This is a genomic window from Nesterenkonia sedimenti (assembly GCF_012641515.1).
Classification (GTDB): domain Bacteria; phylum Actinomycetota; class Actinomycetes; order Actinomycetales; family Micrococcaceae; genus Nesterenkonia; species Nesterenkonia sedimenti.
In genome coordinates, this window is sequence record NZ_JABAHY010000018.1 from 1 (window position 1) to 48,680 (window position 48,680).

General features: G+C 64.4%; 43 protein-coding genes and 1 pseudogene. 31 read left to right on the forward strand and 13 right to left on the reverse strand.

All coding sequences use genetic code 11. The annotated features are described in order from the left end of the window. Nucleotides 1–484: 484 nt before the first annotated feature. The 5 genes from HGQ17_RS13185 to HGQ17_RS13205 all read left to right on the forward strand — a co-directional run bounded on the left by HGQ17_RS13185 (nucleotide 485) and on the right by HGQ17_RS13205 (nucleotide 7,309). Nucleotides 485–2,263 (forward strand): DUF1524 domain-containing protein, encoded by a 1,779-nt coding sequence (locus tag HGQ17_RS13185; RefSeq protein ID WP_168888416.1) that lies wholly within the window; start codon nucleotides 485–487, stop codon nucleotides 2,261–2,263. Nucleotides 2,264–2,289: 26 nt separating this feature from the next. Continuing rightward, nucleotides 2,290–4,272: a tetratricopeptide repeat protein gene (locus tag HGQ17_RS13190; protein ID WP_168888417.1), complete on the forward strand. Its 1,983-nt coding sequence runs from the start codon at nucleotides 2,290–2,292 to the stop codon at nucleotides 4,270–4,272. A 77-nt stretch (nucleotides 4,273–4,349) separates the two neighbouring features. Then, nucleotides 4,350–4,547 (forward strand): hypothetical protein, encoded by a 198-nt coding sequence (locus tag HGQ17_RS13195; RefSeq protein WP_168888418.1) that lies wholly within the window; start codon nucleotides 4,350–4,352, stop codon nucleotides 4,545–4,547. Nucleotides 4,548–4,857: 310 nt separating this feature from the next. Further along, the gene (locus HGQ17_RS13200; protein ID WP_168888419.1) at nucleotides 4,858–6,522 is read left to right on the forward strand and encodes a glycosyltransferase family 29 protein; all 1,665 of its coding nucleotides are present in this window, start codon (nucleotides 4,858–4,860) and stop codon (nucleotides 6,520–6,522) included. A gap of 40 nt (nucleotides 6,523–6,562) precedes the next feature. Next, complete coding sequence (locus HGQ17_RS13205) at nucleotides 6,563–7,309, forward strand: histidine phosphatase family protein (RefSeq protein WP_168888420.1); 747 nt, start codon at nucleotides 6,563–6,565, stop codon at nucleotides 7,307–7,309. A gap of 185 nt (nucleotides 7,310–7,494) precedes the next feature. On the opposite strand, the pseudogene tagD reads toward HGQ17_RS13205, so the two are convergent. Both tagD and HGQ17_RS13215 read right to left on the reverse strand, forming a co-directional pair. Further along, nucleotides 7,495–7,884 (reverse strand): annotated as a pseudogene (gene tagD / locus HGQ17_RS13210) (glycerol-3-phosphate cytidylyltransferase); the annotation flags it as partial. Nucleotides 7,885–7,915: 31 nt separating this feature from the next. Then, nucleotides 7,916–8,407, reverse strand: coding sequence for an adenylyltransferase/cytidyltransferase family protein (locus tag HGQ17_RS13215; RefSeq protein WP_168888422.1), 492 nt, complete (start codon nucleotides 8,405–8,407; stop codon nucleotides 7,916–7,918). A gap of 222 nt (nucleotides 8,408–8,629) precedes the next feature. Between HGQ17_RS13215 and HGQ17_RS15430 the strand changes: the two genes are divergently transcribed. Next, the gene (locus HGQ17_RS15430; RefSeq protein WP_168888423.1) at nucleotides 8,630–9,700 is read left to right on the forward strand and encodes an LCP family glycopolymer transferase; all 1,071 of its coding nucleotides are present in this window, start codon (nucleotides 8,630–8,632) and stop codon (nucleotides 9,698–9,700) included. A 175-nt stretch (nucleotides 9,701–9,875) separates the two neighbouring features. Continuing rightward, nucleotides 9,876–11,567, forward strand: coding sequence for a variant leucine-rich repeat-containing protein (locus HGQ17_RS13225; protein WP_168888424.1), 1,692 nt, complete (start codon nucleotides 9,876–9,878; stop codon nucleotides 11,565–11,567). Between the two features lie 4 nt (nucleotides 11,568–11,571). Here HGQ17_RS13225 and HGQ17_RS13230 read toward each other — a convergent pair whose 3' ends face one another. Together HGQ17_RS13230 and HGQ17_RS13235 are read right to left on the reverse strand one after the other, a co-directional pair. Next, nucleotides 11,572–12,081, reverse strand: coding sequence for a MogA/MoaB family molybdenum cofactor biosynthesis protein (locus tag HGQ17_RS13230; protein ID WP_168888425.1), 510 nt, complete (start codon nucleotides 12,079–12,081; stop codon nucleotides 11,572–11,574). A gap of 10 nt (nucleotides 12,082–12,091) precedes the next feature. Next, nucleotides 12,092–13,396: a M16 family metallopeptidase gene (locus tag HGQ17_RS13235; RefSeq protein WP_168888426.1), complete on the reverse strand. Its 1,305-nt coding sequence runs from the start codon at nucleotides 13,394–13,396 to the stop codon at nucleotides 12,092–12,094. Nucleotides 13,397–13,615: 219 nt separating this feature from the next. Here HGQ17_RS13235 and HGQ17_RS13240 point away from each other — a divergent pair, with 219 nt between their 5' ends. From HGQ17_RS13240 to HGQ17_RS13250, 3 genes are read left to right on the forward strand one after another with little or no spacing between them, the layout of a single operon-like run. Beyond that, nucleotides 13,616–14,758, forward strand: coding sequence for a CDP-glycerol glycerophosphotransferase family protein (locus tag HGQ17_RS13240; RefSeq protein WP_168888427.1), 1,143 nt, complete (start codon nucleotides 13,616–13,618; stop codon nucleotides 14,756–14,758). A 10-nt stretch (nucleotides 14,759–14,768) separates the two neighbouring features. Beyond that, nucleotides 14,769–15,137, forward strand: coding sequence for a RidA family protein (locus HGQ17_RS13245; RefSeq protein WP_168888428.1), 369 nt, complete (start codon nucleotides 14,769–14,771; stop codon nucleotides 15,135–15,137). Continuing rightward, nucleotides 15,134–15,514, forward strand: a complete 381-nt coding sequence (locus tag HGQ17_RS13250) for a Rid family hydrolase (protein WP_168888429.1) — start codon at nucleotides 15,134–15,136, stop codon at nucleotides 15,512–15,514. The genes HGQ17_RS13245 and HGQ17_RS13250 overlap by 4 nt, the downstream gene beginning before the upstream one ends. Nucleotides 15,515–15,547: 33 nt before the next feature. Here HGQ17_RS13250 and HGQ17_RS13255 read toward each other — a convergent pair whose 3' ends face one another. From HGQ17_RS13255 to HGQ17_RS13265, 3 genes are read right to left on the reverse strand one after another with little or no spacing between them, the layout of a single operon-like run. Continuing rightward, a complete protein-coding gene (locus tag HGQ17_RS13255) occupies nucleotides 15,548–15,997 on the reverse strand; it encodes a hypothetical protein (RefSeq protein WP_168888430.1) in 450 nt (149 codons plus the stop codon). Next, the gene (gene dapB, locus HGQ17_RS13260) at nucleotides 15,994–16,752 is read right to left on the reverse strand and encodes a 4-hydroxy-tetrahydrodipicolinate reductase (protein WP_168888431.1); all 759 of its coding nucleotides are present in this window, start codon (nucleotides 16,750–16,752) and stop codon (nucleotides 15,994–15,996) included. The genes HGQ17_RS13255 and dapB overlap by 4 nt, the downstream gene beginning before the upstream one ends. Nucleotides 16,753–16,782: 30 nt before the next feature. Next, the gene (locus HGQ17_RS13265) at nucleotides 16,783–18,000 is read right to left on the reverse strand and encodes a heparan-alpha-glucosaminide N-acetyltransferase domain-containing protein (protein ID WP_168888432.1); all 1,218 of its coding nucleotides are present in this window, start codon (nucleotides 17,998–18,000) and stop codon (nucleotides 16,783–16,785) included. Nucleotides 18,001–18,040: 40 nt separating this feature from the next. Here HGQ17_RS13265 and dapA point away from each other — a divergent pair, with 40 nt between their 5' ends. The 13 genes from dapA to dapF all read left to right on the forward strand — a co-directional run bounded on the left by dapA (nucleotide 18,041) and on the right by dapF (nucleotide 32,120). Then, nucleotides 18,041–19,018, forward strand: coding sequence for a 4-hydroxy-tetrahydrodipicolinate synthase (gene dapA / locus HGQ17_RS13270; RefSeq protein ID WP_168888433.1), 978 nt, complete (start codon nucleotides 18,041–18,043; stop codon nucleotides 19,016–19,018). Between the two features lie 66 nt (nucleotides 19,019–19,084). Beyond that, nucleotides 19,085–20,719: a ribonuclease J gene (locus HGQ17_RS13275; RefSeq protein WP_168888456.1), complete on the forward strand. Its 1,635-nt coding sequence runs from the start codon at nucleotides 19,085–19,087 to the stop codon at nucleotides 20,717–20,719. A 164-nt stretch (nucleotides 20,720–20,883) separates the two neighbouring features. Continuing rightward, on the forward strand, nucleotides 20,884–23,901 hold the full coding sequence (locus HGQ17_RS13280; protein ID WP_168888434.1) for an FtsK/SpoIIIE family DNA translocase: 3,018 nt from the start codon (nucleotides 20,884–20,886) through the stop codon (nucleotides 23,899–23,901). Nucleotides 23,902–24,047: 146 nt separating this feature from the next. After that, on the forward strand, nucleotides 24,048–24,692 hold the full coding sequence (gene pgsA, locus HGQ17_RS13285) for a CDP-diacylglycerol--glycerol-3-phosphate 3-phosphatidyltransferase (RefSeq protein ID WP_168888435.1): 645 nt from the start codon (nucleotides 24,048–24,050) through the stop codon (nucleotides 24,690–24,692). Next, nucleotides 24,682–25,293 carry a CinA family protein gene (locus HGQ17_RS13290; RefSeq protein WP_168888436.1) on the forward strand — a complete coding sequence of 204 codons (612 nt, stop codon included), beginning with the start codon at nucleotides 24,682–24,684 and terminating at the stop codon, nucleotides 25,291–25,293. Before pgsA ends, HGQ17_RS13290 begins: the two co-directional genes overlap by 11 nt. Nucleotides 25,294–25,384: 91 nt before the next feature. After that, the gene (locus tag HGQ17_RS13295; RefSeq protein ID WP_168888437.1) at nucleotides 25,385–25,828 is read left to right on the forward strand and encodes a helix-turn-helix domain-containing protein; all 444 of its coding nucleotides are present in this window, start codon (nucleotides 25,385–25,387) and stop codon (nucleotides 25,826–25,828) included. 217 nt (nucleotides 25,829–26,045) lie between these two features. After that, nucleotides 26,046–26,582 (forward strand): MarR family winged helix-turn-helix transcriptional regulator, encoded by a 537-nt coding sequence (locus tag HGQ17_RS13300; protein WP_168888438.1) that lies wholly within the window; start codon nucleotides 26,046–26,048, stop codon nucleotides 26,580–26,582. A gap of 4 nt (nucleotides 26,583–26,586) precedes the next feature. Further along, nucleotides 26,587–26,805, forward strand: a complete 219-nt coding sequence (locus tag HGQ17_RS13305) for a DUF3046 domain-containing protein (protein WP_168888439.1) — start codon at nucleotides 26,587–26,589, stop codon at nucleotides 26,803–26,805. Nucleotides 26,806–26,982: 177 nt separating this feature from the next. Next, nucleotides 26,983–28,023, forward strand: a complete 1,041-nt coding sequence (gene recA / locus HGQ17_RS13310; protein ID WP_168888440.1) for a recombinase RecA — start codon at nucleotides 26,983–26,985, stop codon at nucleotides 28,021–28,023. 37 nt (nucleotides 28,024–28,060) lie between these two features. Further along, entirely contained in the window at nucleotides 28,061–28,720 is a 660-nt protein-coding gene (locus tag HGQ17_RS13315; RefSeq protein ID WP_168888441.1) for a regulatory protein RecX, read from the forward strand. Between the two features lie 27 nt (nucleotides 28,721–28,747). After that, nucleotides 28,748–30,262 carry a tRNA (N6-isopentenyl adenosine(37)-C2)-methylthiotransferase MiaB gene (miaB, locus tag HGQ17_RS13320; protein WP_168888442.1) on the forward strand — a complete coding sequence of 505 codons (1,515 nt, stop codon included), beginning with the start codon at nucleotides 28,748–28,750 and terminating at the stop codon, nucleotides 30,260–30,262. Further along, on the forward strand, nucleotides 30,259–31,185 hold the full coding sequence (gene miaA / locus HGQ17_RS13325) for a tRNA (adenosine(37)-N6)-dimethylallyltransferase MiaA (RefSeq protein WP_168888443.1): 927 nt from the start codon (nucleotides 30,259–30,261) through the stop codon (nucleotides 31,183–31,185). Before miaB ends, miaA begins: the two co-directional genes overlap by 4 nt. 8 nt (nucleotides 31,186–31,193) lie before the next feature. Further along, complete coding sequence (gene dapF / locus HGQ17_RS13330; RefSeq protein WP_168888444.1) at nucleotides 31,194–32,120, forward strand: diaminopimelate epimerase; 927 nt, start codon at nucleotides 31,194–31,196, stop codon at nucleotides 32,118–32,120. On the opposite strand, the gene HGQ17_RS13335 is transcribed toward dapF, so the two are convergent. After that, nucleotides 32,110–33,432, reverse strand: a complete 1,323-nt coding sequence (locus tag HGQ17_RS13335; protein ID WP_168888445.1) for a folylpolyglutamate synthase/dihydrofolate synthase family protein — start codon at nucleotides 33,430–33,432, stop codon at nucleotides 32,110–32,112. The two genes, dapF and HGQ17_RS13335, sit on opposite strands and share 11 nt — an antisense overlap. After that, entirely contained in the window at nucleotides 33,429–34,073 is a 645-nt protein-coding gene (locus HGQ17_RS13340) for a class I SAM-dependent methyltransferase (RefSeq protein ID WP_168888446.1), read from the reverse strand. The genes HGQ17_RS13335 and HGQ17_RS13340 overlap by 4 nt, the downstream gene beginning before the upstream one ends. A gap of 204 nt (nucleotides 34,074–34,277) precedes the next feature. Between HGQ17_RS13340 and hflX the strand changes: the two genes are divergently transcribed. Together hflX and HGQ17_RS13350 are read left to right on the forward strand one after the other, a co-directional pair. Continuing rightward, nucleotides 34,278–35,828 (forward strand): GTPase HflX, encoded by a 1,551-nt coding sequence (gene hflX / locus HGQ17_RS13345; RefSeq protein WP_168888447.1) that lies wholly within the window; start codon nucleotides 34,278–34,280, stop codon nucleotides 35,826–35,828. Then, nucleotides 35,825–37,861 (forward strand): ATP-dependent DNA helicase, encoded by a 2,037-nt coding sequence (locus HGQ17_RS13350; RefSeq protein ID WP_324615294.1) that lies wholly within the window; start codon nucleotides 35,825–35,827, stop codon nucleotides 37,859–37,861. The genes hflX and HGQ17_RS13350 overlap by 4 nt, the downstream gene beginning before the upstream one ends. Before the next feature lie 15 nt (nucleotides 37,862–37,876). Here HGQ17_RS13350 and lexA read toward each other — a convergent pair whose 3' ends face one another. Next, nucleotides 37,877–38,554 carry a transcriptional repressor LexA gene (gene lexA / locus HGQ17_RS13355; protein WP_168888458.1) on the reverse strand — a complete coding sequence of 226 codons (678 nt, stop codon included), beginning with the start codon at nucleotides 38,552–38,554 and terminating at the stop codon, nucleotides 37,877–37,879. 273 nt (nucleotides 38,555–38,827) lie between these two features. Between lexA and HGQ17_RS13360 the strand changes: the two genes are divergently transcribed. The 6 genes from HGQ17_RS13360 to HGQ17_RS13385 are packed head-to-tail and all read left to right on the forward strand — an operon-like array spanning nucleotide 38,828 to nucleotide 43,180. Beyond that, nucleotides 38,828–39,181: a LysM peptidoglycan-binding domain-containing protein gene (locus HGQ17_RS13360; RefSeq protein ID WP_168888448.1), complete on the forward strand. Its 354-nt coding sequence runs from the start codon at nucleotides 38,828–38,830 to the stop codon at nucleotides 39,179–39,181. A 9-nt stretch (nucleotides 39,182–39,190) separates the two neighbouring features. After that, nucleotides 39,191–40,300 (forward strand): histidinol-phosphate transaminase, encoded by a 1,110-nt coding sequence (locus HGQ17_RS13365; RefSeq protein ID WP_168888449.1) that lies wholly within the window; start codon nucleotides 39,191–39,193, stop codon nucleotides 40,298–40,300. Nucleotides 40,301–40,312: 12 nt separating this feature from the next. Next, nucleotides 40,313–40,930, forward strand: coding sequence for an imidazoleglycerol-phosphate dehydratase HisB (gene hisB / locus HGQ17_RS13370; RefSeq protein ID WP_168888450.1), 618 nt, complete (start codon nucleotides 40,313–40,315; stop codon nucleotides 40,928–40,930). Beyond that, entirely contained in the window at nucleotides 40,927–41,568 is a 642-nt protein-coding gene (hisH, locus tag HGQ17_RS13375) for an imidazole glycerol phosphate synthase subunit HisH (RefSeq protein WP_168888451.1), read from the forward strand. Before hisB ends, hisH begins: the two co-directional genes overlap by 4 nt. Continuing rightward, on the forward strand, nucleotides 41,565–42,311 hold the full coding sequence (gene priA, locus HGQ17_RS13380; RefSeq protein ID WP_168888452.1) for a bifunctional 1-(5-phosphoribosyl)-5-((5-phosphoribosylamino)methylideneamino)imidazole-4-carboxamide isomerase/phosphoribosylanthranilate isomerase PriA: 747 nt from the start codon (nucleotides 41,565–41,567) through the stop codon (nucleotides 42,309–42,311). The genes hisH and priA overlap by 4 nt, the downstream gene beginning before the upstream one ends. Then, nucleotides 42,308–43,180, forward strand: coding sequence for an SseB family protein (locus HGQ17_RS13385; protein ID WP_168888453.1), 873 nt, complete (start codon nucleotides 42,308–42,310; stop codon nucleotides 43,178–43,180). The genes priA and HGQ17_RS13385 overlap by 4 nt, the downstream gene beginning before the upstream one ends. 16 nt (nucleotides 43,181–43,196) lie before the next feature. Here HGQ17_RS13385 and HGQ17_RS13390 read toward each other — a convergent pair whose 3' ends face one another. From HGQ17_RS13390 to HGQ17_RS13400, 3 genes are all read right to left on the reverse strand, one after another. After that, nucleotides 43,197–43,685: a MarR family winged helix-turn-helix transcriptional regulator gene (locus tag HGQ17_RS13390; RefSeq protein ID WP_324615295.1), complete on the reverse strand. Its 489-nt coding sequence runs from the start codon at nucleotides 43,683–43,685 to the stop codon at nucleotides 43,197–43,199. A gap of 9 nt (nucleotides 43,686–43,694) precedes the next feature. Further along, on the reverse strand, nucleotides 43,695–44,390 hold the full coding sequence (locus tag HGQ17_RS13395; RefSeq protein ID WP_168888454.1) for a PepSY domain-containing protein: 696 nt from the start codon (nucleotides 44,388–44,390) through the stop codon (nucleotides 43,695–43,697). A 238-nt stretch (nucleotides 44,391–44,628) separates the two neighbouring features. Next, a complete protein-coding gene (locus HGQ17_RS13400; protein WP_168888455.1) occupies nucleotides 44,629–48,492 on the reverse strand; it encodes an FtsK/SpoIIIE domain-containing protein in 3,864 nt (1,287 codons plus the stop codon). Nucleotides 48,493–48,680 lie beyond the last annotated feature (188 nt).

The following is a 48,680-nucleotide window of genomic DNA, read 5'->3' on the forward strand; positions in this document are numbered from 1 at the left end:
CCAGCAGAAACCCACCCAGACCCCTGGGCAGGGCGCTGCTGGTCGACCCTACATGACATCAAAAGCCACAAGCACCACCCACCCGACGAGAGCGGGGCGGATCGCCCCATAGATCAGGCCCGCGCGCTGGAAGACGAGGTCTGGATCAACGAATACGGGGAACCCGAGCTTCCAGACTGGCTATTGCCAACAGGACCACCGCCGGACTGGGCCCTAGTTGAAGCTGCTTAGCATCAGCCTGCCCAAACCCCTCCACCATTGAGCCCCCACCAGGTCCGGTGATGGAGGGACGGCAGCCGAGACGGCATCCAAACCTGGCCCCGGAAACGGACTGGCCACAGTTGTTTGACAACTCCATAGGGACCCCCCGGAGTCGAACTGAGAGGTCAGGGTGGCTGTGACCTCCTTCATTGGCGGCTTGCCATCCAGAGCTTAGGCTGTAGATTTTGGCGAGGTGAGTTCGGAACAGGGGAGGTGGTCAGATATGGCGCGAGGGCGTCGTCGTGCGTTATCTGCCGCTCTAGCTGCCGCATTACTGCTCGGCGGGTTCACTGCACCGGGTGCGCAGGCCTATTCCAGTCCCGATCAGGTGCCCAACCCCTTCCAGGAATACACCGCCCAGGACTATGCCGATGCGCTGTGGAACCTCGAAACCACCACCTATATCCGCAGTCTCGACCGCGAAACCGAAGGGGACTGCGAGGTCTACACCTATACGGTCGAACATCCCCTGGAGACAGAATCCACCCGCACCTACGTGCATATCTCCGATGAGGACGGGTGGTGGTGCTCCGGCTCCGACGGCGACGATCTGCGCGAGGAATTCGACGAGAAGGACGAAGAAGACTCCTCCTTCTACCACGGCCGACCCTACGAGAACGTCAACCAGCGGGTGCCCTACTACGGAACCTGGGCCGATGTGAACGGAAACGGAGTCAACTCCCGCACCGAAATCCACGCCCGGGACCTCGGCAACTCCAGCTTCACCGTCTCCGGAACCTACTACGACCACTACTCCGGTCAGCGGGTGAACATCGGAGATACCGAAACCCACGGCGAACACATGATCCCGGTGGGTCACACCTGGCCGGAGATGCAGCACCGCCCCCGGGAAGACCGGGTCGCCTACTACAACGACCCCATGAACCTCACCACCACCATCGGCTGGATCAACCGGGAGAAGGGCGGGCATACCCCCACCGAGTGGATGCCCTCCAATGAGGAAGCACACTGCGCCTATGGGATGACCTGGATCCATATCGCCAATAAGCACGAGGTCTCCCTCTTCTCCCGGGACATCGACTACCTCCGCGATCTCCTGATGGACTGCCTCGATGAGGCCATTGGCTCCGGGGGAAGCCTCGACGGCCAGCGCAGCAGCGACCTCGATTGGCAGGACCTGCCCCCAGCCGGTGCAGACGAGATCTCCGAGGAATCAGGCGGCGGACCCCGGGAGCACTACAGCCCCCAGGACTACGCCGATGCGATCTGGAACCTCGAGAACCACGTGCGCATCCGCAGCGTCGAACGGGAAGAAGAAGGCGACTGCGATGTCCAGACCTTCAGCGTGACCCCACCCCGAGGCGGAATCACCACCACCTACGCCCGAGTCATCTCCCCAGACAACGACTACTGTTCCGGTGACGACGGCGACGAGCTGCGCGAAGAACTCGATGAGCAAGCCGAAGAGGACTACTTCCACCACGGCAGCCCACTGGCCGGAAAACGCCGTGACTTCTTCGGCTACTGGCAGATGGGGGAGGAACTCAACACCCGCCACGAGGTGCTCGCCCGGGACCTGCGCGAAGTCGAATGGAACAGCACCGAGTCCGGGGTTCGGGGCGGATCCTTCCACGACCCCTATACCGGGGACTCCGAACCCTACAGCGGGGCAGGGACCGTCATCGACCACATCCTCCCGGTGGAGCACGCCTGGATCGAATTCGAACACCGCAGTGAAGAAGACCGCGAAGCCTTCTACAACGACCCCACCAACCTGCTGGCCACCACCGAGGAGTCAGCCGAGGACAAAGGCGCCGACGCCCCGCGGAACTGGATGCCCGAACACACCGACTTCCACTGCCGATACGCCATGGCCTGGACACACACCGCGGTCAAACACGAAATCTCCCTGTTCATCAGCGACATCCGGCAGCTGCGCCAAACCCTCTACACCTGCCTCAGCGAGGAGAGTGAGGGCGCAGACACACTCAGTGACACCCGCCGATCAGAGCTGGACTGGGCCAGCCTTCCCCCGGGATGAGCAGGAAAGACTAAACTTACTCGGCGATGGTCAAACCACTCATACTGGGTGCCGAGCTCGCCCGCCGCATGATCCGCACTACCGCGCAGGTACCCGGACTCGACGTTGCCCTGGCGCGCAGCGTCGCGGCCTCCGGTCGGGCCGTGACCCCCAGAGTTGAGGCCAGCCTCACCGGCGGACGCTCACCAGTAGGGGCCTTCCACGAGAAGGTCGCCACCGTACTCTTCGAAGCCAACCGTCCCGGGGCGAAGAAACTCCTGGACCAGATCAACGTTGAAGAGTTCGACGACGCCGAAGCCCTGGAACGCTACGCGCTGCGGTTTGTGAAACTCAAAGAGTATGAGGCCGGACTCGCCATGCGCCAGCGCGCGGTGGAACTGGAACCGGAGAACCCCTTGCGCTGGGTGGCCCTGGCGAGGTCCCTGCAGCGGGCCTCCTGGGGAGCGGTCTCCAATGACCCCGTGGCCGGACTCGACCACGGCCCGGTCTCCGATACCGAAGCAGCCCGCGAAGCCCTGGCCACCGCCCAGGAGCTCGCCCCCGAGAACGCCTTCGTCATCCACGAGCGCGGCAAACTCGAATTCGAACGCGGCGATATCGAAACCGGCCTTCAGCTGATGCGACAGGCCGCCGAACTCGAGCCCAAGACCCAATGGTGGACCGATCTCGCCGCCGCCTACCGCAAACCGCATATCGCCGAACTCGACAAATCCCTGGATGCCTACGAGAAGGCCCTGGAACTGAAACCATCCAGCCCCACCGCCTTCCGCGGTGTGGTGATCATGGGCTCAAGAGCAGACCAGGACTGGCAGCGGCTCTGGGCCAATGCGGAGAAATTCGAAGCCGCCCGGAAGCTCAGCGGCCGGCGTACCCGAGCCAAACTGATGAAGACCCTGCGGCCGATGTTCGCCACCGGAGCCACCCGGGCCCAGATCAGCGCCGGGATCGTGCAACTGGGGATTGCCCATATCAAGAGGCAGCGGCTCTCCTGGCCGACCACCAACCTCATCATCTACCGGCTGCAGTTTGCCCAGCGGATGAAAACCGGATTCGACCTCCGTCGGGGTCTGGCCCGGCGCACCATCGACTGGCTGGGCACCAACAGCGCCGGGCACAGCCGGCACCGGCAGAAACTGCTGGCCGCACTGATCTACCTCGAACGCTACGCCGAGGCCCAGGCGCTGATCGATCCCATGCCCTGGGAGCCGGGCAGCCGCAATGAACGCCATCGGCTGGAGAAACTCGCCGCCGACACCCACTTCATCCAGGGCCGGCTGCAGCCGCTGGTGGACTACGCCAAAGCCCGGGCCGAGGACCTCCCACTGCCCGGTGAGGAGAAGTTCCGCAGTCTCATCGCCGGCAAACGAGTCGCCGTCGTCGGTCCTGCCGATACTGGAGACCGGTTGGGCGAGCAGATCGATGGCTACGATGTGGTGATCCGGCCCCGGCTGATGACCGAGTTCGACGCCGAACAGGCCGCCCGGCTGGGGACCCGGACAGATATCAGCTACTTCTCCGGACGAGACCTCGCAGAGTTCACCCCCGTGGCCGCAGCAGCGGTGGAACGCGGGGAACTGCAGATGGTGGTCGGCCGCGGGCTCAGCCTCAACAGCTTCACCGAGGAGATCCCCGACTGGCTGCGGTTCTACCGCCACGACTTCTCCCTGGGCTTCCACGGACCTCCAATGGGGATCGGCCGGATTCTCTACGATGTGCTGCAGTTCGAACCTGCCGAGGTGGGACTGTTCAACATCGACTTCTTCTCCGGGCAGACCGCCTTCGGCGCCGGCTACCGGGAGGATAAGGACTCCGGTCTGGGGCCCTATTCGATCGTCAACGAGATCATCCTGGCCCATGATCTGGCCTTCGAACACCGGCTGACCAAGATCATGGCCTCCACCGGGGTGCTGACCGGATACGGGGTCGCCGGATCAGTTCTGGACCTGAGCGAAGACCAGTACATCCAGAAGCTCGAAGAATCTCCGGCCCTGATCACCCGAGGCGGATAAGCCAGTGGCGGTGGGCAGGAAATCGCAGCGAAAAGCGTTATGGTAAGAAACATCAAGTTTCGCGCGAGAGGAGAGACGTGACAGTCCTGCCTGTTGAATATGTGTCTGCTGAGCACGTGGAGGCACAAAAAGCGGCCCTCTTGCGGACTCTCGGCCTGAGTGAACATGAGCTGCAGCATAAAGCGGAAGAGGGAACCTATTCTCTTCAGGAGTTTTACGCCTGGGAGACCCTCCAGGGCTTGAATTTTCTGCTCAGCGAGGACGATGCCAGCTGAACGATGGCAGCTGGAAGTCTTAGTACACAGGCGAATGAGTTTCGAGAGGAACTGCAGGTATCCGTCAAGGGCGCATTGGGGATTGAACACCAATTCCATTCCCAGGTGAGAAACAACCATGCTGTGGAGGGTTGGGACAGAGCCTTACGAGAGCAGAGGAAGACCTTTCGAAGCCATCAGCTTTCGGCCGCAGTTCGAGACAATCCGCGTGTAGCAGCGCAGGAGCTCCGTCGTATGGGGTATGAGGTTGCCTGGCCCGCGGGAGAGACCGAACCAGATGTCCGCTGGACCAAGTTGACGGATTATTAATATGGCGGTGTCTCTGCATGGGCTGCGGTACAAGATCGCAGCAGCGGCGGTGATGACCCGCACGGCCAGGCGGGTGGGCCGCCTACCTGGTGCGGCCACCGTCATCAGCAGTACCGCCGACCTGCTTGAACCCCAGGGACAGGAAACCAGCGGCAGCTACCGGGGGATCGCAGCCGGACTCCTGCGCCAGGCCCTGCCGGAGACAGGCCGCGGAACCTGCGTAGTCTACGACTCCGTGGCCGGACTGATCCCCGGGAACCCCAGTGCACCCGAGGTGCTCAGCGAGCGGGTCAGCCGTGCGGAGGCCACACCCACCGCCGGTAACCTCCTGGCCGCGGCAGCAGCCCACCGCAAACCCTATGTGGCCGACTTCCGCACTGCCGCCGAGTACTACCACCGGGCCTTCGAGGCCAACCCCCAGGACCTCCGAGCCATCGAAGGGATCCTCACCACCGGGGCGCGCTCCCATTACGACTGGCCACGGATCTGGGCCGCAGCAGCACATCTGAAACCCCGACGTGGGCCCCTGGACGCCACAGCACCGGATAACCAGAGCCTCTGGAGGGTGATCGACGCCCTATTCGTCCAAACCCCCGACGACGACGCCGTGGCCGCGGCAGAACAGCTGCTGAGCCAGCACAGCCGCCAGCTGCCAGGGCTGCACCAACTGCTGCTGGAAACCCTCGCCGCCCGGCTGCAATATCTGGGCCGGTTCAGCCTCGGGTTCCGCCTGCGCGAGGCGATGGCCATCAACCGGGTCAGGGAACTGCGGGGGATCCCCCTGGAATCCGGGATCTGGCTCAAACACCTCATGGGCGCCTATGCCTACCTCGACCAGATCGGCCGGCTGACCCGCACTGCGGCCAAACCCCCGGTGGACCGCAGCCACCTGCTGACCAGCATGCAGGCTGCCAAACTCAGCGCCGATGCCGCCCTCTACGCCGGAAACGCAGAACCCCTGCAACAACAGGCTGCCCTGCGCCGGCAGCGCATGCCGCTGCCCGGGGACCAGAAGATGGCAGACCTCGTGAACGGGAAGCGGGTCGCCGTCGTCGGCCCCTCTGCCGGGGATGGTCTCGGGGAGCTCATCGACTCCTACGATGTAGTCGTCCGCACCGGTCACAACCCCGCGGGGGACCCAGCAGATGCCGGGGGCCGAACCGATATCGCCTACTACGCAGGCCGCGACCTCATCGGGGCCTACGACCAGGTGCAGGAAGCAGCAGACCAGGGCAAGATCCAAATGGCGGTCACCCGGCCGTTCTTCCTGGATGCCCCGGCCCTGCAGGAGGTCGGCGGACAGCCGCAGTGGCTGCGCACCGCAAGGTTTGAATACGGGCTCTACTTCCGCGGGGCACCCCAGGGAATGCAGCGGATCATCTACGATCTCCTGCAGTTTGCCCCCGCAGAGATCGCACTGTTCAACGCCGACTTCTACGCCGGTGAGAACTTCGCCGCCGAAGGCTACCGGGCAAGCTACAGCGCATTCGGCCCCGATAACCAGACCAACGATGTGGTGGCCATGCACGATCTGGCCTATGAATTCCGGTTCACCCAGCGGCTGCTGACTGCCGGGATCATCACCGCCCACGGCACTGCCGCCGAGGTCCTCACCCAGGACACAGAGACCTACTACCAGCGTCTGGAGTCCGGTCCACTCGTATAGGCTTAGGGCGTTTGAGTCATGTTCTACCTGGGGAGAAGCGTTGATCCGCGTTGTACTGGTCCGGCACGGCGAAACCGAATGGAATAAGGCACACCGACTGCAGGGGCAGTCAGAGATCCCACTGGCCGAATCCGGCATCGAACAGGCCCAGGCCGCCGCACTTTACGTCCGCGGCCAGCAGCCGGTCCGCGGATACGTCTCCCCACTGGGCCGCACCCACGCCACCTTCGCCGAATTCGGACTCGATATCGAACCGGTGGAGAAGCCCGGGCTGATCGAACAGAACCTCGGCGCCTGGGAAGGCATGAAGACTGCCGCGGCAAAGGCCGACTACAGCGACCTCTACAAAGCGTGGAAGAAGGGCGAAGGCAACCCACCCGAGGGTGAATCTCCGCAGGCAGTCATCGACCGGATGACCCAGGCCTTCTTCAGCATCATCCGAGATATGGCCGATGCCGAACCCACTGATTCAGTGGACACCAGCTACCCCCTGCGCACCGCAGTGGTGGTCTCCCACGGCACGGCAACGAAAGCCCTGCTGGAGGGCCTGGGCCTGATCGACCGGAATAATGTCATCTCCCTGACCCCGGCGGCGATCTCCGTGGTGGATGTGCCACTGCACGGCGGGCCGTTGAGCTCATCCCTGCCTCAGGGCGGGGTCCAGGTCGAAGGTGGAGCAGAGGCTGAGGCCGAGATCATCTCCTCCCTGACCGATGAGCAGATCGCCGCCTACGCCAAACTGCGGATGTACAACCTCTCCCCGGAGGTGCTGACCACCCTCGGCTGAACACCGACCGCTCGGGGCAGAGGTTCCTACTCTCGGCCCGGGGGAGGAGGCAGCTTCGTCTCCGGCTCGGTGCCCAGGGAGCGCAGCTGCGAGGTAGGAGGCAAGGGGGCGTCGTCGTCGGTTGAACCGGGGGGCTCTTCAGCCTCCCGTTCGTCCTCACGCTTGTACTGAATCGCCTCAAAGAGCAGATCCCGGCGGATCTCAGAGGTGGAAGTCCCTTCGGTGCGGGGGAGGTAGACGACCTCGCACTGCTCACGCAGATACTCGAACCGGGGCGAGCCCTCCCAGTCAGAGCCCATCACCACCGTGTCGATCTCGTACTCAGAGACATCAAGGCGTTTCTGCTCCCAGGAGGTCTCCGGGATCACCAGATCCACGTACCGGATGGCCTCCAGCATCATCTTCCGCACCTCAAAGGGGTGATAGCTGGGCTGCTTACCCGGTTTGGCCTCATTGAACTCATCAGTGGAAAGCCCAACGACGAGATAGTCCCCCAAGGCCTTCGCCCGCTTGAGCAGGCGGATATGCCCCCAGTGGAGCAGATCAAAAGTGCCGTAGGTCAGGATTCGCTTCATCAGGGGATCAGTAGGAGAAGGGATAGAGAGTTCAGACTGTTCGGGGCAGGGCAGCCATCTGGGAGGTCACCGGGGCGGGTTCGCCTGCGTTCTCCGCATGCTGGCCCGTAGGCAGAGAGACCGCCTCAGCCAATAGATCGCGGCGGATCTTACTGGTGGAGACCCCCTCAGTGCGGGGCAGAAAGACCAGATCAACGTGGTCACGCAGATACTCAAAACGGTGAGAGCCTGCCCAGTCAGAACCCATGACCACGACGTCGGCCTGGTAGCGCTGGATGTCCTTGAGCTTCTGGTCCCAGCGGGCTTCGGGGATCACGAGGTCTACGTAGCGGACCGCCGAGAGCATATCGCAGCGGGTTTCGAACTTATGGTACGGAGCGCGTACGCCCTTGTCCTCGGTGGCGAACTCATCGGTGCTGGCCCCCACGATGAGATAGTCACCTAGGGACTTGGCCCGCTTCAGGAGGCGGATATGCCCCCAATGCAGCAGGTCGAATGTGCCGTAGGTCAGAACCCTCTTCATGGCGCTGAAACCTTCCCCGGGCGGGCGCGCAACGGTGGCGCGGCCACTCTGATCCAAAGTCTAGGTGCGTAGTGATTACTTCTGACAACTATTGCCGCATGATAGCAACATCAGGAAAAGGGCATGTTTCAAGTCTCGGTGGAGGCTCCCGCGCTGCGGGGACAGGCCGGGCTGGGCACCACGAATCGCTCCGAAGGGTAACGGTCCCTTACGCTGGGATGCGTGACCGAAGAGCTGTTCGCCGACCAAGAGGCCCCAGAAGAAGCGCCGAAGAAGCGCGGCAAGAAGATCACACTCATTGTGCTCAGTTCCATGCTGGTGCTGGTCCTCGGCGGTGCTGCAGCAGCCTTCTGGTACCTCAGCTCCGTACGCGGAGCCTATGAGGACGCCGTCAACGTGCTCCCCGAGGAACACACCTTCCCCGATGAGGACACCGAAGAGTACGAAGCCCCTGATCCTGTCACCCGCGACGACGGCGAAGAGGATGAGCAGATCAACATCCTGCTCATCGGCTCCGACTCCGGCGGCGGCTCCGGTGAGACCGAAGACGTGCCCTGGCTGCCCAATGCCGGGCGGGCCGACACCATCATGTGGATGCATATCCCACATGAGCGAGACTCCATCCAGATCATGTCCATCATGCGCGACACCTGGGTGCCCATCCCTGGACACGGCGAAGCCAAGATCAACTCCTCACTCTCCTTCGGTGAAGGCTCATCCGTTGCCGTGGCCACCCTGGAGAACCTCGTGGGTGTGCCCATCGACCACGTGGCAACAGTGGACATGGTCGGCTTCCAGAACCTGGTCGGCGAGCTCGGCGGGGTCACCGTCAACGTGCCTGAGAGCTTCAGCTCCCGGGACGGCTACCACTACACTGCCGGCCCACAGCATATGAGCCCCATGGAGGCGATGAGCTTTGTGCGGGAACGCCAGTCCTTCTCCGACGGCGACTTCACACGTGTGCGCAACCAGCAGGCCTTTATGCGAGGTGTCCTCCAAGAGGTCCTGCAGCCCTCGACTATGACCAATCCCGGCCAAGTCCACGATATGGTCTCCACCTTCGCCTCCAATATGGCGGTGGACTCCGGACTGGCCGATGGCGGCTATGTCACCGATGTCGCCTGGTCCACGCGCAGCGTCCGCGGTGGGGATATCGACCTCTTCACCCTGCCCAACCACGGCATCGGCACTGCCGGCTCTGAGTCGATCGTCGTCGCAGATTTCGATGCCTTCGCTGCGGCCGGTGAAGCCATGCGCGAGGGTACCTTCGAGGAATACGCCGCCAATAACTGAGTTGGTCCCGGCGGCGGGGAAACCCCGCTCGCCTCTCGCTCGGCTGCAGTGGCGCCGAGCTTCACGCCTGAAGTTGGGCCTGCGCTTCGCTAGGCCCCTTAACAGGGCTATAGTGCTGTAAAGCACTGGCGGGGATTGTGCGACGTTATGCTGCCCAACTTATGCTGGGATGATAATGACCGATCACCGCGACCTCGAGGCTATGGCCTCCAACCCACTCACCGACTGGGATGTCCTGCACTGGATCGCTGAGAATCACCCGGAAGTGCGCCCCGCTGTGGCGGGAAACCCGGGGACTTATCAGGAGCTGGTGGACGCCCTCGGTGCCCTTGGCGATCCCGAAATCGACGCGGCCATCGCCGCTCGCCCCTCCAGCGTAGAGATTCCCGCAGACACCCCACCGGCCTCCCAGCAGCCGCCGGCGCCGGAACCTGCCGAGCCGGATCACCCCATCAGCGGGATGTGGGACACCCACAGTACCGAAATCCCCGCCTATCGGGACGAGCCGGCGGAGTACTACACCGAGATCGACTACAGCGGTGCCGGCTACTCCGACTACCCCGAACAGGACTACCAGCAGGACTACGCTGACCCGGAGGACACAGGGGCGGAGTACACCGAGACTGATCCCGCTGGACCAGTGCCTACTGCTGCTGTGCCCACAGAGCCACCGGCCCCAGAACAGCCTGCCAGCACCCAGGAACAGACAGGCGACCAGCAGGACCCGCCGACCGGGAACACACCCCTGGAGCGCCTGCGGGCAGCCGCGCCTGCCGCCCCCGGGGCAGCACCCCAGACCACGGGGGCGCAGAACCCGGGCACACAGGAATCCACGACGCCGAGCACCCCACCCCAGGGAACACCCGCCCATGAGGTCCCTGTTGAGCAGGCGCCCCTACAGGAGACCCCGGCGCATCCGGGCTACGCCCAGGCCGGCTACGCCCAGACATCCGCACAGCCTCCGCCGGAGCCGGAGGATGAGCCCCAGAAGCGTCGCCTGCCGGTGCTGCCCATTGCCGCAGCCATCTTCGGTGTGGTCGGTGTCGGTGCGCTCATCACACTGTTGATCGTGCTGCTCGGTGGCGAGGATGAAGAACCCACCGCCGAACCAAGCCCCGAGGCCCCGGCTGAAGAGCCCGAGGCCCCGGCTGAAGAGCAGGAGGAAGCCAACGGGGAGGACGGTACTGAAGAAGGCACCGAGGAAGAAGTCGATGACGAGGCCGCCATCGAGGAGGCCCGCACTGCCGTTGCCGGGCTGCCTGAGGACTCCAGCTGTGAGGTCCAGGAGGATGCCGGCGTCGTCGCCCAGTTCATCACCGCCGGAACCCAGGAAGAGGGTTGGCCCGGGGATGAGGACGCCGGACTGCTGGAGGAGACCTTCGCAGACCTCCAGAGCGAGTGCTCCTCCAACCACGCCGCCGGAGTCTTCGAATCAGCCCGCAGTGGTGAACAGGCCCCCGAGGACGGCCAGGGCGAGGCCCTGACCGCTGTGGGAACCGGTTGGGTCGACCGCTATATGGGAATCGAGGACGCCGAGGAAACCGGCGCCTTCCAGATGCATGACGGCAATATCCAGTGCGAATTCGCCGATGGCGTCACCTGCACCGTCTACGATCACGACTTCGGCTCACCTGATGACTGTGAGGACGGGGTCACCTACCGGATGCAGGCCGATGGGGAAGCCGAAATGGACTGTGCGGCCTACCTCGAGCCCGATGATGAGCGCATCTCACTGGGGGATGAGCAGCGGGCCACCGATGGGTTCCTGGTCTGCATGAACATCTCCAACCGGGTCTCCTGCTACAACTCGATCGACGGGAACTTCTTCGAGCTCTCCGAGACCGGGCACCACTACGGCAGCTACTGAGGTGCTACTCGCCCCAGTGGCCATCGCGGATATCGGCCACCTGGTCGCAGAGATGCGGCAGCAGCTCCACCAAGACCTCCATGCCCTCGCGTACGGCCTTGGGTGAGCCGGGAAGGTTGATGATCACCGTGGAGTCCTTGACTCCGGCCACACCGCGGGAGAGTGCTGCCAGGGGGTTCTTGGTCCGGCCGTGGGCGCGGATGGCCTCCACGACGCCGGGAATCTCCTTATCCAGCATCGGCTTGGTGTACTCGGGGGTGAGGTCATCTGGGGTCAGCCCGGTGCCGCCGGAGGTGATGATCACCGCCGGTTCAATCTGCACCAGCAGTTCGGACAGGGCCGCCAGCACACCCTCGCCATCGGGGATGATCACCGGGGGACGGCAGATGAACCCGATCTGCTCCGCGAACTGGGCGATGATCGGGGCTGATTCATCCTCGCGCTCACCGGTGGCCGCTCGGGTGGAGACGATGACCGGTGCGATCACCCGGGCCTCAGCGTCGTAGTCATCCATGGGGACAACTCTACGCGGCAGGTCCAACGACTGTGACCGCGCGCGGTGAGTCCAGCAGCCGGGCGGCGACCTTCTGAATATCGGCGGCGGTGACCGCCTCCACCTCGGCCAAGGTCTCGGAGATGTCCACGAACTCACCGCGGACCAGCTCAGCCCGGCCCAGGCGGTTCATCCGTGAGGCAGTCTCCTCCATACCCAGGACCGTGCCGCCGCGCAGCTGGCCCTTGGCCCGGGTGAGCTCCTCCTCGGTGACCGGTTCGGCGGCCATCCGCTCCAGCTGCTCACCCATCACCGCGGTGACCTGCTCCACCTTGGAGGGCAGGCAGCCAGCGTAGAGGCCGTAGAGCCCGGCATCGGTGAATGCCGCGGAGAAGGAGTAGGTCGCATAGGCCAGGCCGCGCTTCTCCCGGACTTCCTGGAACAGGCGGGAGGACATGCCCCCGCCGAGGACCGCATGCAGCAGGCTCAGGGCGAAGCGGTCGGGATCCGAGGCGCTGAATCCACGCCCGCCCAGCAGCAGCTGGGTCTGTTCGACCTGTTTGGTGATCTGCTCGGTGCCGGCGCGCACGGGGATGACCTCATCCCGTGCGGTCTTCAGCGGGGTGGGGGAGGAGGCAATGCTGATATCCCAGCTGGAGCTTTCCAGGGCCTCGGAGACCATCCGGCAGAGTTGATCATGGTCCAGTCCGCCGGCTGCGGTGATGACCAGCTCCTCGGGGCGGTACCAGTGGCGGTAGTGGTCGACGACGTCCTCACGGGTGGCAGCTTCGATGGCCTCCGGGGTGCCGCCGATCGGCCGTCCCAGGGGATGGCCGTCGAGCACCTGGGCGGTGAATCGCTCCTGGGCGACATCGGCGGGGTCATCCTCGGCCATGGCCAGTTCCTCGAGGATCACTCCGCGCTCGGTCTCCATCTCCTCGGGATCGATGACCGCGGAGGTGACCATATCGGTGAGCACATCCACAGCCAGGGGGAGGTCGGCGTCGAGCACTCTGGCGTAATAGCAGGTGGATTCCTTACCGGTGGCCGCATTGGACTCACCGCCGACGGCGTCGAATGCCGCGGCGATATCCAGGGCCGAGCGTTTGGTGGTGCCCTTGAACAGCAGGTGTTCCAGGAAGTGGGTGGAGCCGTACTGGTGGTCGGCCTCATGCCGGGAACCGACACCGATCCAGTAGCCGATGGTCACTGAGCGGACCCCGGGCATCTCCTCGGTCAGCACCCGGACCCCGCAGGGCAGGACGCTGCGCCGGACAGTGGTGCCGGCATCGGCGTTGAGCACGCCTTCGGTGTCAGGTTGAATCGTCACGCGCATAGCGCTCCACGGTACCTGAAATGTGCCCAGGGAACCTCCCGCGGAGGTCCCTCGCAGGCGGGTCATTCCGTACTCCAACCCCCGATGAACGCAATAGTTCCGGCCGATTCCTGGCGCTTACGTTAGGGTATCTCTGGTATTGCACGCGTGTATCGGCTTCGAGTCAGGAAGGATCTGGGGGACCTGAAGAAACGTATCCTTCCGCATGCGCTGGGCTTCATGGTTGGTGGGGCCCGGACCATCTACGCGGCAATGAAACTGCTGCCGGTGCAGCGCAAGGTTGTGCTGATCACCCGCGAACCTAAGCAGATCACGGTAGATTTCACGCTCCTGCAGGATGCTATCCGCCGCAAACACCCTGATCACCGGATTGTGGTGATCAAGCATAAGAAGCTCTCGCCCTCCTATATCCCCAAGGCGTTCCGGGAGATGTACCACCTGGCCACCTGCTCGGGCTGCCTGGTGGACGGCTACATCATCCCGGTCAGCATTCTCAATCACCGCCCGGAGCTGCGGATCGGTCAGATCTGGCACGCCCTGGGGGCCATCAAGAAGTTCGGTCACCTGGCCTCCGGGACCAAGGAAGGCCCTCATCCGCGGGTGGCTGCGACCATGCGGATGCATCAGAACTACACCTTCGTCTGCGCCTCCGGTCAGGTCCCGGCAGCCATCTACACCGCGGCCTTCGGGATCCCCGCCGAACGAGTCCAGCCACTGGGCATGCCCCGGATCGACTACCTCCTCAATGAGGAGATCATGGGGGCCAAGCGGGAGAAGATCCTTAACCACTATCCGCGGTTGCGTCAGACCAAGAAAGAGGGCGGGCGGATTGTGCTCTACATTCCGACCTTCCGGCGCGGCCAGCACATCCCGTATACGAAGCTGGCTGCCGCCTTCGCCGACCATGACGGGGAAACCAACGACGACGGCGCGAACACGCTGGTTCTGCTGCCGCATCCGATCGATAAGTCACCTCTGCCCGAAGGCGGCGGAACTATCATCGGCACCGATTTCGGGGTGCTGGACTGGTTGGCCGTTGCCGATGTGGTGATCACCGACTATTCGGCGGTGACCTACGAGGCGACCCTGCGCGAGATCCCCACCGTGTTCTGGCCCTACGATATGAACCACTACACCAAGGCCCGCGGCCTGGCGGTGGACTATGAGGCTGAGGTTCCCGGGCCGATCGTCTCCTCGGCCACCGAGGCAGTGGAAGCCGCCCTGGGCGCTGATCGGCCCGACTACCGCGAGTTCCGGGCCAAACACCTCAGCTTCGTCACCGAAGAGAACGGCTCCCTGCCGGAGGGCGCACCCCGCTGCGCTGACCGAATCGTCGATGCCCTGGAACTGAAGTCCGACTGAGGCAGGAGCTATGGAGCGTATCGGAGTAAAGAACGTAGCCGGGGCCCGGGCTTCAGAAGCCGTTGCCACTGATGATCTGATCTTCTTCTCCGGTATACATGCCGAAGACCGCTCCGGCGATATCGGTGAGCAGACCGCCTGGTGTCTGAACCGGCTCTCCGAACTTTTGGGGCAGTTCGGTCAGGATGAGTCGAGCATCCTGATGATCCACATCTGGCTCAAGGACATGCGGTACTTCTCAGCGATGAATAAGGCCTGGAACACCTGGATCGACCCCGAGAACCCACCGGCACGCACCTGCGTCTCCGGAGAACTGTTCCGCCCCGATGCGCTGATCGAGGTAGTCGCCATCGCCGAGCGAACCCAGGGCGCATCGTGACGGTCACCAAGGCCGGAAGAATCCAAGGTGGCGGCAGCCCCGGGATCTACCTCGCCTCAGCGGCCAAGGGGCTGGCCTCATTCTGCGCCACGGCCTCAGATAAGAGCCTCGACGCCGCGGGGCAGACCCACGAGATCCTCACCCGGGCTGAGGAGTACCTCGCCGAACTCGGCGCAGATAAGAACCACCTGGTGATGACCCAGGTGTGGCTGCTGGATATGGAGGAGCTGGAGGGCTTCACCACCGCATGGCAGCAGTGGCTCGGTGACACGGAGCCACCAGCGCTGTCCATAGTCGGAGCACCCGCCGCCTCCCACGACTCCCTGGTAGAAATCCGGGTCTATGCCAGCACGCCGAAGGAAACGTTGCCAGCCTGAGTCGAACTCAGTGAACTCCGTAAACGCGGATCGCTAACCGGCCGGCTGGGACCGGTGCATATCGATGGCCTTCTTCATAGTTTGGCGGGCGCGGGCACGGTCCCCGGCGACGTCGTAGGCGTAGGCCAGTCGGTACCAGACCCGCCAGTCCTGCGGGGCGGCCTCAGCCTCGGCCTTGAACCGTTCGAACTGCTCATCGGCCTGCTCACGGTTCGGGCGTCCGGCAGGGGAGCGCTCCACGGTGTCCTCGGGCAGAGCGCCCTCGGATTCCAGGATCTTGCCCAGTCGCTCAGTCCGGGCGCCGAAGGCAATCGCATGCCAGAGGAACCAGGCACCCAGAGCCACCAGCAGAAGCGTGCCGGCACCCAGCAGCCGGGCCACCGTGTCATCGACCCGCAGGAACCGCACACCAGAAATTGCAGCCCCCGCCATGACGATGACCACCAGGCCGATCATCACGAAGGTCCAGAACTTACTACTCATAGACCGAGGTCCAAATAACCGTCCAACCCGTGGGTCAGACCAGGCCGGGAGGCAACAGTCCGCAGACCCAGCAGCACACCGGGCATGAAGCTGCCATGGTCGAAAGAGTCGTGACGGAAGGTCAGCTGCTCACCGGGGGAACCCAGCAGCACCTCCTGGTGGGCCACCAGCCCACGCAGCCGAACAGAGTGCACCCGGATGCCATCAACATCAGCACCACGGGCACCGTCCAACTGCTTCTCGGTGGCATCGGGAGAGGGCCCGGTCCCAGCCTCAGCCCGGGTGGCAGCCATCAGTTGAGCAGTCCGCACCGCGGTCCCGGAAGGGGCATCCACCTTATTGGGATGATGCAGCTCAATGATCTCGGCTGACTCAAAATACTGGGCAGCCTTGGCCGCAAACGCGGAGGCGAGTACCGAACCCAAGGCGAAGTTCGGGGCGATCAGCACCCCGACGTCGTCGTTGGCTGCCAATTTCTGCTCAAGCCGCTGCAGCCGGTCAGCATCCCACCCGGTGGTCCCCACAACACAGTGGATGCCGTTCTCCACCGCGAAATGAACATTGGTCTCCGTGGCATCGGGGATGGTCAGATCCACCACATGGGTGGCCCCAGCCTCAGTGACCTTCTCCAGGGAGTCACCGCGGCCCAGAGCCGCAACCAGCTCCATGCCCTCAGCCTTCTCCACCGCATCAACTGCAGCAGTGCCCATCCGTCCGCGGGCACCCAGCACCGCAACTTTCAACTCATCAGCCATGCCCCTAAGCCTACCTACCGTCAGGGTCAGCTAGCGGGTCGCCGTGGTGCTGAGCGCATACACCAGACCCTCCAAAGGACCACGACGACGCAGCAGCATCTTGACCAGCCCCAACACCAGGAAGCCGCCGACAAACCACACAGCCAGCATCGGTGCCGAAAGCTCAGCGAACTCCGCGGGAATCCACTGCTGATCGCTGCGCCAGAAATGCAGAACCACCAGATGCCCCACATACAGGGTCAGCGGCATCGCCCCGGCACCGGCCAGCGGGGCGATCAGCCATTTAGCCTTCTCCGCCATCAAACACAGGCCCAATACTGCGGCCGCGCAGCCCATATGGTGCAGCAGGCCTACTGGACTGCCCTGATGGGCGGTGGCCAGCAGGAACCAGTCCTCACTGGCGACCATCGGCATGAAATGGTCATTGACTTCCAGACCACCCAGAATCTCGGTCTCCGACCAGTTTCCGGAAGCCGCGATCCGGGTGACCACCTCCGTATGCTGAATGGCCAACCAATGCACCAGATAAGTGCCGGCAGCCAGGCCTGCACCGAGCAGCAGCAGCCACTGGGCGGTGATCCCGCGCTTGAGCGGCAGGCGGCCAATGGCCATCCCGAAGAACACAAAAGCCGGCCACAGCAGCAGTGGGTAATAACCGGTCAGCAGCAGGTCCTGCAGCAGCAGCTGGGGCCGGGCGAGGTCAGTCAGTGCGGGGGAGGACCATAGGCGCTGATCAGCCGGCAGGGCGCCCTCATGGTCCCGCAGCCGATTCTGAGCGAACCAGAAGACCACCGGCATCAGCGCAGTCCAAGCAGCGGTGAGTCCGAACAGGGACTTCGCACCCAGGCGCAGGAACGGCAGAGCCAGCAGGAACATCAGCCCGTAGTGGACCAGGATAACCGCCACCCCGGCATCCAACAGGGCCGCAGAGAGACCGATCAGCACCACCAGTCCGGCGCGGATGGCAAGACCCTTCCGATCCCGGCTGACCTCAGCATTGGAACGGTCCGGATCGGAGCCCCCAGTCAGCAGGGCGATCCCCACCCCGGCCAACACCGCGAACAGGGCGGCTGAACGTCCGGAGAAGATCATGCCCACCCAGGTCGGCTCACCGGTGGCATCATCAGTGGTGGTCAGCACATGGACCAGCATCATGCCGATCAGAGCCACCCCGCGGGCAGCATCAACACCCCACAGTCGACCTCCGCGGGAACCAGTTCGTCCCGCGCTGCGCCTAAATCGTCCCATATGGCGTCCCTCGCAAGCTCACAGCGGTAGGCTACTCCCTATGGACTCCCAGATCGATGCCGCAGGCGGCGAGCAGCCCCACGAGTTCGACCCATACCTGGCCAAAGGTGAGGTCAAACACCCTGATCAGACCGACCCCTATTTCGGTCACCTGATTACCGCCATGGTCACCCCATTCACCGAGGATGACCGGGTGGACTTCAAAGCATTTGAGGCCCTGGCCGCCAAGCTTGTGGACGAGGGCAATGACTCCCTGGTGGTCTCCGGAACCACCGGTGAGACCTCCACTCTGGAGGACTATGAGAAGGCCGATCTGGTCCGTGCCGCGAAGTCCGCAGTGGGTGACCGTGCGAAGATCATCGCCGGTACCTCCACCAACCACACCAGCCACGACCTGGAGATGGCAGCCCGCGCCGAGCGCGCCGGTGCCGACGGCCAGCTGGTGGTCACCCCCTACTACAACAAGCCCTCCCAGGACGGGGTGCTGGCCCACTACAAGGCAGTGGCCGACGCCGCCGACCTCCCCCTGATGATCTACGACATCCCCGGCCGCTCCGGGATCGCCATCGAAACCGAGACGATCCTCAAACTGGCCGAGCACCCGCGGATCATGTCGCTCAAAGACGCCAAGAACGACATCACCGCCACCACCGAGGTGCTGACCAAGACTGACCTGGAGATCTACTCCGGTGACGACCAGAACGTGCTGGCCTGGATGGCCATGGGTGCCGCCGGTGTGGTCTCGGTGACCGCCCATGTGGCAGCCCCGACCTTCCGTCGGATGATCGACGCGGTGCTCAACTACGAGCTGAAGGATGCCCGCATCGCCCACTCCGAGCTGGGACCGGTTATCCGTGCGCTGATGACCCGGGTCCAGGGCGCAGTCTCCTCCAAGCTGGTCCTGAACTGGTTGGGTTTCCCCATCAACACAGACGTCCGCCTGCCCCTGGTGCAGGCAAATGAGGGTGAGCAGGAGCTCATCCTCGCCGACCTGCGAGAGGCAGGTTGGCAGCTCTAGAAAGGAGCCTTCATCCACGTGTCACCTGAAAAGCTGCAGACCCCGCCGAAGCTGAAAGACGGCACCATGCGGATCGTTCCGCTGGGCGGCCTCGGTGAGGTCGGGCGGAATATGACCGTCTTCGAGCTCAACGGCAAACTGCTGATCGTCGACTGCGGTGTGCTCTTCCCCGAGGAGGAGCAGCCCGGTGTGGACCTCATCCTGCCCGACTTCAGCTATATCGAAGACCGGCTCGACGACGTCGTCGGGCTTGTTCTCACCCACGGGCATGAGGACCATATCGGCGCGGTGCCCTATCTGCTGCGGCAGAAGGAGGACATCCCGATCATCGGGTCGAAGCTGACCCTCGCGCTGATCGAGGCCAAGCTCAACGAGCACCGGCTCAACGCATACACACTCACCGTGCGCGAGGGCGATACCGAGAACTTCGGGCCCTTCGAGTGCGAGTTCGTTGCGGTCAACCACTCCATTCCGGATTCGCTGGCGGTGTTCATCCGCACTGAGGCGGGTTCCGTGCTGCACACCGGCGACTTCAAGATGGACCAGCTTCCCCTGGACGGGCGGATCACCGACCTGCGCCACTTCGCCCGGCTGGGCGAGGAGGGCGTTGACCTCTACCTCTCCGACTCCACCAACGCCCATATCCCCGGGTTCACCACCCCGGAGAAGGAGATCGGCCCGACCATCGACCAGGTCATCTCCCGCGCCCAGCGCCGGGTGATCGTGGCCAGCTTCGCCAGCCATATCCACCGCGTCCAGCAGGTGCTCGACGCCGCCGCAGCCCACGGGCGCAAAGTCGCCTTCGTAGGGCGCTCCATGGTGCGCAATATGTCGATTGCCAAACAGCTGGGCTACCTCGAGATCCCAGAAAACATCCTGGTGGATCTCAAGAAGGTCGGGGACCTGCCAGATCACAAGGTGGTGCTGATGTCCACCGGCTCCCAGGGTGAGCCCATGGCGGCACTGTCCCGGATGGCCAATGGCGACCACCAGATCCAAGTCGGCGAAGGCGACACCATCATCCTGGCCTCCAGCCTCATCCCCGGCAACGAGAACTCCGTCTACCGGGTGATCAACGGACTGATGAAGCTCGGCGCCGACGTCGTGCATAAGGACAATGCCAAAGTCCATGTCTCCGGGCACGCCTCGGCAGGGGAGCTGCTGTACTCCTACAACATCCTCAAACCGCGTAACGCGATGCCCGTCCACGGCGAACACCGGCACCTGATCGCCAACGGCAAACTGGCCGAGCAGACCGGTGTGGACCCCGAACGGGTACTGCTGTGCGAAGACGGCTCCGTGGTGGATATGCGCGACGGGCTGGCCCGAGTCACCGGCCAGATCGAGGCCGGCTACGTCTACGTTGACGGCTCCTCGGTCGGTGAGATCACCGATTCCGAGCTCAAAGACCGGCGCACCCTGGGCGAAGAGGGCTTCATCTCGGTGATCACCGTGGTCAACCGGCAGACCGGACACATCGTCTCCGGACCGGATATCCACGCCCGCGGTGTAGCCGAGGAGGACGAGGTCTTCAAGAACATCAAGCCCAAGATCGCCAAGGCGCTGACCGAGGCCATCCAGGACAATAAGGAGCACACCACCCACCAGCTCCAGCAGATCGTGCGCCGCACTATCGGCTCCTGGGTCAACCGCAAACTGCGCCGGAAGCCGATGATCGTCCCCGTCGTCGTCGAAACCTGAGGTTTCGAGCGCTTTCGGGGCCTGCGCGGAGGGATCGCGCTGCCCGCACCGTTCGGGCGGGGCCTGGAGCGCAGCCACGTAGCTTGAGTGTGTGCAGGCTCCCACACAGCTTCGCAGGCGCGTATATCCGGCGACACGCGGGGGTCAGCGGCTAAGTTGGGGGTATGGCGACACGTACTTCCCCCTCGCGGTCGTCCGGAAAGAAAACTACATCTTCCGGAAAGTCCCGCGCGACGACGTCGAAAAAGTCCACCACTGCCCAGGCTGAGGACAACAACATCGTCTTCACCGCTGCGCGCGGGCTCTGGCTGACCCTGGCCACCCCGGTGGGCGGAGCTGTGCGCAGTGTCGGCCGCCAGATCAAGATCCACCCCGATGACCGCCGCGACGGCGCCGGGCTGGTCTTCTTCCTGCTCGCAGTCCTCACCGCAGTCACCGACTGGTGGGGTGCGCACAACTGGGACCACTGGGGCACCGACCTCGTCCACCGGATCACCGCCGGCACCTTCGGCTGGGCCTCGGTCCTGCTGCCGCTGGCGCTGCTGATCACCGCCTTCCGGTACTTCCGGACCCCGCAGGAACACGAGGCCAACGGCCGGGTCGCCATCGGACTGTCCATCGTGCTCGCCTCCTCCGCCGGTCTGGCCCACCTCGCCGCCGGAGTGCCCACGATCAACGAGATCTTCGACTCCGGGGACACCGGCGGATTCGCTGCCATGATCGACTCCGGAGGCATCCTCGGCTACCTCGTCGTGGTACCGATGGCCTCCCTGGTCACCGTCTACCCCGTCTGGGTCATCCTCTCGGTGATCCTCGCCGCAGGCCTCCTGGTGCTCACCGACACCCCCGTGCGCCGGATCCCCGCCCGGATCGCAGTGGCCCGCAACTACATCATCGGCGACCCCGAGGAGCCCCGCCCCGCTACCCGGCAGGCACCCACCGGTGGCGCCTCCCAGCAGCAGGACGCCGTCTACTACGAGAACGACGACGCCGGTGCTGCCACCCACCCGCGGCCCAAGCGCGCCAAGAAGGCTGCCGCCAAGGCTGAGCGGCCCAGCTTCTTCGCCAAACTCTCCGGCGACGACGCCCAGGAGACTGCCGATGTCCCGGATCCCGCGGACACCGCACCCACGGCGGCTCTGGACCCCGCAGAGGGTGCCTACGACACCCCGGTCTTCGACGCCGAGGCGCCCGAGACCCCCAAACCGGGCAAGAAGCGGCCCACCAAGCAGGAGCAGCAGATCGAGGCGACCAAACGTGCCGCCGGAGTCTCCTCCGCGTCGTCGACTCCCAAGGCAACCTCCCATCCGGAGGCCCCAGCCCCTGCCACCGACCTCCCAGTGCGCTCCGAGCAGCTGGAACTCTCCGGGGATGTCACCTACACCCTGCCCGAACAGCAGCTGCTGCCGGCAGGGCCCCCGCCGAAGGAAAGCTCGGATGCCAACACTGAGATCGTTGAGGCACTGGACCGCACCTTCGCCCAGTTCAAGGTCGACGCCGAGGTCACCGGGTTCTCCCGCGGTCCGACAGTGACCCGCTACGAGATCGAACTCGCCCCGGGCACCAAGGTGGAGAAGGTCACCAACCTGGAGAAGAACATCGCCTATGCGGTGGCCTCCAATGAGGTGCGCATCCTCAGCCCCATCCCGGGCAAATCCGCCATCGGCATCGAGATCCCCAACCGGGATAAGGAAGTCGTTGCCCTTGGTGATGTGCTGCGCTCGGGTAAGGCCCGGAAGAACGAGCACCCCATGGTCATGGGTGTCGGTAAGGACGTCGAGGGCGGCTTCGTGTTGGCCAACCTCGCTAAGATGCCCCACCTGCTGGTCGCCGGTGCCACCGGTGCCGGTAAATCGGCGTTCATCAACTCGATGATCACCTCCATCCTGATGCGCGCGACCCCGGATGAGGTCCGGATGGTCATGGTCGACCCCAAGCGTGTGGAGCTGACCGCCTACGAGGGCATCCCGCACCTGGTCACCCCCATCATCACCGACCCCAAGAAGGCCGCCGAGGCCCTGGAGTGGGTCTGTAAGGAGATGGACAACCGCTACGACGATCTCGCCCACTTCGGGTACAAGAAAATCGACGAGTTCAACGCCGCGGTCCGGGCCGGGAAGATCACCCTGCCCCCGGACAGCCAGCGCGTGCTGCGGCCCTACCCCTACCTCCTGGTGATCGTCGACGAGCTGGCCGACCTCATGATGGTCGCCCCCCGCGATGTCGAGGACTCCATCGTCCGCATCACCCAGCTGGCCCGTGCCGCCGGTATCCACCTCGTGCTGGCCACCCAGCGCCCCTCGGTCAATGTGGTCACCGGCCTCATCAAGGCCAATGTGCCCTCCCGGATGGCCTTCGCCACCTCCTCGGCCACCGACTCCCGCGTGGTGCTGGACTCCGTGGGAGCCGAGAAGCTGCTGGGCCAAGGTGACGCTCTGTTCCTGCCGATGGGCCAGTCCAAGCCGATGCGTGTCCAGGGCGCCTGGGTCAACGAGTCCGAGGTCGAGGCCGTCGTCGCCCATGTGAAATCCCAGCTGCAGGCCCAGTACCGCGAGGATGCGGTCAAGGCCATGGAGCCGAAGAAACGCGAGATCGACGAGGACATCGGGGAGGATCTCGACCTGCTGCTGGCAGCCACCGAACTGGTGGTCACCACCCAGTTCGGCTCCACCTCCATGCTGCAGCGCAAGCTCAAAATGGGCTTCGCCAAGGCCGGCCGGATCATGGACCTCATGGAATCCCGCGGGGTCGTCGGACCCTCCGAGGGATCCAAGGCCCGTGATGTGCTGGTGGCCCCCGAGGAGCTCGCCGATGTTCTCGCCGCCATCAAGGGTGAGGACGACGGCGACGACGCCGCCCCGGCACCCTATGACGCCGCCGCCGAGGTTGAAGTGGTCCAGTCCCAGCCCCTGGAGGCCGGTGCTGAGCCTGGCGCTGCACCTGGCGCCGAACCCGGTGCGCCCGCCCAGCAGCCAGCCGGGGAGCCGGGTGCCGCCGCGGCCCAGCCGCAGGCCAGTGCCGAGACCGGTGGCGCCTCCGCGGGTGCGGAGGAGGACTGGGGCGCTGACCTCATCGCCCGGGATATGGCCGAACGCACCCGCGATCTCTCTGAGGTCGTGGACTACCACGACGGTCATGACTCAGCCACCAGTGAGGACGCCTGGTCCCTGACCGGGCGGTGAGTCCCTGACTGTCGGTAACTCACCGGCCGGCCAGCAGTTGCCCCGTTTGTCGCGTAGCTTTCGGAACACCGTGTCCCTATAGGTACGCGGTAAATCAACAGCGACGCGGTAAACGCCCCGGGGCCGACCCGGGTATCCTGGCTGAGATGAATCCCCCTGCGCCTGTACCACTGCTGAATATCGCCAATATCCTCACCATGCTCCGCATAGTGCTGGTGCCGGTATTCGTGGTGCTGCTGGTCATCGACGCCGAACCCTCCGGGGCCGGGGCACTGCAGCCCCTGGAAGCCGGCGACGGACCCTGGCGCTGGGTGGCCGCAGCCGTTTTCGCGGTGGCCATGATCACCGACTTCATCGACGGCGACCTCGCCCGCAAACGTAATCTGATCACCGACTTCGGCAAGATCGCCGATCCCATCGCAGACAAACTGCTGGTCGGGGCCGCACTGATCATGCTGTCCCTGCTCGGCGAACTCTGGTGGTGGGTGACCATCGTCATCCTGGTTCGCGAACTGGCCATCACCGTGCTGCGCATGGTCATGATCCGCACTCAGGTCATGCCCGCCTCCCGCGGCGGCAAACTCAAAACCATGCTCCAGGCCGGCGGTCTGCAGCTGATGCTGCTGCCGGTGGCCCTGGGCCTCAGCGAGATCGCCGGGCTGAGCATCGGAGAGCTGATCTACTACGCCGGCTTTGGCCTCGTACTGGCCAGCGCGGTGGTAGCCGTGGTCACCGGCATCGACTACTTCATCCAGGCCATGCGAATCAGGAGGGCAGCCAATGGCAACTGAAGGTGACGCCGAGAAGGTCGCAGAACACGCCGAGCAGAAGACTGACCCCGTAGAGATCATCCAGCGGATGGGCCACCGCGGGCTGAGCCTGGCCACTGCCGAATCCCTGACCGCAGGAGCCCTGGCCTCCCGGATCGCAGAGGTCCCCGGGGCCTCAGCCGCCCTGCTGGGGGGAGTGGTCGCCTACTCCAACCAGGTCAAACTCAATGTGCTCAAGGTCGACTCCCAGCTGCTGGAGGACAGAGGAGCCGTCGACGGCGACGTCGCCGCCCAAATGGCTCTGGGAGCAGCCCAGTCCTGTGGCGTCGACATCGCAGTCTCCACCACTGGCGTGGCCGGACCGGAACCGCATCAGGGCAAGGACGTCGGAACGGTCTACCTGGGCATCGCCGCCGGGGCCGAGGCCGTCGAACGATACAACCTGACCCTCCCCGAGGACTGCAACCGGCATGAGGCCCAAGAGGGAGATGAACTGGCCGGGTATAAACTGCTCGACCTCGACGGCGACCGGGCCGCGATCCGCGAAGCCAGCGTGGAAGCCGCCTTGAAACTGATCAGCGATTTCCTGCACACTGAGCCCCCTGGCCTGCCGGAGGCCTAGTGGACACCTCAGTGATACCCGCTACAGTGGGAACAAATCGGCGGTAGAACGAGTTGGCCTATTCGAAAGTCGTACTCTCAAGGGAGATGTCATGGTGAGACAGCCAGTCACAGTCAACGGGGTGACCCGCTGGAAGGACACCGAGGCCGAAGGCATGCCAGCTGAGGCCGGCGGTGAGGCCAAGGGCGTTGTGCTGCGCCAGGAAATCGGAGACGTGCTGCGCAGCATCCGGCAGGAAGAGGGCCGCACCCTGCGCGATGTCTCCCACGACGCGCGCGTATCTCTGGGCTACCTCTCCGAGGTCGAACGAGGACAGAAGGAAGCATCCTCTGAGCTGCTGGCCTCGATCTGCACTGCGCTCAACGTTCCCCTGGCAGCCATGCTGTTCCAGGTCGCCGAGCGTATCGCTGCCGCCGAGGGCTTCGGCGTACCCGATACCGTGCCCACCGAACTGCAGCGCGAGTTCAGCACTGCCGGAGCTGTCAGTGGGGACAACCCCCTGGAGAGCCGTCCGGCCTACGCTGGCCTGCACTGAGTGTTCCGGTGGCGGGGAGACCCTGCTCGCCTCGCCACGAGGTAGCCCGCACAGCCGACTTAGCGGCTGCAGGGGTCCCTGATCTCGCGGTTCCCGCTCGGCAAGGCCTCGCCGCGCTGCACGCCTGAAGTCACAGCAGCGGTGCCGTAGCTGCTCATGACCGGCGCTGAAGGTCCATCTGGAGCGGTCGGGGCTTATTGCCGCTAGACTGACACGCATGGTTTCTGAGGATCGCCGTGTCCACGTCAAGGAGCTCCAGGAGGAGTTCTACCGCCTCTTCGTGCGTCGGCGGCACAATGCGATCCAGATGGCCCAGGCCATCGATCCCGAGATCGAACCTGCCGCCTACTCTGTACTCTTCACCCTCAAACGTGAAGGTGCCCAGCGGATGACCAGTATCTCCAAGCACCTCGGCATCGGAAAACCGACCCTCTCGCGCCAGCTGACCACCCTGGCCGAGCGTGGGTTCATCACCAAGAAGGCTGATCCTGCGGACGGCCGGGCCCTGGTGATCTCGCTGACCGAAGAGGGCCGCGCGCGGCTGGAGGCAGCTCAGAAGGAACGCTCCGAACGGTATCTGCATATGCTCGAGCCCTGGAGCGAAGAGGAGATTATGACCCTCTCGGGACTGCTGACCAAGATGAACAAGACCTATGCCGAATATGAGGCCGCCTACGGAGCCGGCAACGCCCCACCTCCGGAAGTCTCAGACAACGACGACGACGGCGCCTCGCCGGACGTGAAGGCCGCCTGAACCGGTGCGCGAATCCCGCTTCTGGATGCTCATGGAGGATGAGTTCGGCACCAACTACGCCCATGTGCTGGCCGGGCAGCTTGTGCTGAGCAAGTATCAGCTCACCGCCAAGGAGGCGCTGACCGCCGGGGTCCCCACCCGGGATGTGTGGGAGGCTGTCTGTGATCAGCAGGATGTGCCCGAATCGCGTCGACTTGGCCGGGATATTCCGCCGAAACCTTGAGCCTCGGCGTGTTGCTCGAATCTTTATTCGATCAGGCGTAGAGTTTTCCCCGGAAGTGATCTACCGGCCCCAACACGCGGGGAAATCCACAGATCGCAGGATGGAACATCGGCATGTCCGGGGCTGCACCTAAGTTGGAAGGTGTCAGCACAACTACACGATTTCACGAGGTGAAGCATGGCTAACAGCCCAGACCGTCAGAAAGCCCTCGAGGCAGCGCTGGCCCAGATCGACAAGCAGTACGGCAAGGGCTCGGTGATGCGCCTGGGTGATGAGACCCGAGCCCCCATCGAGGCGATCCCCACCTCCTCCATCGCCATGGACGCAGCCCTGGGCATCGGAGGTTTCCCCCGCGGACGTGTGGTTGAGATCTACGGTCCGGAATCCTCGGGTAAGACCACAGTCGCCCTGCATGCAGTGGCCAATGCGCAGAAGAACGGCGGAATCGCCGCATTCATCGACGCCGAGCACGCACTGGACCCCACCTACGCCGCCAAGCTGGGTGTGGACACTGACTCCCTGCTGGTTTCCCAGCCTGATACCGGTGAGCAGGCCCTGGAGATCATGGACATGCTGGTCTCCTCCGGCTCCCTGGATGTGGTGGTCATCGACTCCGTGGCAGCCCTGGTGCCCCGCGCTGAAATCGAAGGCGAGATGGGTGACTCCCATGTGGGCCTGCAGGCCCGCCTGATGTCTCAGGCGCTGCGTAAGATCACCGGACGGCTGGCTCAGGCCGGCACCACCGCGATCTTCATCAACCAGCTGCGTGAGAAGGTCGGTGTCTTCTTCGGCTCCCCGGAGACCACCTCCGGTGGTAAGGCCCTGAAGTTCTACGCCTCCGTCCGCGTCGACGTCCGCCGTATTGAGACCCTGAAGGAAGGCGTCAACGCCGTGGGCAACCGGACCCGGGCCAAGATCGTGAAGAACAAGATGGCCCCGCCGTTCAAGCAGGCCGAGTTCGACATCCTCTACGGTGAGGGCATTTCCCGTGAAGGCGGGCTGATCGACGTCGGCGTGGAGAACGGGCTGGTGAAGAAATCCGGCGCCTGGTTCACCTACGACGGCGACCAGCTGGGCCAGGGCAAGGAGAAGGCCCGCCAGTTCCTCAAGGACAATCCCGACCTTGCTGATGAGCTCGAGCACAAGATCAAGGAGAAGCTCGGCATCATCAAGACTGAAGGCGGCGATGGCGAGGAGCCCGCACTCCAGGCAGTCTGATGTTGCCATGCGGGCACTGGATCGGTAGAGGAGCCTCATGACTGATCAGAAACTCGAAGCGCTCCGGGAGACCCTGGCCAAATACGAGGCCGGAGAGCTGACCTCTGAGCTCTTCGGCGGTGGAGCCGAAACCGCCGAAGAGGATCAGCCCCATGGTCAGCAGGGTGAAAAGACGCCGCAGCAGACCAGCGGCGGGGGAGGAGATGAATACTCCAAAGCCCGGGCCCTGGTGCTGCGGAAGCTGACCGGCTCTCCAAAGTCCCGCCACCAGCTGGCAGAGGCTCTGCGGGAGAAGGAATTCTCAGAGGAGACCATCGCTGAAGTCCTGGATCGGATGGAAGAGGTCCAACTGGTCAACGATGCCGAGTTCGCCCATACCTGGGTGCGCATCCGGCATGAGCTCAAAGGCCTCGGCGCAGCAGCCCTGCGCCGGGAGCTGCAGGACAAAGGCGTCGGAGCCGAGGACATCGAATCAGCCCTGCAACAGCTCACCGCCGAGGACGAGCAAAGTGCCGCCCGTGAACTCATCGAGAACAAGCTGCGCGGCGTCGTTATACCCACCGGCACTGGGCCCGAGGACCGTAAGGAACGCGATAAGCTCACCCGCCGGCTGGTGAGCATGCTAGGCCGACGCGGACACAGCCCCGGGGCAGCCATCCAACTGGTCCGCGAAGCCATCGAGGAACGCGCCGCCTAAGGCAGCTCCCGGTAGAATGGGCCACCTATGACTGAAGCCCTCCTGGACCGCACTGACACCCAGACCGCAGAACGCACCTACGAGGTGCGCACATTCGGCTGCCAGATGAACGTCCACGACTCCGAGCGCATCTCCGGACTGCTCGAGGACGCCGGCTACGCCAAAGCCCCCGACGGTGAGACCCCTGACCTCGTGGTCTTCAACACCTGCGCAGTCCGGGAGAACGCCGATAACCGGCTCTACGGTCACCTCGGGCAGCTCAAGCCCCTCAAAGAATCCTCCGGGATGCAGATCGCCGTGGGCGGCTGTCTGGCCCAGAAGGACCAGAACACTGTCCTTGAGCGCGCCCCCTGGGTGGATGTCGTCTTCGGAACCCACAACATCGGTTCCCTGCCGACACTTCTGGAACGGTCCCGGCACAACCAGGAAGCCTCCATCGAAATCCTCGAGGCCCTGGAAACCTTCCCCTCCACCCTGCCCACCAAACGCGAATCCGTGCATTCGGGCTGGGTCTCGATCTCAGTGGGCTGTAATAACACCTGCACCTTCTGCATCGTGCCCTCCCTGCGCGGGAAGGAGAAGGACCGCCGGCCCGGCGAAATCCTCGCCGAAGTCCAGGCCCTGGTAGATGACGGCGCCGTCGAAGTCACCCTGCTGGGCCAGAACGTCAACACCTACGGGGTCGAATTCGGCGACCGTGCCGCCTTCGCCAAACTGCTGCGCGCCTGCGGAGAGATCGAAGGACTCGAACGCGTCCGCTTCACCTCCCCACACCCGGCCAGCTTCACCGATGACGTCATCGACGCCATGGCCGAGACCCATAATGTGATGCCCCAACTACATATGCCCCTGCAGTCCGGCTCCGACCGCATCCTCAAAGCCATGCGCCGGTCCTACCGAGGCAAGAAGTTCCTCGGCATCCTCGACAAAGTCCGCGAACGGATGCCGCATGCGGCAGTGACCACCGACATCATCGTCGGCTTCCCCGGCGAATCCGAGGAAGACTTCGAAGACACCATGTGCGTGGTCGAAGCCTCCCGGTTCTCCTCAGCCTTCACCTTCCAATACTCCCCACGGCCCGGCACCCCGGCCGCCGAGATGGAAGACCAGATCCCCAAGGAGATCGTCCAGAAACGCTTCGAGCGGCTGATCGCCCTGCAGAACCGGATCACCGCTGAGGAGAACGCCGCCATGGTCGGCACCACCCAGGAACTGCTGGTCACCGCAGACTCCGGATCCAAGGGAGAGCAGACCGGCCGGCTGACCGGACGAGCACCCGATAACCGGCTGGTCCACTTCAGCATCCCCGAAGGAAGCCCCACCCCACGGCCAGGGGACTTCGTCACCGTCCCGATTACCGAAGCCGGCAGTTTCCACCTGCTCTCCGACCCCGCCGCCAGCGACTACCAGTTGCGACGCTCCCGGGCAGGCGATGCCTGGGACCGCTGGCAGGCAGACTCCTGCGGTGTGGGCACCACCCAGGTCGAGGGAAGCAAACCGGGCTCAGTCTCCCTAGGCATGCCGACCCTGCGGGCTCAGTGAACAGCGCCGCAGTGCAACCACTGATCGCCCTGGTCGGCCCCACCGCCTCCGGGAAGACCGGGCTCAGCCTCAACCTGGCAGAAGCCCTCGACGGTGAAATCATCAACGCCGACTCCATGCAGTTCTACCGCGGCATGGACATCGGCACCGCCAAAGTCACCCCCGCCGAACGCGGAGAGACCCCACACCACCTCTTCGACACCCTCGAGGTCACCGAAGAGGCCTCCGTTGCCGAGTACCAAAACACCGCCCGCGAAGTGATCCAAGACATCCGGGCCCGCGGAAAAACCCCCATTATGGTCGGCGGCTCCGGTCTCTACATCCGGGCGGTCACCGATGTCATCGAATTCCCGCCCACCGACCCCGAGCTTCGCGAACAGATCCAACAGGAACTCGAAGCCGATGGGGCCGCCGAACTCCGCCAGGAACTGCGTGAAGCCGACCCCGAATCCGCGGCAGTCATCAAAGACGACCGGCGGCTGGTCCGAGCACTGGAAGTCATCCGGCTCACCGGGCGCAGCTTCACCTCGTATATGCCAGTCCGCCGCTATGAGCCCAGCATCGAACCGGTTGTGCAACTGGGTATCCGCATGGACCGGACGCTGCTGCATCAGCGCATCGAAGAACGCGTTCACCAGATGAGCGAAACCGGACTCCTCGAAGAGGTCCGCCAGCTCGCCGCAGCCGGCCTACGCGAAGGCAGAACCGCCGCTCAAGCCATCGGCTACCAACAGTTCCTCCGCGTCGTCGACGGGGCGCTCTCTGTAGACCAAGCGGTGGAAGAAACTATCATCGCCACCCGCAAATTCGCCCGCCGACAGGAAACCTGGTTCCGCGCCGACCCCCGCATCCACTGGCTCGATGCACCGGCCGATAACCTCACCGAGCAGGCGATGGAAGTAATCAGGGCCGCAACTGGTTGAATAACGGTATGGCCACAACCCCTCTGACGTTCACCAAGGCCCAGGCCACCGGGAACGACTTCGTGATGATCGCCGATGCCACCGGCAGCCAGAAGCTCGATGCTGCCCTGGTCGAAAAGCTCTGTGACCGGCATATGGGTGTTGGCGCCGACGGGCTCATCCGTGCGGTACCAGCCCACCAGGACACCGAAGCCGGCCGAATGCTGGCCGAAACCGGCCTCACCAGCTCGGCGGAGGCACCCCTGTGGTTCATGGACTACCGCAACGCAGACGGCTCCATCGCCGAAATGTGCGGCAACGGAGTCCGGGCCTTCGCGCATTTCCTGATCAACCAGGAGGCCGTGGACCCAGATGCCGAATCTATCCCTGTGCTCACCCGGGCAGGAATCAAAACCGTCCGCCAGGTCAGCGAGGGCTACGCCGTGGGTATGGGGGTCTGGTCCTTCATCGACCCCGAGATGGCCGCAGACTCCGCCTCCGACTCTCTGGTCCAGACACCCGGGCAGAACGACCCCCGGCCGGCACTGAGCATCTCCATGGGCAACCCCCACACAGTCGTCGCCCTGCCCAATGAACAGGCCCTGGAAAACCTCGACCTGCACACCCCACCAAAAGTCGAACCCAACCCGCCGCAGGGGACCAATGTTGAGTTCGTTGTCCCCGCCGACCCCCTGATCGAAAACGGCGAAGGCAGAGTCCGGATGCGCGTACACGAACGCGGGGTCGGGGAGACCATGTCCTGCGGAACCGGCGCCTGCGCGGCAGCCGCGGCGGTACGCGTCTGGGCAGCCGGCGACGGCGTAGACACCTGGAGAGTGGCAGTCCCCGGTGGAGAAGTCACCATCCGGTTCACCTCCCGGGAGGACGGCGCCGAGGACGTGGAACTGGCAGGACCAGCAGAACTGGTCTACACCGGAGAACTGCTCACCGAGTAAAAAGCCGCCAGGCATCTGCGCCCAGACTGCGCAGCACCAATGACGTGAACAGCACGGTGCCCACCGCCAGGCTCCGACGCCCAGCCAACTGCTGCAGCAGCTGAGCCGAGGAGTCGGCCTCATGCACGACTTCGCCCAGGTCCTCCAGACGCAACCAGCTCCAGCCAGGGGCATCGGGCCACTGGGAGCGCAGCGGAGTCCCGATATAGGCCCCCGGCAGCTCCACAAAGACCTTCTCGCCCTCGACCCCCTCCAGGGCACTGATGAAGCCCGGCAGATCCTTCTCCGGAGGCAGACACACCAACACCTGATCCAGGCCGGTACCCAGTGCGGAGGCGCTGAATCTCAGGGCTGCCTCCAGGCCCTCCCCGGAGACGGCAGAATCCACCACGCATTGACCCCCGGAAACACCCGGTACCTCATGCAGAGACAACCGCCCGGGGTAACTGACCGAACCCACCACCTGCTTCAGATGCTGGGTATCCACCGGCTGGCCATCTGCCGGTGCCAAGCCAGCCGTCACACCGGCGGCAGCATTCTCCCGCTGGAAGCCTGCCGGTAAGTGATCCACCAACGCATAGGCCTCTGCGGGCAGTTTCCCGGTGTTGCTGGCCTCAGTGCCGATCAACCTTGCGCCGACCTCGGCACAGCGATCGGTGAGGATCTGGGCTGCCTCAGGGCTCTGCGGGCAGCTGATCACCTGGTGGGTGGCCTTAGTGATCACCCCGGTTTTATCCCGGGCCACATCGGCAACTGTCGGCCCCAAGATATCCAGATGCTCACCGAAGATACTGGTCACCACCGCAGTATCCAGCGGCCAATGGCTGAGGTCATCGGAGAGACCACCGATACCGGCCTCGGCCACCACCACATCGACTCCCGCCCGTTGGGCAATCAGAAACCCCATCACCAAAAACAGACCCGTCGGAGCCAGATAGCCCGAGTCAGCGCTGGCCTCCGGAAGCCGGCTGCGTGCCTCATGGATTCGCTCCAAAGCCCACCGTCGGGCGGAGGGACCGATAGCCTGACCATCGATGCGGATCCGATCGGCATTCGAAAGCACCCCGGGGCTCATCACTGTGCCCACCTTCAGACCCAATCCCGCCAGGGTTGCCGAGGTGTAAGCGCTAGCCGTCCCCTTGCCCTTTGAACCGACCACCCCGATAATCCGGTGGCCGCAGGTAGCGGGGTCATAGCCCAGCTGGTCCAAGAGGGCAGAGGTGCGCTGCAGAGACCGTGCGGAGACACCGCGAAGTCGGCGCCATTCGCCGAAGATGACCTCTTCCTCCAGAGCTTCGATGCTCTGACTCAAGCCTGCACCTGCTCCCGGGTCACCCGAAGCATGCGGAACCCCTTGGAACTGGCCGCGCGCTCGGCGGCAAAATCATCCCCGACCACAGCCAACATGGACTTCATCCAGGTCAGCAGACTGTCTGCGCCCAGATTCTTCTGCACCACCAGCCACGCCTCAGCCGGGTCCTCACCGGTCTGGGGCTGCTGCAGCCGAGGCAGCCACAGCTCAAGAAGCTCATGCAGGGCCTGCTTGCCGATCCGGATCGGCGGATTCGACCAGATCGTGGCGAACTGGATGCCGCCGGGCACCTCCTCGGGGGCACAGACGCGGATATTCTCCAGTCCCAGGCGCTGGGCATTCTCCGCACACAGCACACGGGAACGCTCATTGACATCCACCGCCCAGACTGTGGCCTGCGGGGACTGGACCGCCATGGTCAATGCGATCGGACCCCAGCCGCAGCCGATGTCCAGAAGATCCCCGCCGGATGCGGGGGCCGGGACCTCACGCAGCAGCACCTGGGTGCCCTTATCGACCCCATCAGGGGAGAAGATACCCCCGGCAGTGGAGACCGTTGTCTGACGGCCGGCCAGCTCCACCGAGATCTCCCGGCGTTCAAAGGGACCCTCGGGGCTGCGGAAATAATGCGCATCCTTCATCACTTGATAGAATAGTACGCATGTGGATTCGCCCCATGCAGTACGCCCGGCTTCGACCCGCAGCCTGAGCGCGTACCTCAGACATGCTCCCGGTTGCCATCTCGCGGCACCGGTTGAGCACGCCCGAATCCAAGAACTACTCAAGTCCCGCACCAGAACCCACGACGCCGTCATCGTCGACTTCCCGCTGCGGGCAAGGAATATATGACTGAACAGAAACACCCACATACCGACACCCCCAGCGTTGACGAGACCATCGCCCGCATCCTCGCCGCCGGTGAGGCCTCCGCGCAGGAGGCCATGACCGAGGAGGAAGAGGCCAAGCGGCGCAATGTCCTCGACGGCCGGGCCCGCGAACTGGCCGAGGCCGATCTGCACACCGAGCACGACGGCGACCAATACGACCTCTTCGAACGTCGCAGCCTCCGCCGCGTGGAGGGGCTCTCCACTGAGCTCGAGGATGTCACCGAGGTCGAGAACCGGCAGCTGCGACTCGAACGCGTGGTGCTTGCCGGACTCTGGACCACCGGATCGGTGGCCGAGGCCGAATACTCCCTGCGAGAGCTGGCCGCCCTGGCCGAAACCGCCGGCTCAACAGTGCTAGACGGATTCATCCAGCGGCGCACCCACCCGGATCCAGGCACCTTCTTCGGCTCCGGTAAGGCCGCCGAGATCAAAGAGGCCGTGGCCGAACTCGGTGCAGACACTGTGGTGGTCGACTCCGAGCTTGCCCCCTCCCAGCGCCGTGGCCTGGAGGATGTGGTCAAGGTCAAGGTCATTGACCGCACCGGGCTGATCCTGGACATCTTCGCCCAGCACGCCAAATCCCGAGAGGGTAAGGCCCAGGTGGAACTGGCGCAGCTGGAATACCTGCTGCCCCGACTCCGTGGTTGGGGTGAGTCCATGTCCCGTCAGGCCGGTGGTCAGACTGGTGCCGGTGGTGCCGGTATGGGCTCTCGTGGTCCCGGTGAGACGAAGATCGAGCTGGACCGCCGCCGCATCAACCAGCGGATGGCCAAACTGCGCCGGGAGATCGCCGGTATGAAGCCGGCCCGGGACGCCAAACGCGCCAACCGTCGTCGTAATGCTGTGCCTTCAGTGGCCATCGCCGGATACACCAACGCTGGCAAATCCAGCCTGCTCAACCGGCTTACCGACGCCGGGGTCCTGGTGGAGAACGCCCTGTTCGCCACCCTGGACCCCACCACTAGGAAAGCGGTCACCCCGGACGGAATCGGCTACACCCTCTCCGATACGGTGGGTTTCGTCCGTCAGCTGCCCACCCAGCTGGTGGAGGCCTTCCGCTCCACCCTGGAGGAGGTCGCTGACGCTGATCTGATCCTCCACGTCGTGGATGCCTCCCATCCCGAACCGGAGGGGCAGATCGCTGCCGTGCGGCAGGTGCTCTCCGAGGTGGACGCCCATACCGTGGACGAGATCATCGTGCTGAATAAGGCAGATGCCGCTGAGGATCACGTGATCGACCGGATCAAACGGCGCGAGCCCCATGTTGCAGTGGTCTCAGCCCGCAGCGGCGCCGGAATCGCTGAACTCAAGGAACTCATCAGCGAATCCATCCCGCGGCCGAATGTCCCACTGGAGCTGTTGGTGCCCTATGAACACGGCGAGGTGGTCGCCCGGCTGCACGCTGAGGACGCAGAGATTCTCGCCACCAGTTACGAGGAGACCGGTACCCGGCTCTCGGTCAAAGTTCGGCCCTCGCTGGCCCCGGCCCTCGCAGAGTTCAGCCTGTGAGCCCACGCCGTAAAGGGGATCCCGCGCAGCGAGCCACCAGTCTCCTAACGACTGCCGTTGACGCCTTCGGGGGTACTCGCCGTGAGGGCCAGGAGGAGATGACCCGGCATGTGGCGCAGTCCCTCCAGACTGGAAAACACCTGCTGGTTCAGGCCGGCACCGGAACCGGTAAATCACTGGCCTATCTGGTGCCGGCCATCGCCCATGCCGTGGAGGCTGAGCGGCCCGTAGTGGTCTCCACCGCGACCCTGGCCCTGCAGGCACAGATCATCGGCCGGGACCTGCCCCGGCTGCTGGAGAGCATCGAATCCGAGCTGCCCCGGCCGGTAGAGGTGGGGCTGGTCAAAGGCCGGGCCAACTACCTCTGCAAGCAGAAGCTTGCCGGCGGTTTCCCCGAGGAGGACGAGGCCGAGGAGGCACTTTTCAGTGCCGAGACCGAACCCACCGGCGGCATCCGCTATGAGCCCACCACCCGCACCGGCCGCGAGGTGGTCATGCTGCGGGAATGGGCCGAGGAGACGGAGACCGGTGACCGGGATGATCTCGACGAAGGGGTGACTGATAAGGCCTGGCGTCAGGTCTCGGTCAATGCAGTCGACTGCCTGGGCAAGAAATGCCCCATGATCGAAGAGTGCTTCTCCGAGCTGGCGCGTAAACATGCCGCCGAATCGGATGTGGTGATTACCAACCACGCGGTACTGGCCATCGACGCCTTCGAAGGCCTGGAGGTGCTGCCAGAACATGATGCGGTGATCATCGATGAGGCCCATGAGCTTGCAGACCGGGTCACCTCTGCGGTGACCGGGCAGCTCTCGGCCCAGATGGTGCAGGCCGCAGCCAGCTCCATGCGCAAGCACACTGCTATCAACGTCGAGGACATCCAGTCAGCCGGTACCGGAATCGAGGCTGCCTTCAACGGTGTGCCCGATGGGCTGCTCGGCGGTCCGAGGAAGACCGGGCTGCTCAACGAGCAGCAGGCCGCAGCAGTGGAGACTCTGCGCAATGCCGCCCACCAGGGGTTGAAGGACTCCAAGGAAAGCGGCTCCGAGGCCCAGCCGGGCCGCACTAATGCACGGGCGCGGCTGCAGGCTGTCTATGACGTGGCTGAACGGATGCTCAGTGCCCAGGACACCGACGATGTCATCTGGGTGGACCGACCGGCGACCTTCACACCCGGACAGGGCTACCAGCCCGCCGATATCAGTGACCCCCCAATGCTGTATGTGGCTCCCACCAGTGTCGCCGGGCGGCTGAGGGAAGGTCTCTTCGGTGATCGAACGGTGGTGATGACCTCAGCCACGCTGACCATCGCCGACAGCTTCGAGCCGCTGGCCGGTTCCCTGGGGCTGCTGGGTTCCCAGGCGCCGGCCTGGGAATCAGTGGATGTGGGCAGCCCCTTCGAATACCCCAAGCAGGGGATGCTCTATGTCGCCAAACATCTGCCGCCACCCTCGCTGCGCACCCAGGAAGCCCAGCGCAAGGAATTGGCAGGACTGATCGAAGCATCCGGGGGAGCGACCCTGGCGCTGTTCTCCTCCAAGCGGGCTGCCGAGCAGGCCGCCGAGGAACTGCGCGAAACCCTGGACGTCCCGATCCTCTGTCAGGGAGAGTCCACGATGTCGGCGTTGGTCCGCCAATTCGCCGAGGAGGAGAAGACCTGCCTCTTCGGGACCATGAGTCTCTGGCAGGGAGTAGACGTTCCGGGACGCTCCTGCCGGCTGGTGGCCATCGACCGGATTCCTTTCCCACGTCCCGATGACCCCCTGAACACTGCCCGCAGCCAGGAGGTGGCCAAGGCCGGTGGCAATGGATTCATGCGCGTTGCGGCAACCCATGCGGCCATTCGACTCAGCCAGGGGGCGGGCCGGCTGATTCGCACGGCAGAGGACCGCGGGGTGCTGGCAGTTCTGGATTCGCGTCTGGCCACGGCCCGCTACGGGGATTTCCTGAAGAGATCGATGCCGCCGTTCTGGCCAACACACGACGGTGAGACAGCCCGCAGTGCGCTGAGCCGCCTCGCCGCCGCTTCCTAAAAACTCACCAGCGCTCTAGAGGGAGCGCAGAACGGTGACGACCTTGCCCATAATGGTGGCCTCGTCACCGATGATGGGCTCATACATCCGGTTCTGCGGAAGCAGCCACTGATGCCCATCGCGCCGCCGCAGCACCTTCACGGTGGCCTCCTCATCCAGGAGTGCGGCGACGATATCGCCGTTATCGGCATCGGGCTGACGCCGGACCACGACCCAGTCGTTTTCGAAGATACCGGCATCGATCATCGAATCACCGCGTACCTTCAGCATGAACAGTTCACCCTCGCCGGTGATCTGACGCGGCAGGGGCAGCACATCTTCGACCTGCTGTTCGGCCAGGATGGGGCCACCGGCAGCGATTCGACCGACCAGGGGCACATCAGCCACCCGGGTGTCGGATCCGGGGCGGTAGTCATCGAGATCCACCACAGTGGAGTCAGCTGCCGAGGGGGCAGTCTCCTCCACCAGATTGCCGGCTGAATCACGGATGACCACCATGGCGCGGGGCTTACCGGGCACCCGGCGCAGATATCCCATCTGCTGCAGCCGAGAGAGCTGGTGGGTCACCGAGGAGAGGGAGGCCAGGCCGCAGGCGTCACCGATCTCCCGCATCGAGGGCGGGTAGCTGCGCTCAGCCAGCGAGTTCTGGATCATATCCACGATCCGACGTTGCCGGTAGGTCAGCCGAGGCATCTCCTGGCCGGAATCACCGGTGCTGTTAGCAGTGTCTTCGGCGCTGTCTTCAACGCTCATTCTGGGCCTTCCTTTCCGGAGGAACATCGCCATGTCCACCCCTGGTGTTCCACTGGATCTGTTGACACCCGTCATCGAATGTCGGTTCGAACCTGTGACACAGAATACGGGATTTCGGAGACAGATTCCATAAATATCTCCGAGTGTCCTAGAAAAGGTTCGAATAGATGTGCTATACATAGAACACAAGTTCGAAACAGGAGGAGCTTCCCCATGACTGCTACAGCCACCGACTCCGGACTGAACCGCAACGGCCTCACCCTCACCCGCCGCGGACGCCTGGTCCTGCTCGGCCTGCCCGCCGCACTGCTGGCGGCAGCTGTCCTGGCAGCAGCATTTTTCCTGACCTCGACCCTGATGAACCAGGCCCAGGCCAATACCGTCGGAGACACCGGGGTTGAGGCCGAAACTGTCACCGTCTCCGAAGGCGAGACCCTGTGGTCCATCGCTTCGGCCGCCGACTCCGGATCCAATACCCAGGAACTGATCGGCCAGATCGCCGAACTCAATGGACTGGAGTCCTCCGAGCTGGAACCCGGGCAGGTCCTGCATATCCCGGTCGACTAACATGGACTGGTGACTGAATCGCGACTGGAGGCCCTCCCGCTCCGTGAGGAGCTCAAAGGCCAAAGCCCCTATGGAGCACCACAGATCGATGTCCCGGCGATGCTCAACGTCAATGAGACCACCTATGACGTCCCCGCCGACGTCATCGATGCCATCGCCAAGGAAGTCCGCGGTGCCGCCGAGACACTGAACCGATACCCGGACCGTGAATTCACCACCCTGCGGCAGAAGCTGGCCGGTCACCTCAATGCAGAGACCGGACTGGAGCTGAGCGCAGAACAGATCTGGGCCGGCAACGGCTCCAATGAGGTCATGCAGCATATCCTGCAGGCCTTCGCCGGTCCCGGGCGCAGTGTGATGTCCTTCCCGCCCACCTATTCGATGTACCCCCTCTACGCCCGCGGGGTCTACAGCGACTACATCGCCGGCACTCGCGGCCCCGGCTATACCCAGGACCCTGAGGATGTCGCCGCTCAGATCCGCGAGCACCGCCCCAATGTGGTCATCCTCTGCTCGCCCAATAACCCCACCGGCACCGCCCTGGACCTCAGCGTGGTCGAGGCCGCCTATGCGGCAGTGGAAGAATCCGAGACCATGCTCGTGGTCGATGAGGCCTACGGGGAATTCCGCCAGCCCGGCACCCCCTCAGCCCTGAGCCTGCTGGAATCCCGGCCACGGCTGATTGTCACCCGCACAATGTCCAAGGCCTTCGCCCTGGCCGGTGGACGACTGGGTTACCTCGCCGCGGCACCTGAGGTCACAGACGCCCTGCGGCTGGTTCGGCTGCCCTACCACCTCTCGGCAGTCACCCAGGCGGCGGCCTGCGCGGCACTGGATCATGCCGAGAACCTCATGGCCAATGTGGAGCGGATCAAAACCCAGCGCGACCGCATCGTCAGCGAACTCACCACTATGGGGCTGCAGCCCTACCCCTCAGATGCGAACTTCGTATTCTTCGGAGGGCTCGAAGACGCTCGGGCAGCCTGGCAGCACCTGCTCGATGACGGCATCCTGGTCCGCGATGTCGGGATCGAAGGGCATCTGCGGGTAACCGCCGGAACTGAGGAGGAGACCACCAGTTTCCTGACCTCCCTGCAGGCCTACCTCCAGCACCGATAGGATTGAACCCTTATGCCAGCAGAACTCCTTGAGCCCCGTGTTGCCCGGATGGAGCGCACCACTAGCGAATCCCGGGTCAGCGTCCGTATGGCCCTCGACGGCACCGGGAAGTCCAATATCTCCACCACGGTGCCCTTCTATGACCATATGCTCACCGCACTGGCCAAGCACTCCTTGATCGACCTCGATGTCGAGGCCGAGGGAGACACCCATATCGATGTCCACCACACTGTGGAGGACACCGCCATCGTCATCGGTGAAGTGCTGCGCACCGCACTGGGTGATAAGCGGGGCATCCGCCGGTTCGGCGAGGCCACCGTTCCCCTGGACGAGGCCCTGGCCCATGCCGTGGTCGATGTCTCCGGCCGGCCCTATCTGGTGCACAGCGGAGAGCCCCAAGGTCAGCAGTACCACCTCATCGGCGGACACTTCACCGGCTCGATGACCCGCCATGTCTTCGAATCCATCACCTACCACTCCGGGATCTGCCTGCATATGCGGGTCCTGGACGGCCGGGATCCCCACCACATCGTCGAAGCCCAGTTCAAGGCCTTCGCCCGCGCCCTGCGCACAGCCGTGGAATCCGATCCCCGCACAGACGAGATCCCCTCCACCAAAGGTGCCCTGTGAGCCCCAAGCCCACCGTTGCAGTACTGGACTACGGGTCCGGGAACGTGCACTCGGCCGTCCGCGCCCTGGCCAGGGCCGGCGCCGAGGTCACCCTGACCCAGGACACTGACACCATCCTCAACGCCCGCGGACTGGTCGTCCCCGGTGTGGGCGCCTTCGCCGCAGTGATGGACGCCCTGAAAGCCATCGACGCCCCACGCTGGATCGGCCGGCGGATCGCCGGATCCCGGCCGGTGCTCGGCATCTGTGTGGGCCACCAAATCCTCTTCGAACGCGGAGTCGAGCACGGTATCGCCGCCGAGGGCATGGGGGAGTGGCCCGGTGAGGTCACCGCCCTGCCCTCCGACGTCGTCGTGCCCCATATGGGTTGGAACACCATCAAGGCACCCGAAGGCACCCAACTGTTCAAAGGCCTCGAGGAGGAACGCTTCTACTTCGTGCACTCCTACGCGGTGCAGAGCTGGGACTTCGACCAGACCATCGAGTCCATGCACCCACCGAAGGTCACCTGGTCCCACCACGGGGCGGACTTCATCGCCGCCGTGGAGAACGGCCCCCTGGCCGCCACCCAATTCCACCCCGAAAAATCCGGCGACGCCGGAATGGCCCTGCTGCAGAACTGGATCGAGACACTATGAGCACCACCGGAATCCCCGCCCTTGAACTGCTGCCCGCCGTCGACGTCGCCGATGGGCAGGCCGTGCGTCTGGTCCAGGGCGAGGCCGGCTCCGAAACCGGCTACGGCGACCCCCTGGAAGCCGCCCAGACCTGGCAGGACCAGGGAGCCGAGTGGATCCACCTGGTGGACCTCGACGCCGCCTTCGGCCGGGGCCACAACCGCGAGATCCTCAAGCGCGTGGTCGACCAGATCGGCATCAAGATCGAACTCTCCGGCGGCATCCGCGATGACGAGTCCCTGGACCGCGCCCTGGAGATGGGCGCGACCCGGGTCAACCTCGGCACCGCGGCCCTGGAAGACCCCGAATGGACCGCCAAGGCCATCGCTCGTCATGGTGAGGCCATTGCCGTGGGCCTCGATGTCCGCGGCGAGACCCTGGCAGCACGCGGCTGGACCAAGGAGGGCGGCAACCTCTGGGAGGTGCTGACCCGCCTGGAGGATGCCGGCTGCCCCCGCTATGTGGTCACCGATGTCACCAAGGACGGGACCCTGCGCGGACCCAATACGGAGCTGCTGGCCCAGGTCAGCGCCAAGACCAATAAGCCGGTGGTGGCCTCCGGCGGCATCTCCTCCCTGGAGGATGTGGAAGCCCTGGCCAAGATGGTCTCCTCCGGTGTTGAGGGCGCCATCATGGGCAAAGCCCTCTACGCCGGTAAGTTCACCCTCCCCGAAGCGCTGAAGGTCGCACAGCAGTCCTCATGAGCCCCGAGCCGGGCGGAGCACAGCTTCCCGCCCATATCGCCAATCTCCTGCATCGGCAGAACCGGGCCGCTGACGGTACTGCGGCCGATTCCGCCGGCATCTCCTGGCAGGGCCGGGACCTCTCCGGTGAAGGCAATCCCCTGCACACCTTCGACGGCGACGACGGCCTAGCCACACCTCAGATCGCTGAGGCTCGCTGGCGGCTGCGGGCGGGGGAGTCCACTGAGGCGGAGTTGGTCAACGCACTTGCCGGCCAGCGGCTCTTCGCCCCGGTGATCGCCACCGGGGAGGGCGATGCCGAGCATGGGGATAAAGAGGCTGCGATCTCCCTGGTGACCCTGACTGCTAAGGACGGGCGGGCCACTATGCCGTTCTTCACCTCAGTGGAGGCCCTGACCCATTGGCACCCTGAGGCCCGCCCTGTGGCCGCAGAAGCCGAACGGGTGATGCTCGCTGCCCTGGCTGAAGGGGCGGAGCTGGCGGTTCTGGACCCCGGGGCGGATTTCACCTTCGTGATCCGCCGGCCAGCAGTCGAAGCCCTGGCCCAGGGCAAGGAATGGACCCCCAGCTATCAGGATGCCGAACTGGCCGCAGCCCTGGAACCGATCCCGGCCCAGTGCCCCGGAGTCACCGGTCTTCAGCTGGGGCCCGGTGCTGGGATCTTGAGTGAAACTGCCGAGGGGATCCGCGTTGCCGGTGGAGGCAGTGGCCCTGAGTTGAGCATCGGCGTCGTCGTCGAACCTGAGACAGATCAGGTGGGTGCACGGCTGGCCCTGGCCGCAGTACAGGCCGCACTGGAGGATGTCGAGCTGCTGCGTGAGCGTGCCGATTCCGTGCAGCTGAAGCTGATCCGTCCCCAGGGCTCCTGAGGGGGTTCTGCAGGGCTTATAAGTCCTCGCTCTGTTCCACCGTCTGGTGGATTTGCTCACAGATCTGCTCGAGATCCGCTGCCTGGGCGTCATCGAGGGCGGGGTGGAAGAGCTGTTTGATGTGCTGGGCATGGACTTTGGATGCCGCAGCGAAGACCTTACGGCCCTCATCGGTGAGCCGGGCGGTCATTCCGCGCTTATCGTTCTCGTCGATACAGCGTTCGATGAGTCCCCGGCGGGCCAGGGACTTCACCTGGTAGGACAGCCGGGAGGGGGAGAAGACCATACGTTCGGCCAACTCCCCCATCCGCAGCTGATGGTCCTCTGCTTCGGTCAGCAGTAGGAGTAGGTTGTAATCGGCCAGCTTCAGGCCGGTGACCGCATGCAGCCGCTTCTCCATCCGGTCGCTGATCAGCGCCGAGGTTTCGAAGAAGGCACGCCATGCCCTGGCCTTCGGCGAGAAGCCGGTTAGGTTTCGTTCACGGGTGGGCGGCTCACATGTCACCCCCACATACTAGCTGTCTGTCTTGACAACCTCACCGGTGGCTACGTCGACGTAGACCTCTACGTCATTGGTCATCTCGAATTCCCAGACCACGGTGCCGCCCTCAGTGTTGAGCTCACCGTCCTTGGGCTCGGCGCCGGACTCCTCTTCGGCCGTCTGCAGGGCCTCGGCAATATCGATCTCTACAGCCTGGGCTTCCTGCTCGTCGTCGGAGTCAATGCCGTCGTCCTCGGTGTCGATGATCTCGAGGGTTTCGGAGTCGACCTCGAGCTCCCATTCGGTGGAGCCGTCGTAGACGAAGACCTCGACGTAGCCGCCGTCATTGGTGTTGTCCTCGAATTCGGTGATCACACCGTCGGGGTACTCCGCCAGAGCGGCCTCCAGTGCCTGGTAGACGGGGTGGTCCCCGCTGGCCTCAGCTGCATCGTCCTCAGTGGTGTCCTCCTCGGCGGTGGCGTCATCATCTGCGGCACCATCAACTTCGGGGGCATCGGTATCGGCGTCATCGGAGGTGTCCTCGGCCTCTACGCTGTCGTCCTGCTGATCATCCTGAGTCTGATCGTCCTGGGCGGTGTCTTCCTGGGTGGCGTCCTCGTCCTCTACTGCGTCATCGGGGGCGCAGGCGGCCAGTGCCAGAGCGGCAGCGGCACTGATGGAGAGGATGCTGGTGGTGGAACGGAAAATGGGTCCATGTGAATCGCTCATGCCATCCATTGCACGCCCGGACTCTCAGCATGTGCCGGAGAAACGCTTGAAGTTACCTGAAATGAGAGAAGACTAATCGGCGGCAGCTCTGACACCCTTCGATCTCGAATCGCTCACCGCTTACACGTGTAATAAAATATTGACACGTAGTAGTAAATGGCATGATCCCCGGTGAGAGCACCGACCCCCGGGACTACGAACTGGACTTCCCCGAGCATGAACATGCCAGTCACCATCACTAGTCGCTGGGGAGGCTGTGATCCGGAAGAGCCCACTGGATCAGGCGGGGACCTTCGGGCCGCAGCTGCACGGCACGACCGGGAATGGGGCGCTCCAGGACCGGGATCATCGCAGCGAAGGCATCGGCCTGGGCTCGAGCGGTGGGGGAGAGAATGAAGTTGCTGCCCTCCAGCCGTGCCGCATGGGCCCAGGGCAGTTGGCTGAACACCGCGGCCGAAGGCTGGGCAGTGGCCACCACGGGCACGCCGGCAGTCACCGCCTGCTGGATGACCTGATGCTGAGCCTCCGAACAGCCCTGTGCATCATCAACCAAGAGAACTTCTGGAAGGGATGCGGGAGTCTGCGTCAACGGGGTGATCAGTTCGGCCCCTGGGATCTGCTGGGCCAGCAGTTCCAACGCCGTGCTCTTCCCCGTACGTGGTGCCCCGAGAATGAGATTCACCGGGCTCAGCCGCAGCCTCGCCGGCTCCCAGGTGAACTGCTCCACACCGACGACGACGCCGGCGGCCTCCTCGGATTCTGCACTGTCAGTGATCTCTGAGGCCGAGATATTGCTGGGCAGGGCCCGAACCCGGATCGCAGGGGCGGGGAGGGCTTCCACGCCGGCCGGCCCCCGGTGACTCTCCGCCGGCTCCGGTGCGGCGCTGACCAACTGCAGCGCCAGCCCCGGCGATGCCGCCGTGGCACTGATCAAGACTCCGCGGCCCGGCAAGGTGTCCACACTGCGCAGTGCTGGCCAGAGATAGCTGACCTCCTCACTGGCGCCGAAGGGCAGGTAGATCCGCGCGGGGATTCGGCCCTGCAGTTTGCTCACTGCCAGCTCCCGGCCCCCGGCGATCAGCACGGAGATCCCCACTGCAGGCCCCTCCGCGGCCAGGGTGCCCAGCTGATGCTCCAGGGCCCCGGGGTTCATCTGAGCGGCAGCATGCCATTGCGCATAACCGGTGACGATCAGGACACAGGGGGTCTGAGCCCGCTGCCCGGAGAGCCGACGTGCAGCTAGTTCCTCCACCAGAGCATCGAGGAGATACTCCGTCTCCGGGATATCCTCCTCGGTCAGCCAGGCCCCGGTGCGCCGATGATCGGCCCATTCGGCCAGGGACCTGTCCCCATCCAGCAGATAGAGGTCTGTCGGAGTCGGAGACAGTGCCAGCTGGTTCGCCACTGCAGCCAGGGCAGCGGCTGCCCCGGCGCCGGACTCACCCAATAGGGCGAAGGATGTTGGAATCTGGGGATCCAACATCAGATCAGATTGCAGCTGTCGGGCCGGATCATCCAGCCGGGCCAGCAGGACCGCGGACTCAGCATGCACAGGAGCCAACCTCTCCTCAGCACTCAACGTCTTGGGCAGATCAGGCAACAGGGGAGTGTGCTCACGTGCCAAGCCGGCCGCCACCGCAGCGTGGAAGATCACTGCCGCGGCGTCGTCGTCGGCGGTGTTCTCCGAGGCTGGCCTGGCCAGACCTGCGGTGGTCTCGGGGACAGCCACCGGCACTGCATCGGCAGAGGTCAGTTGGGCCGATTGGAAGGGAACTGGGGGCTCACCGGCCCGGCGGATGACTGCTCGGCCCGGAGTCAACCGGGAGATCAGGGCAGCCTCCGGGGAGCCTATGACATCTCGCGATTCCTCCTCAGTGCGAACTCGAAGGCTGATGCTGGAACCGATATTGGCCCGGATATCTGCGGTCACCACGCCCTGGGGGCGCTGGGTGGAGAGCACAAGGTGTAGACCCAGCGAACGCCCCAAGGTCGCCAGTCTCATCAGTTCATCAAGCTGATCCGGCAGCTCATGGGCGAAGATCCGGAACTCATCAATGACCACCACGATCCGAGGGAGCTCATCCTCGGGCCTGAGCTGGCGGAACTCCAGATAATCCCCGGCGCCGGCAGCGAGGAAGAGCTCCTCGCGGCGCAGCAGTTCACTGCGGATGCCCTCAAGAGTGCGTTCGGCCTGCGCCTGGGAGAGGTCGGTGACCAATCCCAGGGCATGCCGCAGCTTGGCGATCCGGTGAAAACTGGCCCCGCCCTTGAAATCGATGAGCATCAGTGCCAACTCAGAGGGCGGGTAGTCGGCAGCAAGGGAGAGCAGCAGAGTCTTGAGCAGCTCGGATTTCCCTGCCCCAGTGGTGCCTGCCAGCAGGATATGGGGGCCATCGCTGACCAGGTCCAGCTGCTCGCGCTCGCCGTGTGCGCCACGTCCGAGCTGGGCCACCAACCCCTGCTGGGCCGAGGCGGTGAACAGTTTCTGCGGAAGCGGCAGTGTGCAGGCAGTGGGCAGCCCAGCAGTTGTGCTGCCGGAGCGGATCTGTCTCAGTGCAAGTCTCAACTGCTCGGCCAGGGTGGATTCGACTATGCCCTCGAAGCGGAAACCTGAGGCATAACCGGCAGCGCCCTCTGGACCAATCCGCAGAACCTCAGCTGCAGCATCCACCGACCAGCCGGGCACCTCATCCCAGATGGCGGCAGCCTCCCCGAGGATCACATGCCAGCCCTCCTGAAGGGCCTGGCGGATCAGCGACTCAGGCACTGTGCTGATGGCAACGAGGACCCCAGGTTCATCGGTCAGCGCAGGTTCACCGGTCACTGCAGAGGCCTCAGCAGTCTCGGAACCAGGGTCCGACATCTCTGAGCCTTGGACCCGGAACCAGGGCAGGTCGCGGAAGACAAAGGGTGGGGCGAGGGCGCCGTCGTCGATGAGCACCACCTGTGGCCGCTGAGGATTCAGGGCAAGCTGCACCAGAATCCAGCGGCAGATCCGCAGTGTCTCGCGCAGGGGCGCCTGGAGGTGGGTCATTTCCCCGCCGGTGAGTTCGATACCGACCGCACAGTCCTGTTTGAGGTCGCGGAGATAGGCCTCAGTGTTTGAGGCCGAGGGGCCGAAATCCAGTTCGGCGCTGAGCTCCCCGGTGCCGAGGCGCACCACGGGGGTGCAGTCAGCGGTGGGGGTGGGGCTGGGCAGGCCCGCGCGCAGTCTGCTGGTCACCAACCCCGGGCAAGCCAATGCGCGGCGGACGTGCTCTGCCCAGCGGTCGGCTGCTTCCCTGACTTTCCGCCGGTATCGACGGCGCTGCCGGGCGCCATGGATATAGACCCCGATGGCGACTAAAGCGCTAGCTGCACTGAAGACCAGGAAGAACCACATTCGGGTCACCATCACCAGGACCAGGCCGGCGACCAGGGGCACCAGGGCGAAGGCCAACATCATCCGCTGTTTGCCCTCAGGGGGGTTGCCCCCGATCGGAACCCGCGGTGGAGGCCAATTCACCGTGGGCCCCGGCTGCGGAGATGAGACTGCCAGTTGGCACCGCCCAGAGCCCAGCAGGAGCTCAGATTCGGAGGTGATGGTCTCGGCCGCATCGCTGCGCCGAAGCCGGACCCCACTGCGATCGACCTGCAGTGTTCCCTCCTCGCGGGAGAGCCGGGGATCAGAGATCTGAATATCCACCGATCCTCGTCCGATCGAATACTGACGACGGCGCAGCGGAATCAGCCGGCCGGCATCGGGCCCGGTGTCCACACAGAGGCTCAGCTGAGGTGGGCGCAGCGGCTGCAATGGGGTGTCTTCTTCCGCGATCCGCACCACCATTCCCGGGTGCAAGTGGCGAGATCCCGCAGGCAGTTCGCTCAACAGATGTCCTGCGGTACTGAGCTGAAGTTCCGCAGGATGGTCGAGGAAAGCGCGCAGGGCACTTTCCAGGGCGGCACCGTGGATGGAGCCCTCCCCGGTGGGGCTGCCGGTGGAGCTTTTCAGGACTACACGCAGTTCGTGGTCGAAACCTCCCGGGGCCGCGGCACGCAACTGCTGCCATCGGGCAGGACTGATACTGCCCGGGGTATGCACCAGGGTCACGGCGAAGCTCATGCCGGCAAACATAGGGCCAGATCCCGGATCTTGCAGCCAGATGATCTGGGATCTGTGGAAAACCCCCAGTTCTCCACAGATTCCTAACAGGGGCTACACGAAATCATAAAGTGACGTTATGGTGGCTCTTCACGATCGAGGGTGTAGTCGGGGTCTGAATCCTCCGGCTTCGAGCAGGCTCCTGGCGA

Bases quoted from the DNA above. Each gene is read 5' to 3' on its own strand.
- HGQ17_RS13185 (WP_168888416.1), top strand. From the start codon at position 485: ATGGCGCGAGGGCGTCGTCGTGCGTTATCTGCCGCTCTAGCTGCCGCA.
- HGQ17_RS13190 (WP_168888417.1), top strand. From the start codon at position 2,290: ATGGTCAAACCACTCATACTGGGTGCCGAGCTCGCCCGCCGCATGATC.
- HGQ17_RS13200 (WP_168888419.1), top strand. From the start codon at position 4,858: ATGGCGGTGTCTCTGCATGGGCTGCGGTACAAGATCGCAGCAGCGGCG.
- HGQ17_RS13215 (WP_168888422.1), bottom strand. From the start codon at position 8,407: ATGAAGAGGGTTCTGACCTACGGCACATTCGACCTGCTGCATTGGGGG.
- HGQ17_RS13225 (WP_168888424.1), top strand. From the start codon at position 9,876: ATGACCGATCACCGCGACCTCGAGGCTATGGCCTCCAACCCACTCACC.
- HGQ17_RS13230 (WP_168888425.1), bottom strand. From the start codon at position 12,081: ATGGATGACTACGACGCTGAGGCCCGGGTGATCGCACCGGTCATCGTC.
- HGQ17_RS13235 (WP_168888426.1), bottom strand. From the start codon at position 13,396: ATGCGCGTGACGATTCAACCTGACACCGAAGGCGTGCTCAACGCCGAT.
- HGQ17_RS13240 (WP_168888427.1), top strand. From the start codon at position 13,616: ATGGTTGGTGGGGCCCGGACCATCTACGCGGCAATGAAACTGCTGCCG.
- HGQ17_RS13245 (WP_168888428.1), top strand. From the start codon at position 14,769: ATGGAGCGTATCGGAGTAAAGAACGTAGCCGGGGCCCGGGCTTCAGAA.
- HGQ17_RS13255 (WP_168888430.1), bottom strand. From the start codon at position 15,997: ATGAGTAGTAAGTTCTGGACCTTCGTGATGATCGGCCTGGTGGTCATC.
- dapB (WP_168888431.1), bottom strand. From the start codon at position 16,752: ATGGCTGATGAGTTGAAAGTTGCGGTGCTGGGTGCCCGCGGACGGATG.
- HGQ17_RS13265 (WP_168888432.1), bottom strand. From the start codon at position 18,000: ATGGGACGATTTAGGCGCAGCGCGGGACGAACTGGTTCCCGCGGAGGT.
- dapA (WP_168888433.1), top strand. From the start codon at position 18,041: ATGGACTCCCAGATCGATGCCGCAGGCGGCGAGCAGCCCCACGAGTTC.
- HGQ17_RS13275 (WP_168888456.1), top strand. From the start codon at position 19,085: ATGCGGATCGTTCCGCTGGGCGGCCTCGGTGAGGTCGGGCGGAATATG.
- HGQ17_RS13280 (WP_168888434.1), top strand. From the start codon at position 20,884: ATGGCGACACGTACTTCCCCCTCGCGGTCGTCCGGAAAGAAAACTACA.
- pgsA (WP_168888435.1), top strand. From the start codon at position 24,048: ATGAATCCCCCTGCGCCTGTACCACTGCTGAATATCGCCAATATCCTC.
- HGQ17_RS13290 (WP_168888436.1), top strand. From the start codon at position 24,682: ATGGCAACTGAAGGTGACGCCGAGAAGGTCGCAGAACACGCCGAGCAG.
- HGQ17_RS13295 (WP_168888437.1), top strand. From the start codon at position 25,385: ATGGTGAGACAGCCAGTCACAGTCAACGGGGTGACCCGCTGGAAGGAC.
- HGQ17_RS13300 (WP_168888438.1), top strand. From the start codon at position 26,046: ATGGTTTCTGAGGATCGCCGTGTCCACGTCAAGGAGCTCCAGGAGGAG.
- recA (WP_168888440.1), top strand. From the start codon at position 26,983: ATGGCTAACAGCCCAGACCGTCAGAAAGCCCTCGAGGCAGCGCTGGCC.
- HGQ17_RS13315 (WP_168888441.1), top strand. From the start codon at position 28,061: ATGACTGATCAGAAACTCGAAGCGCTCCGGGAGACCCTGGCCAAATAC.
- miaB (WP_168888442.1), top strand. From the start codon at position 28,748: ATGACTGAAGCCCTCCTGGACCGCACTGACACCCAGACCGCAGAACGC.
- dapF (WP_168888444.1), top strand. From the start codon at position 31,194: ATGGCCACAACCCCTCTGACGTTCACCAAGGCCCAGGCCACCGGGAAC.
- HGQ17_RS13340 (WP_168888446.1), bottom strand. From the start codon at position 34,073: ATGAAGGATGCGCATTATTTCCGCAGCCCCGAGGGTCCCTTTGAACGC.
- hflX (WP_168888447.1), top strand. From the start codon at position 34,278: ATGACTGAACAGAAACACCCACATACCGACACCCCCAGCGTTGACGAG.
- lexA (WP_168888458.1), bottom strand. From the start codon at position 38,554: ATGCCTCGGCTGACCTACCGGCAACGTCGGATCGTGGATATGATCCAG.
- HGQ17_RS13360 (WP_168888448.1), top strand. From the start codon at position 38,828: ATGACTGCTACAGCCACCGACTCCGGACTGAACCGCAACGGCCTCACC.
- hisB (WP_168888450.1), top strand. From the start codon at position 40,313: ATGCCAGCAGAACTCCTTGAGCCCCGTGTTGCCCGGATGGAGCGCACC.
- priA (WP_168888452.1), top strand. From the start codon at position 41,565: ATGAGCACCACCGGAATCCCCGCCCTTGAACTGCTGCCCGCCGTCGAC.
- HGQ17_RS13385 (WP_168888453.1), top strand. From the start codon at position 42,308: ATGAGCCCCGAGCCGGGCGGAGCACAGCTTCCCGCCCATATCGCCAAT.
- HGQ17_RS13395 (WP_168888454.1), bottom strand. From the start codon at position 44,390: ATGAGCGATTCACATGGACCCATTTTCCGTTCCACCACCAGCATCCTC.
- HGQ17_RS13400 (WP_168888455.1), bottom strand. From the start codon at position 48,492: ATGAGCTTCGCCGTGACCCTGGTGCATACCCCGGGCAGTATCAGTCCT.